General features: G+C 72.2%; 45 protein-coding genes and 1 pseudogene (2 of these 46 only partly in view). 29 read left to right on the top strand and 17 right to left on the bottom strand.

Going from position 1 to position 57,671, the window contains the following annotated elements:
• From ACQPWW_RS21465 to ACQPWW_RS21440, 6 genes are all read left to right on the top strand, one after another.
• Nucleotides 1–1,016 carry the 3' portion of a family 43 glycosylhydrolase gene (locus ACQPWW_RS21465; protein ID WP_433125022.1) on the top strand. It extends 520 nt beyond the left edge of the window, so the window shows 1,016 of its 1,536 coding nt (coding positions 521–1,536); the start codon falls outside the window, past its left edge; it ends in the stop codon at nt 1,014–1,016.
• Between the two features lie 36 nt (nt 1,017–1,052).
• Nucleotides 1,053–2,492 carry a glycoside hydrolase family 43 protein gene (locus ACQPWW_RS21460; RefSeq protein WP_433125020.1) on the top strand — a complete coding sequence of 480 codons (1,440 nt, stop codon included), beginning with the start codon at nt 1,053–1,055 and terminating at the stop codon, nt 2,490–2,492.
• 53 nt (nt 2,493–2,545) lie between these two features.
• Complete coding sequence (locus ACQPWW_RS21455) at nt 2,546–4,033, top strand: RICIN domain-containing protein (protein ID WP_433125019.1); 1,488 nt, start codon at nt 2,546–2,548, stop codon at nt 4,031–4,033.
• Nucleotides 4,034–4,256: 223 nt separating this feature from the next.
• Nucleotides 4,257–4,967: a ThuA domain-containing protein gene (locus ACQPWW_RS21450; RefSeq protein WP_433125018.1), complete on the top strand. Its 711-nt coding sequence runs from the start codon at nt 4,257–4,259 to the stop codon at nt 4,965–4,967.
• Nucleotides 4,937–6,037 (top strand): Gfo/Idh/MocA family protein, encoded by a 1,101-nt coding sequence (locus tag ACQPWW_RS21445; protein ID WP_433125017.1) that lies wholly within the window; start codon nt 4,937–4,939, stop codon nt 6,035–6,037. Before ACQPWW_RS21450 ends, ACQPWW_RS21445 begins: the two co-directional genes overlap by 31 nt.
• A gap of 149 nt (nt 6,038–6,186) precedes the next feature.
• Nucleotides 6,187–7,641 carry an alkaline phosphatase PhoX gene (locus ACQPWW_RS21440; protein WP_433125016.1) on the top strand — a complete coding sequence of 485 codons (1,455 nt, stop codon included), beginning with the start codon at nt 6,187–6,189 and terminating at the stop codon, nt 7,639–7,641.
• A gap of 87 nt (nt 7,642–7,728) precedes the next feature.
• On the opposite strand, the gene ACQPWW_RS21435 is transcribed toward ACQPWW_RS21440, so the two are convergent.
• Complete coding sequence (locus tag ACQPWW_RS21435; RefSeq protein ID WP_433125015.1) at nt 7,729–9,471, bottom strand: RICIN domain-containing protein; 1,743 nt, start codon at nt 9,469–9,471, stop codon at nt 7,729–7,731.
• Nucleotides 9,472–9,869: 398 nt separating this feature from the next.
• Between ACQPWW_RS21435 and lanKC the strand changes: the two genes are divergently transcribed.
• The 4 genes from lanKC to ACQPWW_RS21415 all read left to right on the top strand — a co-directional run bounded on the left by lanKC (nt 9,870) and on the right by ACQPWW_RS21415 (nt 16,170).
• Nucleotides 9,870–12,467 (top strand): class III lanthionine synthetase LanKC, encoded by a 2,598-nt coding sequence (gene lanKC / locus ACQPWW_RS21430; protein ID WP_433125013.1) that lies wholly within the window; start codon nt 9,870–9,872, stop codon nt 12,465–12,467.
• Nucleotides 12,468–12,472: 5 nt separating this feature from the next.
• A complete protein-coding gene (locus ACQPWW_RS21425) occupies nt 12,473–12,592 on the top strand; it encodes a SapB/AmfS family lanthipeptide (RefSeq protein WP_013734295.1) in 120 nt (39 codons plus the stop codon).
• Between the two features lie 75 nt (nt 12,593–12,667).
• Nucleotides 12,668–14,392 (top strand): ABC transporter ATP-binding protein, encoded by a 1,725-nt coding sequence (locus ACQPWW_RS21420; protein ID WP_433125012.1) that lies wholly within the window; start codon nt 12,668–12,670, stop codon nt 14,390–14,392.
• A complete protein-coding gene (locus ACQPWW_RS21415; RefSeq protein WP_433125011.1) occupies nt 14,389–16,170 on the top strand; it encodes an ATP-binding cassette domain-containing protein in 1,782 nt (593 codons plus the stop codon). The genes ACQPWW_RS21420 and ACQPWW_RS21415 overlap by 4 nt, the downstream gene beginning before the upstream one ends.
• 27 nt (nt 16,171–16,197) lie before the next feature.
• On the opposite strand, the gene ACQPWW_RS21410 is transcribed toward ACQPWW_RS21415, so the two are convergent.
• The 3 genes from ACQPWW_RS21410 to ACQPWW_RS21400 all read right to left on the bottom strand — a co-directional run bounded on the left by ACQPWW_RS21410 (nt 16,198) and on the right by ACQPWW_RS21400 (nt 18,393).
• The gene (locus tag ACQPWW_RS21410; RefSeq protein WP_433125010.1) at nt 16,198–16,797 is read right to left on the bottom strand and encodes a response regulator transcription factor; all 600 of its coding nucleotides are present in this window, start codon (nt 16,795–16,797) and stop codon (nt 16,198–16,200) included.
• Nucleotides 16,798–16,900: 103 nt separating this feature from the next.
• On the bottom strand, nt 16,901–17,506 hold the full coding sequence (locus ACQPWW_RS21405) for a response regulator transcription factor (RefSeq protein ID WP_433125009.1): 606 nt from the start codon (nt 17,504–17,506) through the stop codon (nt 16,901–16,903).
• A 200-nt stretch (nt 17,507–17,706) separates the two neighbouring features.
• Nucleotides 17,707–18,393: a hypothetical protein gene (locus ACQPWW_RS21400; RefSeq protein ID WP_433125008.1), complete on the bottom strand. Its 687-nt coding sequence runs from the start codon at nt 18,391–18,393 to the stop codon at nt 17,707–17,709.
• A gap of 267 nt (nt 18,394–18,660) precedes the next feature.
• Between ACQPWW_RS21400 and ACQPWW_RS21395 the strand changes: the two genes are divergently transcribed.
• The 5 genes from ACQPWW_RS21395 to ACQPWW_RS21375 all read left to right on the top strand — a co-directional run bounded on the left by ACQPWW_RS21395 (nt 18,661) and on the right by ACQPWW_RS21375 (nt 22,244).
• Nucleotides 18,661–18,993, top strand: a complete 333-nt coding sequence (locus tag ACQPWW_RS21395) for a hypothetical protein (RefSeq protein WP_433125006.1) — start codon at nt 18,661–18,663, stop codon at nt 18,991–18,993.
• A 198-nt stretch (nt 18,994–19,191) separates the two neighbouring features.
• A complete protein-coding gene (locus tag ACQPWW_RS21390) occupies nt 19,192–19,692 on the top strand; it encodes a hypothetical protein (protein WP_433125005.1) in 501 nt (166 codons plus the stop codon).
• A gap of 168 nt (nt 19,693–19,860) precedes the next feature.
• Nucleotides 19,861–21,156, top strand: coding sequence for a GAF domain-containing protein (locus ACQPWW_RS21385; RefSeq protein ID WP_433125003.1), 1,296 nt, complete (start codon nt 19,861–19,863; stop codon nt 21,154–21,156).
• Nucleotides 21,157–21,267: 111 nt separating this feature from the next.
• Entirely contained in the window at nt 21,268–21,702 is a 435-nt protein-coding gene (locus ACQPWW_RS21380) for a glutaredoxin domain-containing protein (RefSeq protein ID WP_433125001.1), read from the top strand.
• 170 nt (nt 21,703–21,872) lie between these two features.
• Complete coding sequence (locus ACQPWW_RS21375) at nt 21,873–22,244, top strand: DUF302 domain-containing protein (RefSeq protein WP_433125000.1); 372 nt, start codon at nt 21,873–21,875, stop codon at nt 22,242–22,244.
• Between the two features lie 65 nt (nt 22,245–22,309).
• Here ACQPWW_RS21375 and ACQPWW_RS21370 read toward each other — a convergent pair whose 3' ends face one another.
• Complete coding sequence (locus ACQPWW_RS21370; RefSeq protein ID WP_433124998.1) at nt 22,310–24,373, bottom strand: hypothetical protein; 2,064 nt, start codon at nt 24,371–24,373, stop codon at nt 22,310–22,312.
• Between the two features lie 138 nt (nt 24,374–24,511).
• On the opposite strand from ACQPWW_RS21370, the gene ACQPWW_RS21365 reads away from it, so the two are divergent.
• On the top strand, nt 24,512–25,747 hold the full coding sequence (locus tag ACQPWW_RS21365) for a hypothetical protein (RefSeq protein ID WP_433124997.1): 1,236 nt from the start codon (nt 24,512–24,514) through the stop codon (nt 25,745–25,747).
• Here ACQPWW_RS21365 and ACQPWW_RS21360 read toward each other — a convergent pair.
• From ACQPWW_RS21360 to ACQPWW_RS21335, 6 genes are read right to left on the bottom strand one after another with little or no spacing between them, the layout of a single operon-like run.
• On the bottom strand, nt 25,702–26,910 hold the full coding sequence (locus ACQPWW_RS21360; RefSeq protein WP_433124995.1) for an LLM class flavin-dependent oxidoreductase: 1,209 nt from the start codon (nt 26,908–26,910) through the stop codon (nt 25,702–25,704). The genes ACQPWW_RS21365 and ACQPWW_RS21360 overlap by 46 nt on opposite strands.
• The gene (locus ACQPWW_RS21355; protein WP_433124993.1) at nt 26,907–27,968 is read right to left on the bottom strand and encodes an aldo/keto reductase; all 1,062 of its coding nucleotides are present in this window, start codon (nt 27,966–27,968) and stop codon (nt 26,907–26,909) included. The genes ACQPWW_RS21360 and ACQPWW_RS21355 overlap by 4 nt, the downstream gene beginning before the upstream one ends.
• A gap of 37 nt (nt 27,969–28,005) precedes the next feature.
• Nucleotides 28,006–29,343, bottom strand: a complete 1,338-nt coding sequence (locus tag ACQPWW_RS21350; RefSeq protein ID WP_433124991.1) for an LLM class flavin-dependent oxidoreductase — start codon at nt 29,341–29,343, stop codon at nt 28,006–28,008.
• Nucleotides 29,340–30,077: an ABC transporter ATP-binding protein gene (locus ACQPWW_RS21345; RefSeq protein ID WP_433124990.1), complete on the bottom strand. Its 738-nt coding sequence runs from the start codon at nt 30,075–30,077 to the stop codon at nt 29,340–29,342. Before ACQPWW_RS21345 ends, ACQPWW_RS21350 begins: the two co-directional genes overlap by 4 nt.
• A complete protein-coding gene (locus ACQPWW_RS21340) occupies nt 30,053–30,889 on the bottom strand; it encodes an ABC transporter permease (protein WP_433124989.1) in 837 nt (278 codons plus the stop codon). Before ACQPWW_RS21340 ends, ACQPWW_RS21345 begins: the two co-directional genes overlap by 25 nt.
• Nucleotides 30,886–31,950 carry an ABC transporter substrate-binding protein gene (locus ACQPWW_RS21335; RefSeq protein WP_433124987.1) on the bottom strand — a complete coding sequence of 355 codons (1,065 nt, stop codon included), beginning with the start codon at nt 31,948–31,950 and terminating at the stop codon, nt 30,886–30,888. Before ACQPWW_RS21335 ends, ACQPWW_RS21340 begins: the two co-directional genes overlap by 4 nt.
• A gap of 494 nt (nt 31,951–32,444) precedes the next feature.
• Here ACQPWW_RS21335 and ACQPWW_RS21330 point away from each other — a divergent pair, with 494 nt between their 5' ends.
• The 12 genes and pseudogenes from ACQPWW_RS21330 (at nt 32,445) to ACQPWW_RS21275 (ending at nt 48,513) form a co-directional block, all read left to right on the top strand.
• On the top strand, nt 32,445–33,797 hold the full coding sequence (locus ACQPWW_RS21330) for a glycoside hydrolase family 6 protein (protein WP_433124986.1): 1,353 nt from the start codon (nt 32,445–32,447) through the stop codon (nt 33,795–33,797).
• Between the two features lie 63 nt (nt 33,798–33,860).
• Nucleotides 33,861–34,358: a hypothetical protein gene (locus ACQPWW_RS21325; protein ID WP_433124985.1), complete on the top strand. Its 498-nt coding sequence runs from the start codon at nt 33,861–33,863 to the stop codon at nt 34,356–34,358.
• Nucleotides 34,359–34,482: 124 nt separating this feature from the next.
• A pseudogene (locus ACQPWW_RS21320) lies at nt 34,483–35,689 on the top strand (MalY/PatB family protein).
• A gap of 60 nt (nt 35,690–35,749) precedes the next feature.
• A complete protein-coding gene (locus ACQPWW_RS21315) occupies nt 35,750–36,124 on the top strand; it encodes a hypothetical protein (RefSeq protein WP_433124984.1) in 375 nt (124 codons plus the stop codon).
• A gap of 13 nt (nt 36,125–36,137) precedes the next feature.
• Nucleotides 36,138–40,172 (top strand): hypothetical protein, encoded by a 4,035-nt coding sequence (locus ACQPWW_RS21310; protein WP_433124983.1) that lies wholly within the window; start codon nt 36,138–36,140, stop codon nt 40,170–40,172.
• Between the two features lie 113 nt (nt 40,173–40,285).
• Nucleotides 40,286–40,636 carry a DNA polymerase ligase N-terminal domain-containing protein gene (locus ACQPWW_RS21305; protein ID WP_433124982.1) on the top strand — a complete coding sequence of 117 codons (351 nt, stop codon included), beginning with the start codon at nt 40,286–40,288 and terminating at the stop codon, nt 40,634–40,636.
• A gap of 94 nt (nt 40,637–40,730) precedes the next feature.
• Nucleotides 40,731–41,447 carry an alpha/beta fold hydrolase gene (locus tag ACQPWW_RS21300; RefSeq protein WP_433124981.1) on the top strand — a complete coding sequence of 239 codons (717 nt, stop codon included), beginning with the start codon at nt 40,731–40,733 and terminating at the stop codon, nt 41,445–41,447.
• A 374-nt stretch (nt 41,448–41,821) separates the two neighbouring features.
• Entirely contained in the window at nt 41,822–42,139 is a 318-nt protein-coding gene (locus tag ACQPWW_RS21295) for an acyl carrier protein (RefSeq protein WP_433124979.1), read from the top strand.
• The gene (locus ACQPWW_RS21290; RefSeq protein WP_433124978.1) at nt 42,139–43,410 is read left to right on the top strand and encodes a beta-ketoacyl-[acyl-carrier-protein] synthase family protein; all 1,272 of its coding nucleotides are present in this window, start codon (nt 42,139–42,141) and stop codon (nt 43,408–43,410) included. The genes ACQPWW_RS21295 and ACQPWW_RS21290 overlap by 1 nt, the downstream gene beginning before the upstream one ends.
• A gap of 38 nt (nt 43,411–43,448) precedes the next feature.
• Complete coding sequence (locus tag ACQPWW_RS21285; protein WP_433124977.1) at nt 43,449–45,491, top strand: 3-oxoacyl-[acyl-carrier-protein] synthase III C-terminal domain-containing protein; 2,043 nt, start codon at nt 43,449–43,451, stop codon at nt 45,489–45,491.
• 11 nt (nt 45,492–45,502) lie between these two features.
• On the top strand, nt 45,503–47,473 hold the full coding sequence (gene asnB, locus ACQPWW_RS21280; protein WP_433124976.1) for an asparagine synthase (glutamine-hydrolyzing): 1,971 nt from the start codon (nt 45,503–45,505) through the stop codon (nt 47,471–47,473).
• Complete coding sequence (locus tag ACQPWW_RS21275) at nt 47,470–48,513, top strand: NAD-dependent epimerase/dehydratase family protein (RefSeq protein ID WP_433124975.1); 1,044 nt, start codon at nt 47,470–47,472, stop codon at nt 48,511–48,513. Before asnB ends, ACQPWW_RS21275 begins: the two co-directional genes overlap by 4 nt.
• A gap of 16 nt (nt 48,514–48,529) precedes the next feature.
• On the opposite strand, the gene ACQPWW_RS21270 is transcribed toward ACQPWW_RS21275, so the two are convergent.
• From ACQPWW_RS21270 to ACQPWW_RS21260, 3 genes are read right to left on the bottom strand one after another with little or no spacing between them, the layout of a single operon-like run.
• Entirely contained in the window at nt 48,530–51,397 is a 2,868-nt protein-coding gene (locus tag ACQPWW_RS21270) for an FAD-binding and (Fe-S)-binding domain-containing protein (protein WP_433124973.1), read from the bottom strand.
• Nucleotides 51,398–51,422: 25 nt separating this feature from the next.
• Complete coding sequence (locus ACQPWW_RS21265; RefSeq protein ID WP_433124972.1) at nt 51,423–52,595, bottom strand: anhydro-N-acetylmuramic acid kinase; 1,173 nt, start codon at nt 52,593–52,595, stop codon at nt 51,423–51,425.
• A gap of 11 nt (nt 52,596–52,606) precedes the next feature.
• Nucleotides 52,607–54,172, bottom strand: a complete 1,566-nt coding sequence (locus ACQPWW_RS21260) for a sodium:solute symporter (protein WP_433124971.1) — start codon at nt 54,170–54,172, stop codon at nt 52,607–52,609.
• 270 nt (nt 54,173–54,442) lie between these two features.
• On the opposite strand from ACQPWW_RS21260, the gene murQ reads away from it, so the two are divergent.
• Complete coding sequence (gene murQ / locus ACQPWW_RS21255; RefSeq protein ID WP_433124969.1) at nt 54,443–55,336, top strand: N-acetylmuramic acid 6-phosphate etherase; 894 nt, start codon at nt 54,443–54,445, stop codon at nt 55,334–55,336.
• A gap of 99 nt (nt 55,337–55,435) precedes the next feature.
• Here the strand turns inward: murQ and ACQPWW_RS21250 are convergent, their stop codons facing one another.
• The 3 genes from ACQPWW_RS21250 to ACQPWW_RS21240 form a co-directional block, all read right to left on the bottom strand.
• Nucleotides 55,436–55,720, bottom strand: a complete 285-nt coding sequence (locus tag ACQPWW_RS21250; protein WP_433124968.1) for a hypothetical protein — start codon at nt 55,718–55,720, stop codon at nt 55,436–55,438.
• 13 nt (nt 55,721–55,733) lie between these two features.
• Nucleotides 55,734–56,537 (bottom strand): hypothetical protein, encoded by an 804-nt coding sequence (locus ACQPWW_RS21245; RefSeq protein ID WP_433124966.1) that lies wholly within the window; start codon nt 56,535–56,537, stop codon nt 55,734–55,736.
• 233 nt (nt 56,538–56,770) lie between these two features.
• Nucleotides 56,771–57,671: the 3' portion of an MFS transporter gene (locus tag ACQPWW_RS21240; RefSeq protein ID WP_433124964.1), read on the bottom strand. Its footprint extends 338 nt past the window's final position; only the last 901 of its 1,239 coding nucleotides appear in the window; the start codon falls outside the window, past its right edge; the stop codon is at nt 56,771–56,773.

Here is a 57,671-nt window from a genome sequence, read left to right as displayed (position 1 = left end):
GATCGGTGGCGCTGGCCTCGTACAACTATCCGAACCGGCGGATCCGGCACCGCGACTTCGCGCTGTGGCTCGACGCCTACCAGGACACTGCCGCGTTCCGGGCGGACAGCTCTTTCCGCCTCGTCGCGCCGTGGGCGCCCAAGACCACAAAGGGTCCGGTGCTTCCGGGCCTCTTCGCCGACCCGCACCTCGCCGTGTTCAACGGGCGCTACTACCTGTACCCGACAACGGACGGCTACGCGAGCTGGGCCGGCACCTACTACAAGGCGTTCTCCTCCACCGACCTGGTCAACTGGACCGACCACGGGGTGATCCTCGACCACGGCCCGGACGTGTCCTGGGCGGACAACTCGGCCTGGGCGCCCGCGGTGGCCAGCGCCAACGGCCGCTACTACCTGTACTTCAGCGGTGGCGCGGCCAGCGGCAACACCGCCAAACAACTCGGTGTGGCAGTGGCCGACAGCCCCACCGGGCCGTTCCGCGACGCGCTGGGCCGGCCGCTCGTCCGCAGCGACCAGTTCTCCGGTGGGCAGGCGATCGACCCGATGGTGTTCACCGACGACGACGGGCAGTCCTACCTGTACTGGGGGCAGGGCGTCGCGCGGGCCGTGCGACTGAACAGCGACATGATCTCCTTCGACGCCGCGCAGGTGCGGGTCAGCACGCCCTCCGGGTACAACGAGGCGCCGTTCGTCTTCAAGCGCAACGGCCAGTACTACTTCATGTGGTCGGAGAACGACACGCGCAGTGAGGACTACCGGGTCGCGTACGCCACCGGTCCGTCGCCCCTCGGCCCGTGGACCAGGCGCGGTGTCGTGTTGCAGAAGCGACTCGAGGTCGGCATCAAGGGCACCGGCCACCACTCCGTGGTTCGGGCGCCCGGCAGCGACACCTGGTACATCGCCTACCACCGGTTCGCCGTGCCGGCCGGCAACGGCACCAACCGGGAGACCGCCATCGACCGGATGGAGTTCAACACCGACGCCACCATCCGTCCCGTCGTACCGACGCTCTAGCTGACCCGGATGCCCCTCCGCGAAGGAGAAAGACCCATGTCGAGAGTCCTCGCGCGGCTCGGCGCGGTTGCGGTGGCCGCCTGCCTGCTGTTCACCACCTGGTCGGGGGCGACACCGAAGGAGGCCGCGGCGATCGACCCGACCGTCGGCTACCTGATGGCGCACTTCACCGGTGAGTCGTCCACCGACCAGCAGATCTACCTCGCCCACAGCACCGACGGCCTGCGCTGGACCGACCTCAACAACGGTGGGCTCGTCCTGCGCTCCACCGTCGGCACCCGCGGCGTCCGCGACCCCGCACTGGTCCGCTCGCCGAACGGTGACCGGTACTGGATCATCGCCACGGACCTGTGCATCGCCTGCGGCCAGGACTGGTCGACCGCGATCAACAACGGCAGCCGCAACCTCGTCGTGTGGGAGTCCACCGACCTGGTCAACTGGTCCGCGCCGTGGTTGCTGAACGTCGCCGGCGCGATCCCGGACGGACGCAACGCCTGGGCGCCGGAGGCGATCTGGAACCCGGACACCGGCGACTACGTCCTCTACTGGGCGACGAACGTCCCGCTCAACGGCGCGACGAAGCACCGCATCTACTCCGCGCGCACGACGAACTTCCGCAGCGTCACCACACCGCAGGTCTACATCAACCGACCGGGCAGCCAGGAGATCATCGACACCCAGATCGTCGAGGTGCCCTCCGGCGTCGGCGGCTACCGCTACGTCCGTGCCTCCCGGGACGGCCAGATCGCCATCGAGGGCAGCAACTCGATCCTCGGCACCTGGACCAGCCTCGGGAACCTGTCCGGCATCGGGTTGACCGGCTCCCAGGTCGAGGGCCCGATGTGGATGAGGTTCAACGCCCGCAACGAGTGGGTGCTCTACCTCGACCAGTACGCCTCCGGGCGCGGCTACCTGCCCGTCCTGACCACCAACCCGTCGAGCCCGGGCAGCTACCGGCTGCCGGCGTCCGGCTCGTACGCGATGGGTGGCACCAAGAAGCGGCACGGAACGATCCTCAACCTGACCGCCGCCGAACAGAACCGGGTGCTCGCCCGCTGGCCCGCCACCGCTGTCAACCGGATCCAGTCGTACAACTTCCAGGACCGGTACGTGCGGCACTACGACTACGACGTCCGCATCGACCCGAACGTCAGCCCGGCCCAGGACGGCCAGTGGCGACTGGTACCCGGCCTGGTCGGCTCCGGCACGGTCTCCCTCCAGTCGGTCAACTACCCGGGCTACTACCTGCGCCACTACGGGTTCGACTTCCGGCTGGAGGCCAACGACGGCACTGCCACCTTCGCGGCCGACGCCACCTTCCGGCGGGTCGCCGGCCTGGCTGACTCGTCGTGGACGTCGTTCCAGTCCTACAGCCACCCGGACCGCTACGTCCGGCACTACAGCTACCTGCTCCGGCTCGACCCGGTCACCGACGCGCAGAGCCGCGCCGACGCCACCTTCCGCGTGACCAGCTGAACTCTCCGTACCCGTCGAACCCGGAGAGGCAAGAACTAACGATTGGACAGCTCATGAAACGGATCAGCCGGTCGATGCGCCGGATAGTGATCGCCCTGGTGACCGCGATGACGGCGACGGTTGGCTTCGTCGTCGCGTCGTCGCCGGCCACCGCCGCCACCAACCAGTTCCGCGGCATGAACTGGGCCATGCTGGGTGACAACTTCAAGACCAGCCCGCTCGTCGTGCAGGGTCTGAGCTCGTCGGACAGCAACGCCACGGTTCGCGCCAAGGCCAACGCCCTGTACGACGACATGGCCTCCACCATGGGGGTCAACACCGTCCGGCTGCCGATCAACACGCACACGGTGGGGACGGCGTGGTGGGAGGCGTACCGGGGCGCCATCGACGCCGCCACCGAGCGCGGGTTCAAAGTCATCCTCGCCTACTGGGAGGACGGCGCCGCCTCCGGTGGCCGCATCACGAACCTCGCCGCGTGGAACGCGATGTGGTCGACTGTGATCAACAACTACGGCTCGAACCCCAACGTCTACTTCGAGCCGATGAACGAGCCGCACGGCTACAGCTCGACGGAGTGGCGCAACGTCGCGGCCAACTGGCTCAGCTCCCACCCCTCGGCGGTGCCCGGCCGGGTGCTCATCGGTGGCACCGGCTTCAGCCAGGACCTGCGTGACATCTGCACCGACAGCCGCTTCAACGCGACACTGCTGTCCTTCCACTACTACGCCTTCTTCTACGGCGCGATGACCTACGACGCCTTCCGCAGCCACATCCAGGTCCGCCTCGGCAACTGCGCCTCCCGCGCGGTCGCCACCGAGTTCGGCGCACCGATGAACGACGGCCGCAACTACGCCGACGCGGGCAGCACCGACAACTTCGTGCGCTACATCCGGGCCATGGCCCAGGTCATGCGCGACAACCAGATGGGCGGCACCTACTGGCCGGCCCTCGGCGGCAAGACCGGCACCATCGGCTACGACTGGTACTCGATGTACGCCCTCAGCGGCAGCGGCACCGACCTCAACCTGACCGTCCGCAACACCTCCGGCGCGGACCGGATCCGCTACGGCTGGGGCGACACCATCGGCGGTGGCGACCCGACGACGCCCCCGCCGTCGACGGGAACGTTCTACCGGCTGACCGTGCGGCACAGCGGCAAGGCCATGGACGTCCAGCAACCGAACACCGACAACGGTGCGCGCGTCGGCCAGTACACGTACGGGGGGAGTGCCTGGCAGCAGTGGCAGTTCCAGGACGCCGGCAGCGGCTACTGGCGCATCATCAGCCGGCACAGCGGAAAGTGTCTCGATGTGGTGAGCGCGTCGACCGCCGACGGCGCGGAGCTCGTTCAGTACACCTGCGGCACCGGCACGAACCAGCAGTTCCAGATGGTCGCCAACGGCAGCTACTTCCAGCTCCGGGCCCGACACAGCAACAAGTGCGTGGACGTACCGGCCGCGTCGACAGCGGACGGCGTGGTCCTCAAGCAGTACACGTGCAACACCGGCGCCAACCAGCAGTGGTCGCGCACCGTCGTCTGACGGTCGTCCCGACTGATCACCGGTACGGCCCGCACACCCCGAGCACCGGGTGTGCGGGCCGTCCCGCGTAGCGGGCACTGTGGAATCCGAACCCGGCCAAGGTCGGCTTTGGTCGGCGACCACAGGTACGGTTTCGGTGCCCGACAGGCACGGGTATCGGCGGTACGTCGCCGGGTCGGGAACGGTCAGGCCGGTGGCGACGGGCCGTGGGAAGGGAGCGAGGGTGGCGCAGCGCAGGGCATTGGTGGTTCGGGGCGGCTGGGAGGGGCACCAGCCGGTCGAAGCGACACAGTTGTTCATCCCCTTCCTCGAACGCGGCGGCTATGCCGTACGGGTCGAGGAGTCGACGGAGATCTACGCCGACGCCGCCGAGATGGCCGACACCGACCTCGTCGTGCAGTGCATGACGATGTCGCAGATCACCGCGGACCAGGTGGCGGGCCTGAGCGCGGCGGTCCGCGCCGGCACGGGCTTCACCGGTTGGCACGGCGGCATCGTGGACTCGTTCCGCGCGTCCTCGGAATACCTGCATCTGGTGGGTGGCCAGTTCGCGACCCATCCGGGCAAGGAGCCCTGCGAGCGGCACGGTGGCGCGGAGGACAACTTCCTGCCGCACACGGTGCGCGTCACCGACCTCGGCCGGGAGCATCCGATCACCGCGGGCGTCGAGGACTTCGACCTGGTCACCGAACAGTACTGGGTGCTGCACGACGACCTGATCGACGTCCTGGCCGTGACGACCCACCCCACGCAGGCCTGGCACCCCTGGCACCGGCCGGTCACCTCACCGGCGATCTGGACCCGGCTCTGGGGCGCCGGGCGCATCGTCGTGACGACCCCGGGACACAGCGTGGACGTGTTGGAGCACGCGAGCGTGCGTACCGTCATCGAGAGGGGGATGGTGTGGGCGACCCGCACGGCATCGGCGTCGTAGGTCTCGGGGTCATCTCCCGCGCCTACCTGGAAACCCTCGCCGACCACCCCGCGGTGCGGATCGCCGCGCTGGCCGACCTCGACGACGCCCGGTCGGCCGCGGTAGCCGCCACCATTCCCGGCGCCGAGGCGACGAGCGTCGAGCGGCTGCTCGCCCGGCCGGACGTACAGACGGTCCTCAACCTCACGATCCCCGCGGCGCACGCCGACATCTCGCTGGCCGCGATCGAGGCCGGCAAGAACGTCTACGTCGAGAAGCCACTCGCCGTCACGTTCCCGGACGGCCGCACGATCATCGACCGGGCCGCATCGGCCGGCGTGCGCGTCGGGTGCGCGCCGGACACCGTGCTGGGCACTGGCACGCAGACGGCGCGGGCGGCGATCGACGACGGGCTCATCGGACGCCCGATGTCCGCGTCGGCGGTCATGGTCACCGCGGGGCACGAGCGCTGGCATCCCAACCCCGACTTCTACTACGCCCCGGGCGGCGGCCCGTTGCTGGACATGGGGCCGTACTACATCTCGGCGCTCATCCACCTGCTCGGACCGGTTCGCGCGGTGGTCGGAGCCGCCACCCGGCTGCGCGACGAGCGCGTCATCGGCTCGGGTCCACGTGTCGGCGAGCGGATCCCGGTGGAGGTGGACACCCACGTCACCGGTGTGCTCGAACACGCCAACGGCGCTCTCTCCACCATCACCACGAGCTTCGACGGGGTCGCGACGACGGCCGCGCCGATCGAGGTACGAGGGGAGACCGGCACGCTCGCCGTACCCGACCCGAACTACTTCGACGGAGAGGTCCGCCTCTTCGCGCTCGGCGGCACCGAATGGCGCGTACTCGAACCGCAGGCCGGCTACGCCGGGTCGTCGCGCGGCATCGGCCTGCTCGACCTGGTCAGGGCCGACGGGCAGCGTCCGGCGCGCGCCGGCGGCGACGTCGGGCTGCACGTCCTGGAGACGATGACCGCCCTGCTCCGGTCGGCGGCCGAGGGCCACCGGATCGAGCTGACGACGGTGGTGGAGCGGCCCGCACCCGTTCCGCTCACCGGGGTCGAGGACTGGAAGGCGTAGCACGCACCGAATACCGGCTCCGCGACGGGTGAGCGGCGCTGATTCTTAACTCCGATGTCACCTTTCGAACCCTCAGGGGACGTGTCGGTGTCCGCACGCAGGAGTTGGCTGTCAGCCGTCGCACATACCCTGACCAGGAGCTGATTCGAGTGCCTTCCTCCCGTCGTACCTTCCTCGCGGGCGGCGCCGCCGCCGGCGTGGGCCTTGCCGTCGCCGGCGGGCTGCCGTCCCTCGCTCAGGCCAGCCCCGGCCGGCCGCACCCGCCGGTCACGACCGGGCCCGTGCCCTTCCCGCCGCTCGTGGACGACCCCAAGGGGATCCTGGCCCTGCCGGAGGGCTTCAACTACACGGTGGTGACCCGGACCGGCGTCACCCGCCTGGACCGTGGCCAGGGCGTCACGCCGTCGGACCACGACGGCATGGCCGTCTACGACGCCGGCCAGGGCCGTTACACCCTGATCCAGAACCACGAGATCGACCCGGGCGCCGAGTTCGGCGTACCGCACGTCAAGGGCACGGTGTACGACGCGGGCGCCGTCGACGCGGGCGGTTGCACCGTGATCAAGACCGACCGCGCGGGCCGTAACCTGGGCGAGTTCGTCGCCCTCTCCGGCACCATCTCCAACTGCGCCGGCGGGCCGACCCCCTGGGGCACCTGGCTCACCTGCGAGGAGACCGAGGACCGGGCCGGCGACGAGTGGGAAGAGGGCGACCGGTCCGGCGTCTACCAGAAGGACCACGGGTACGTCTTCGAGGTCTGGGCCGACGGCAGCGCGGACCCGAAGCCGATCAAGTGCCTGGGCCGCTACTCGCACGAGGCCCTGGCGGTCGACAAGGACCGCACCGCCATCTACCTCTCCGAGGACGCCGACGAGCCCAACGGCCTCTTCTACCGCTGGTCCGCGCCCCGTGGGGTCAAGCTCGGTCCCGGCGTGCTCACCCGCCTCGCGCCGAACGCCGGTGTCCTCGCCGCGATGCAGATCATCATGGACGACGGCTCGGTGCTGCCGGACGTCGCCTACCTGACCTCCGCCCAGTTGGGCCGCCCCTTCCCGGTGCGGTGGATCGAGGTGCCGGACCGCGACGCGCGGCACACGTCAGTGCGTGAGCAGTTCGCCGACGGTCAGGTCACCCGGGGCCGCAAGTTCGAAGGCGTGTGGAGCACCGACGAGGGCGTGTACGTGGTCAACTCCTACGCCTGGGACGACGGTGACCTGCCGGCCGACGCCGCGCCGCACGACGGCATGGTCTGGTTCTACAACTTCCGGACCGAGACCATCCAGTTGGTGACGTACTTCCCGCACCAGACGGCGTCGGAGGAGGGCACGGCGGTCAAGTACAACGACCTCACCTTCGACGGCCCGGACAACGTCTCCGTCACCCCGTGGGGCAGCCTGGTGCTCGCCGAGGACGGCACCGGGGCCTCCCACGTGCTCAGTGCGACTCCGGGCGGGCCGACGTACGCGATCGCCCGCAACCAGCTGAACGATTCGGAGTTCTGCGGGCCGACCTTCAGCGCCGACGGCAAGGTCCTCTTCGTCAACATGCAGGACCCGGGCCTCACCCTGGCGATCACCGGCCCGTGGGAGAAGTACCTGGGCTGACGCGGTCCGACCGCAGCGTGCGGGACAGGCGCTGGTACGGCTCCGGGTCGACAGTGTGTGGTCGGCCCGGAGCCGCACGCCGGGCGGTCAGCCGACCTGGACCAGCCGCCAGTTGTTCCTGGTGCTGCCGTTGTCGGTGTACTGGACGGCCTGGGCGCCCCAGGTGCTGGAGCCGTTGAGGATGGCGAGCACCTTGCCGCTGTTGACGTTGCGGATCCGGTAGGAGCCGTCGCTGTTGGCCACCAGCGTCCAGCGGTGGTCGGCGGTGCCGTTGTCGGCCCACTGCAGGACGCGGGCGTTGTCGGCGGTGGACATGTTCTCGACGCCGAGGACCTTGCCGCTGTTGGCGTTGCGGAACCGCACCGCGCTGCCGTCGGTGATCCGGACCCAGTTGTGGTCGGCGGTGCCGCTGTCGCCCCACACCACGGCCAGACCACCGTCGGCGGTGGACATGTTCTGCACGCCGAGCACCAGGCCGGTGTCGTTGTTCACCAGCTTGTAGGTGTCCCCGGTGCTGGTGCCGCCGCTCACGCTTGTCACGAAGGTCATGACGCTGCGGGCGGGGAGCGTGACGGTGAGGGAGCCGTTCGACATGGTGAGCGCGCCCTGGGGCGCGACGGTCCTGCTCCCGTCGGTCAGCCAGTTCGCGACACTGCCGGACGCTGTGGTGTTCGACAGGGTGAACTGCTGGCTCACCGCCGAGGTGTTCTTGTTGACGGCGACGATCACGACGGTGTCGCCGCCCCGGTACGCCGAGACGTAGACGTTCGACGCCGGGTTCGCCGTCGCGTCGATCCGCACGTATCCGGGGCGGACGAACCTGGCGAAGTGCGCCATCATGGCCCCGCGCTTGCTGATCTGGCCGTCCTCGCGCATGGGGCCGTAGCTGCGCCGCAGATACCACCAGACGTACGCCTGGAACTCGGCGTCGACCATGGCGCGGTGGATGTGCTCACCCACGTCGAGCGCCTCGGGCCAGGCGTCCCCCGAGTTCGTGTTGCTGTTGGGGTAGTAGACCTCCGTCATCCAGAGTTCCTTGCCCGCGCCCTTCTGCTTGAACAGGGGGTAGGCGAAGTTCGAGTACGAGGTGCCGTAGAGGTGCGCCCCGATGATGTCCACGTTGGCCAGCGCGGTGGCGTCGTTGAGGATCGGGTCCGACACGGACTTCACGTACTGGAAGGACTCGGGGGCGATGACCCTGGTGCTGATCGAGCCGGCGTTCTCCTTCAGGAACCGGAGCATCTCGGTGGACGTCCACCACGTCCACTCCGCCGCGTAGTCGGGCTCGTTCTGCACCGAGATGGCGTACAGGTTGACCCCGTTGTTCCGCAGGTGCGTGGTGAAGTCGTTCAGGTGCTGGGCGTACGCGCCGTAGGAGCTGTATCGCAGGCGTCTCGCGTTGGTCTGGCTACCACGGGTGAAGGTCTCGATCATGCTGGCGGGGGGATTCCACGGCGACGCGAAGACGGTGACTCCGAGTTCGACGGCGCGCCTCGCCGTCGCCAGGTCCGCGCTCCAGTCCGCCTGGTTCTCGCCGACGGGGATCCGCAGCAGGGAGAATCCCAGCCGGCCCTCGCCGGTGCCGAACGCCGTGTCCCGCTGGGCGGCGGTCAGGTCGCCGATCCAGGCCGCGTGGGCCATCGCGCCGAAGCCTCGGATCGTCTGTCGCGGCGACGACGGATTGATGTTCGCCGCCGCCGCGGAGGCTTCCGTGGCGCCCACGACCGCCGCGACCGTCGCGACGGGTACGGCCCCCAGGGTCGTCAGGACGGCTCTGCGGCTCACCAATTTTCGCTCGCCGCTCACCGGCTCGTGCTGATCCTGCGTCATGTTGCGTCCTCCTGGCTGGTGGTGGTACGCGCCTTCGCGGTTGCCTCGGCCCGGTCGGCACCGGTCTGCTGCGTCGCCGCCGGGCGACGGGATCCCGGTGGCGATGACCATTCGATGTCGATCGAATGACATAACTGTTAACGCTAACAACGACGGGAGTCTAAGTTCTGCCCCCACCGAAGGTCAAGAACCAGCAGGTCAGTGAGCGGGTGACCGCTCGGCGTGACCGGGTCGCCAAGTGGTTATCGCATGGTGTACGCCTGACTATTGTCATGACCGCCCGTGCGGCCTACATCGAACGCCGTGACTATCTGCACTGGGGGCCGCCCCGTCCCGTCGGCGAGACTCGATTCAACGCCGGAACACCAGCCGGCCGAATCGGAAGGGGCGGCGGGACAGTGGACGAACGCTACGACAGCTACTGCGCCGCGGATCCGCTGTTCTACGATTCGCTCGGCAGCGCCACGGCACAGCCGGTCTTCCCGGCCGCCGAACGGCCGCTGCCGACCGGCTGGCGCCGTGAGCCGCTCGACGACTGGCTGATCTACGCACCCGACGGCGGTTCGTTGCCGCAGCAGGGCTGGAAGATCCACGTGTCGGCGGGGCTGGCGAACGCCGAGCGGGTGCTGGACGCCGTCTGGGACTACTGCGTCCCCCGCGGCCTGTCCTTCAAGTTCCTCAGCGGGCCGCGCACGCTGCTGCTGCGCAACTCCAAGTACGCCGCCCGGGCCGCCAGTGGCAAGTTCATCACTGTCTACCCCCGCGACGACGCGGAGCTGGAGCTGGCCTGCAAGGAGCTCGACGAACTACTCACCGGCGAGACCGGGCCGTACATCCTCAGTGACCTCCGCTACGGCAACGGCCCGGTGCACGTGCGCTACGGCGGCTTCGCCGCCCGCTACTGCCACTCGCCCGACGGCCAGGTGGTGGCGGCGATCGAGGATGAGTCCGGCACGCTGGTGCCGGACCGCCGCGAGCCCGTCTTCCACGTACCGTCCTGGATCACCCTGCCCGACTTCCTCAGCCCGCACCTGGCCGCCCGCAGCGCGACAAGCACCAACGAGGTGCCGTACCGGATCGAGCGGGTGATCCACTTTTCCAACGGCGGTGGGCTGTACGTGGGCCGGGACCTGCGTACCGACACCGAGGTGGTGCTGAAGGAGGCCCGGCCGCACGCCGGCCTGGACGCGGACGGCACCGACGCCGTCGCCCGGCTGGCCCGCGAGGCGGAGGCCCTGCGGCAACTCGCCGACCTGCCGCAGGTGCCACTGGTGCACGACGAGTTCGTCCTGGGCGAGCACCACTTCCTCGCGCTCGAGTTCATCGAGGGCCGACCGCTGAACAAGGTGCTTGTCGACAGGTACCCGCTGATCGACGCCGACGCGACAGACGACGACCGGGCGGAGTACGCCCGCTGGGCCCGGCAGACCTACGAACAGGTCGAGACCGTCATCGCGGCGATCCACGAGCGCGGCCTGGTCTACGGGGACCTGCACCTGTTCAACATCATGATCCGGCCGGACGACCAGGTCGCCCTCGTCGACTTCGAGGTGGCCGCCCCGATCGCCGGGCACCGCCGACCCGGGCTGCGCAACCAGGGCTTCGCCGCCCCGCGCGACCGGACCGGACCGGCTGTCGACAGGTACGCCCTGGCGTGCCTGCGGTTGGCGCTGTTCCTGCCGCTGACCCAGTTGGTCCGGCTCGCACCGGCGAAGGTGACGCACCTGGCCGACATCATCGCCGCGAACTTCCCGGTGCCCAGGTCCTTCCTCGACCCCGCGGTCGAGGAGATCACCGGTGGCCGCCAGGTCGCCGCGGACCCGAGCGGCACCCTGCGCGCCGACGACTGGCCCGCCACGCGGGACCTACTGGTCACCGCGATCCGGGCCAGCGCCACTCCCGAGCGCGACGACCGGCTCTTCCCCGGTGACATCGAGCAGTTCCGCAGCGGCGGCCTCAACCTCGCCCACGGGGCGGCGGGAGTGCTGTACGCGCTCGATCGGAGCGGCGCCGGGCGGTGGCCCGAGCACGAGGACTGGCTGGTGCGGCGGGCGACAGCGCCACCATCCGGGACCCGCTGCGGCTTCTACGACGGGCTGCACGGCGTCGCCTACGCCCTCGAACACCTCGGACGTCGGCAGGACGCGCTGGACGTCGTCGACATCTGCCTGCGCGAACCCCTGGACGGGCTGGACCACAGCCTGGCGAACGGGTTGTCCGGGATCGCCCTGAACCTGGCCGAGATGGCCGCGCGTACCGGGGAAGTGTCGCTGCACGACGCCGCGTGGCGAGTCGCCGAGCGAGTGATCGGGCAGTTGGCCGACGACCCGGGACCGGACGTCAGCGGGGGACGAAACCCGTACGCCGGGCTGCTGCGCGGCCGAACCGGACCGGCGCTGATGCTGCTGCGGCTCTTCGAGCTCAGCGGTGACAACGAGCTGCTGACGCACGCCGCCACGGCGCTGCGCCAGGATCTGCGCCGGTGTGTGCTGCGCCCGGACGGTGCCCTGGAGGTCAACGAGGGCTGGCGGACCATGCCGTACCTGGCGCATGGCAGCGTCGGTATCGGGCTGGTCCTCGACCAGTACCTGCGGCACCGCGCCGACGAACGGTTCGCCGAGGCGAGCGCGGGAATCCGCCGCGCGGCGCGGTCACCGTTCTACGCACAGTCCGGGCTCTTCGCCGGCCGGGCCGGCATCATCGCGTACCTCGCCGCCTCGACCGACGACGCCGACCGCCGGGAACTCGGCGCGCAGGTGGACCGACTGAGCTGGCACGCGCTGCCGTACCGGGAGGGACTCGCGTTCCCCGGTGAGCAGTTGCTGCGGCTCTCCATGGACTTCGGCACCGGCACCGCCGGCGTGCTCTTCGCGCTGGCCTGCGCGCGGCACGACCGCCCGCCGGTGCTGCCCTTCCTCGCGCCGCTTGCGGGCGCGAAGAGACTCCCTCGCGACAGCGAGGGCGACAGGATCGACGAACGGATGGAAGGGAGGTGAACGACATGGCGCTTCTGGACCTCCAGGGCCTGGAGATGGCTCCGGCCGACCGCACGGGTGGCGGTAGCCGGGCGAGCCTGCTGCTCTGCGGCGACAGCTCGCTCTCCGTCACGACCTGCAACTGATCCATCGCAGAACGCGATTGCCCTGGGTGGGTAGACGTGCCCACCCAGGGCGACCGCGTAGCAATGGGAGGACCGATGCCAACGTTCGACGCGGGGGACCGGCTGCTGCGGCGGACGGCCCGGGCCGGCGGTGGCTGGACTCTTGGACTCGCGGCGGTCGCGCTACTCGGCGCGGCCGCCGAACTGTTGCTACCCGCGGCCCTCGGCCGCGCCGTCGACGCCGCCCTCGGCGGGGGCTCCGGCTGGTGGGCGGTGTCCGCCGCTGCCCTGGTCGTCGTCCTCATCGGCGTCGACACCCTCACGGACCTGGCCAGCGGTTTCGGCGCGGCGCACGCCACCGCCGGGCTGCGCCGGCACCTGCTGCGGCACGTGTTCGCCCTGGACGTCCGCGCCACCCGCCGCTACCCGGTGGGTGACCTCGTCGGCCGGCTGGTCGGCCAGGCCGCCGACGCGGGGCAGGCCGGCAACGCCGTGGTGCTGGCCGTCGTGGCGGTGCTTCCACCGCTCGGCAGCGTCGTCGCGCTCACCATCATGGAACCGGTCCTCGGAATCACACTGCTCGTCGGTCTCGTCCTGCTCGCCGTCCTCATGCGCGCCTTCGTGGCCGACGCCTCGGCCGCGACCGCCGGGTACCAACGGGTCCTCGGCACCATCGCCGGCCGGCTGCTGGAGTCGCTGACCGGCGCCCGGACCATTGCCGCCGCCGCCACCGTCCACCGCGAGGAGGACCGCGTGCTGGCGGCGCTGCCCGAGCTGGGCCGGCACGGCCGGCGGAGTTGGGAGCTGCTGGCCCGGGCGAGCGCGCGCACCTCCGCCGTGGCACCACTGCTGCACCTGAGCGTCGTCGCGGTCGGCGGGTACGCCCTGACCGCAGGCTGGCTCACACCGGGCCAACTGGTCGCCGCGGTCCGGTACGCGGCAATGGGCGCCGGGCTCGGCGGGGTGCTCGCCACACTGAATCACCTGGTCCGCAGCCGCGCGGGCGCACACCGGGTCGCCGAGCTACTGCAACAGCCGGTCGCACCGGTGGGCGACCGGCCGCTCCCGCCCGGCCGCGGGGCCCTGCGACTGCGCGGGCTGCGCGTGTACGCCGATGACGGCCGGCCCATCCTCGACGGCATCGACCTGGACATACCTGCCGGCGCGACAGTGGCTGTCGTCGGAGCGTCAGGTGCCGGCAAGTCGACACTGGCCGCCGTGGCGGGACGGCTGCACGACCCCGACGACGGTGAGGTGCGACTCGACGGTGTGCCGCTGCGCGACCTCGACGGGCCCGCGCTGCGTCGAGCCGTCGGCTATGCCTTCGACCGGCCGGTGCTCGTCGGCGAGACGGTCCACGACGCGATCGGGTTGGCGCTGCCTGTCGACTCGCCGCCGCCGACCGACCGGAGTCCGGCCTCGCCGGCGGTCCGCCGGGCGGCCCACCTGGCGGCGGTCGCCGACGTGATCGACCGGCTGCCCGACGGTTACCGCACCCCGATGGCGGACACACCGCTCTCCGGAGGCGAGACCCAACGCCTCGGCCTGGCCCGGGCGTTCGCCGCCGAGCGGCTGCTCATCCTGGACGACGCGACGTCCAGCCTGGACACCGCGACCGAGCACCGGATCACCCAGGCGCTGATCGGGTGGGCCGGCGAGCGTACCCGACTGGTGGTCACCCACCGGCCGGCAGTGGCCGCGGCCGCCGACCTCGTCGCCTGGCTGGACGGCGGTCGACTGCGCGGGCTGGCGCCGCACCGGCTGCTCTGGGACGACCCCGACTACCGGGCTGTCCTCCAGCCCGTCGGCGGTGGCTCGTGAGCCGACCCAGCGTACGACGGGTGACCTGGCGGGCACTGCGGGCCCGCCGGCGCGATCTCGCCCGGCTCTGCGGCTGGTCGCTCGTCGAGTCGCTGCCCGCGCTGCTCGCCGGCCTCCTGGTCGCCCGCGCCGTCGACGAGGGTTTCCTGGCCGGACGTCTCCTCGACGGCCTGGCGTGGTTGGCGGCGCTCGCCGTGGCCGTGCTTGTCGGCGCGGCGGCGACCGGTCGGACGTACCGTTGCCTCGGCGCCGTGGTCGAGCCGTTCCGCGACGAGGTGGCCGCCCAGGTGGTCCGGGGTTCGTTGCGCGAGGCCACCCGGGCGGGTGGCCGCCCGGACAGCGCCGCCGTGACCCGGCTGACCCACCAGATGGAAATCGTCCGCGACACGTTCGCCGGTCTGCTGATGGTGACCCGCGGCTTCGTCTTCTCCGCTGGCGCGGCCCTGCTCGGCCTCCTCGCCCTGGCGCCGGTGGTGGCGGCGCTGGCCGCCGCGCCGCTGGTCGCCGGCCTGGCCGTGTTCCTCGCCGCGTTGCCGGCGATGGCCGCGCACCAGCGCGCGTACGTCCGGGCCGGTGAGCGGCTTGGCCAGTCGGCCGCGGCGGCGCTGGCCGGTCACCGCGACGTGCTGGCCTGTGGCGCCCAGGCACGCGTGACGGCCGACGTGGAACGCCTGGTGTCGGCGCAGGCCGCCGCCGAACGCACCCTCGCCCGGATGGCCGCGATCCGCAGCCTCAGCCTCGGCATCGGCGGCTGGTTGCCGCTTGTGGTGCTGCTCGCGGCCGCTCCCTGGCTGGTGGAGCGCGGGTTGACGGCGGGGGCGGTGCTGGGCGCGCTGATCTACGTCTCCACCGGCCTGCAACCCGCCCTGCACACCCTGGTGCAGGGCCTCGGTGGCGGCGGGCTGCGGTACGCGATCACCCTGGAGAACATCCTGCGCACCGGCCCGGGGCCCGACGACGACCCCCGCCGGTCCGGCCCCGCCACCCGGACACCCCGCTCCCGCCCGTCCACCGGGCCGGTCGGCCGCTCGCCGGCCGTCGAGGTCCGGGGGCTGACCTTCGGCTACGGCCCGCGCGCCCGGCCGGTCCTGCGGAACTTCTCGCTGACGGTGGCCGACGGGGAGCACCTCGCCGTTGTGGGTCCGAGCGGCGCGGGAAAGTCCACACTGGCCGCCCTGATCGCGGGGCTGGTGCCACCGCAGGCCGGTACGGTCCACCTGGCCGGTGCGCCGGTCGCCGACGCCGAGCCGGACGTCGTGGCCGGCATGCGGGTGCTGGTGCCTCAGGAGGCGTACGTCTTCAGCGGCAGTCTCGCCGACAACCTCCGCTACCTGCGGCCGGACGTCGACGACCACACGCTGGAGGCCACAGTCGACGCGCTCGGTGCGCGCCCGCTGGCCACCCGCCTGGGTGGGCTGGGCGCGCCGGTCGCGCCGGCCCTGCTCTCCGCCGGGGAGCGGCAGCTCATCGCGGCGGCCCGGGCCTGGCTGGCACCCGCCCCGCTGGTGATCCTCGACGAGGCGACCTGTCACCTGGACCCGGCGCTGGAGGCGACCGTCGAGAGCGCCTTCGCCCGGCGGCCCGGCAGCCTCGTGGTGATCGCGCACCGGATCAGTTCCGCGCTGCGGGCCGATCGGGTGCTGGTCCTCGACGGCGACGAGCCCGTGCTGGGGACGCACGGGCAGTTGCTGGCCCGCTCGGCCACCTACCGGGCGCTCGTCGGCTGCTGGGACGATCCGGTGCCGCCGCCCCGGACGGCACCGGCGCGGCGGGGCTGAACCCCAGGCCCCAGCCGACGGCGCCGGTCAGATCCAGCCCGCCTCGCCGGCCATCCGCACGGCCTCCACCCGGGTGCGCGCGCCCACCTTGCGGGCGATCCGACCGAGATGGTTGCGGACGGTGCCCCGGGTGAGCCCCAGCGACACCGCCACCTCCGCGACCGGCGCCCCCGCCGCCGTCAGCCTCAACACCTCGGTCTCGCGGCTGGTCAGCGGGCCGTCCGAGCGCAGCGCCGCGACGACGAGATCGGCGTCGAGCACCGGCTCCCGGCGGGCGAGCCGGCGAATGCCGTCGACGACCCGGTGGGGGGCGGCGTCGCTGGGCAGGATGCCGACCGTCCGGGTCGGGCGGAACATGCCGCGCAGCCGCCGGGCCCGCTGTGGGTGGGCCAGCACCAGGACGGGGCACTGGCCGAGGCGGTTCGACTCGACCTCCTCGACGAAGTCGAGGTCGGCCACCACCACGTCGGGGCGTTGGGCGCGGACGGCCGCGGACACCGCGTCGCCGCGATCGACCTCCGCGACGACGCGGATGTCGTCCTCGGCGGCCAGGACGAACGACAGCGCGCCCAGCACCAGGGCGCCGTCCAAGGCGAGCAGGGTACGGATCACAATGAGCCTTCCCACACTCCGATGGTTATGACTAAACGTCAATATTCAAACACGCATCCATCGGGTCCGCACGGCGACGGGGCGGGCCCGGACACCTTCGCCGGACCCGCCCGCTCGGCTACAACCAGCCGTTACTCCGCGCGCGCCACACCGCTTCCAACCGGTTGCGCGCCCCCGTCTTGCGGAGTATCACCGACAGATGGTTGCGCACCGTCCCGTGTGCCAGGTAGAGGCGGGCCGCGATCTCCTTCAGGGGCAGCCCCTCGGCGGCCATCCGCAGCACGTCCATCTCGCGAGGCGTCAACGGGATCTCCGGGGGGCTCAGCACCGCCACCGCCGCGGCCGGGTCGATCGCCCGTTCCCCGGCCGCCAGCGCACGGATCGCCCGCACCAGCTCCGCCAGGGAGCTGTCCTTCCCGACCAGGCCGCGCGCGCCGGCCGCCAGCGCCGCCTCCACGAGGGAGGGGCTCCACCGAGGGCTCATCGCCAGTACGGCGGCGTGCGGCGCGTCGGCGCTGATCCGGGCGACCACCTCCACCGGGTCGGACAGTTCCGGCGTCAGCGCCAGCACCACCACCTGGGGTCGGCACCGCCGGACCACAGTCAACAGCTCGCCGACGCCCTCGACGTCGGCGACCACCTTCATGTCCTCCTCACCCGACAGCGCGGCGCAGAGCGCGCCGCGCAGCAAACCCATGTCCTCGGCAACGACAACGTGGATCACCACGTTTCTCCGATCTCAGGTACGCGTCACACCGGCCCCCGATCCCGGAACATCCACGGGTTGGTCAGGGCGGTCGCGCGCGACGGACGGACAGGCATGGCCCGGGGCACCATCACGGCGGACGGGCACGGGCACTGGTCGACCAGACCGGCGGGTGGAACGGCCGTGCGGGCCAGCCACCCGGGGTCGGTCGGTCCGCCTCAGCCCGGGCGGGCGATCGGAGCCGGAGCGCGGCTCCCGACGAGAAGTGGCACGAGATCGCAGGGCTGCCCAACGCCGAGCTGCGACTGCCGGTCGGCTGGCCGGACCAGTCCCGGCGCGGGCGGCGATCCGTCGTCGGCCCCGGCGGCGTCCTGGTCGGCGGGCGTGACGGGTCGGCCCGGAAGATAGGCCGCCGCGGTCACCGCATCCCGGCGCGGGGCGAGGTGCCCGGTCGAGGCCATGGGGCCGGGCGGCGCGGGTTCGACGACGGACATCCGCGGTGGCACGGCCGGAGCTGGCACCGCCGCGGCGCGTACCGCCGCGACCGCCGCGACCGCCGATTCCGCCGACTCCGCCGCCGCAGCTGGCGGCGTCGGCATGGTCGGGGTGGGCGGCGGGTCGGCCATCGGCGCGAGAACCCGCCTGAGCGCTGGGGGAGCGGGCGGTGCGGGTGCCGCCGGAACGATCGTCACGTCGAGAGCGGGCGCCAGAACGGCGTCGGTGACATGGCAGAGCGCCATGACGACAGGCCCGATCGGCACCGCGCGCACGATGCTGACGATGTGTGACAGTGGGGTGGTCACGGTGTCCACGACGTGCGGCAGCGGGGCGGTCACGGAGTCCACGACGTGCGGCAGCGGGGCGGTGATCAGGTCCGGCGCGGGCGTGCCGGCGGGTCTGTGCATCGCTGGCGCGGCGGAGGGCGGCTGTCGTGTCGGATCAGCGGGCGGCCGCGACGTGTGAACGCGGTGAGCTGGACGATGAGCCGCGGGAGCTGCGGAGGCCGGCTGGAGTCTTTCGCGCTGCGCCGCGCCGGTCGCGTCGACCCGGGACAGCGGCACGGACAGCGGCGACGCGTCCGCCGCCCGCCGAGACATCGGCGCGGGTGTCGTGTCGCGGGGGGCGACGACGCCACCGACGGCCCCGGTCAGCGGGCCCTCGGGGTTGCTTCCGTGGCGGTCGTCGGCATCTGCGGCCCGCCGGCGGTCACGGTCGGGGTGTGCCGCCTCCGCGAGCCTCGCGACCGGCTCGACCAGACCGCCGATCTCCAGATGAGGCTCGGAACCGGAGCCGATGCGTATCCCGTCGGCAGCGGCCGGCCCCTGGAACAGGGCGGCCAGAAGGAAACCGGCCCCGACGGCGACCGCGAACAGCACCACCCGCCGGGTGAGCCTGCGCAGTCGGTCAGCCACGAGCGGCGCGGATCGGCCCGGCGCGGACATCGGCGCGGTTCCGTTGACGGGACTTCGCACGCGGGCACGACCCCCTTCCCTCTGGATTGCTGACCCATAGTAGCTATGCACTCACCCATGCGCATCCGGTGATGTGTGCGATCGTCGCGTCGGGTAGACGACTCCTCGCCGCGTGCCCGGCCTCGGGGGGTGAGCTGAGCGCGTCGACGCTCCCGCGCCTCGCTCTGCCACGGGAGGGAACACCCCCGAGGGAGGGAGGCGTCAGCATGCTGGCCCGACGATGGTGCTGGTATGTCTGCCTTCAGAGGTCCGCGCTGGGCGTACGGCGCCCTCGCATGGTTGCTCTTCTTTGTGGTGTCCCATGTGCTCCTGGTGTTCTTTCCCGGTGACGATCCGACCGGTGACGGTCCCTGGAGCATGCGGGCCTACGTGATCTTCAACGTGGTGCTCATCTCGATATCGGCGCTCGGGGCAGCCGTCGTCCTCGCCACCGTCCGGCCCTGGGCTCGACACCTTCCCCGGTGGTTACTCCTGCCGCCGCTCCTGTCCGGCAGCGTCCTGCTCGTCCTCCGGGGCGTCCCGGGGATGGCCGAGAACCTGCTGATGGTGACCGGTATCCGCCGCGGCGGATTCGTCGGAGCCGACGACATCCCCACTGGCGAGTTCTGGGCCGGCCTCGGGATCAACACCTACTTCTTCCTGGGGGCCGTGCTGCTGGTGGGGGCAACCGTCTCCTACCGCCGCCGGTCAGTGGAGACCGGTCCGAGGAGCGCGCCGGATCCGTCCGGGTGACGCATCCCGAGGCCGTACGCGCTGAACCCGCGTGCGTTCGCCGTCGGTTCGTCCCGCCGGTAGGCTCCATCGGCGGCGTCAGCCACCTCCTCGCACACGGCGAGCACCGTCACCGAGCGACGCACCATCGAGCGAGTCCCGTAACCCGGACGAGAGGCGGACCACCACGTGACGGCGGTACCAGACCAGCTGCGCACGGCTGTGGATCCGGCGGGCCCCGGGCAGGCAGGGGCGGAAGAGGATCTGCGGGCGTTGTTCGGGCAGTCCACAGCGGTCTTCGCCTCGCTGGCGGGACCGGAGCATCTGGTGGAGACGGCGAACCCGGCGTTCTTCGCCACCATCGGCGAAGAACGGGCTCGCACCGGGGTCGCGCTTGTCGACCTGATGCCCGAACTGGCCGGTCAGGGCTTCGTCGCGCTGCTGGACCAGGTCTACCGCACGGGTGAGCCGTACACCGGCAGCGACGTCCGGATCATGCTGGGCACCGGCCCGCAGGCGCGGGAGACGTTCTTCGACTTCACCTACGAGCCGCGCCGGGACGCCGCCGGTCAGGTCTCGGGCATCCGGGTGCTCGGCGTGGAGACCACCCAGGTCAAGCAGGCCCAACGGCTGATGGCCGAACACCGTGCCCTGGTGGAGCAGATCGCCCGTCAGGCGCCCCTGGCCGAGGTGCTCGACGGGATGGCCCGCTGTATCGAGAACCTCGCCCCGCAGGAGGTGCTCGTCTCCGTCCTCCTCGCCGATCCCGACGGTCGGCACCTGCGCCACGGCGCCGCACCCAGCCTCCCCGACTTCTACAACGAGGCCATCGACGGGATCGCCACCGGCGAGGGCGTCGGCTCCTGCGGCACCGCCGCCCACCGCCGGCAACCGGTGATCGTCACCGACATCGGCACCGACCCCTTCTGGGACGACTTCCGGCACCTGGCCGAGCAGGCTGACCTGTCGGCCTGTTGGTCCACGCCGATCCTGGCCCGCGACGGCGGCCTCCTGGGCACCTTCGCCATGTACCACCGCACCCCGCGCGCCCCACAGGACTCCGACCTCGCCCTGGCCCGGGTCTTCGCCGGCACCGCTGCCCTGGCCATCGAGTGTCACCACAGCGAGCAGGCCCGCCGAGCCGCCGAGGCACGTGCCAGGTCCGCCCATGACGAGCTGGCCAAGGTGGTACGCGTCGAACGGGAGCTGCGCGCCGAGGCCGAGCAGCGCGCGACCGCCGCCGCGGAACTCGCCGCCCGGATGCGCGCCGCGGCAGCCGCGCAGGCGGCCATGCCGCACCCGGAGCAGTGCGAACTCGGTGGTGCCCTGGGATGCACCGCCGCGGCCGAAATCAAGATCGCTGATTCGTGGGGCGACGCGGCGTGGGGCTGCTCCGCCCACGTCGAGGAGGCCATCCTCAACGTACGGTCGGTCTTCATCGCGAGCGAGGAGCTCGGTGGCCTGGCCGCGTACCTCAGGCGCTAGACGAGTAGGTCCGGACCGTGCCGGCCAGGGGCGCCTGACCCTGGCTCGGGCTGTGCGGGACGCAGCCGGCGGTCGGCGGTGACCGTCGGTCGCCGGGGTAGCCTCGGCGTCGTGCTGCGGCGGTGGATCCTGGCGATCGTGATGGTGGCGTGCGGCGTGTTGGTCCTGGTGGCGCAACTGGCCGCCGGTCTGCCGGCCGTCGGCGGCGTCGAATTGTTGATCTTCTTGGCGCTGGCATTCGTGCTGTCGCCGTGGGCGTTCCCCCGGTCGGTGGACGCCACCGAGGCGCAGCGGGCCAGCGCGGCGGACGGACGACCTGTCGTGTACTGGCGCCCCGGCTGTCGTTACTGCCTCCAGCTCCGGTTCTCGCTCGGTCGGCTCGCCCGTCGGGCGCACTGGGTGGACATCTGGCGCGATCCGGCGGGTGCCGCCGCGGTCCGGGCGGTGGCCGGCGGCAACGAGACGGTGCCTACCGTCGTGCTCCGCGGTCGGGCGGTGGTGAACCCGGACCGGGCCTGGCTCCGCGAGCAGCTCCGGTCGGGTTGAGCGCGCCGAGGGGCGACGGAGGGTGTCATCGCGCCAGCGCGTCGCGGCGACGGGGGAGTGTCGGCGGTCGGTTACGGCAAACCTCCCCGCGGCGGCCCCGGATGCCGGCACGATGAGATGGATTCGCCAGGTGGCGCGGTGAGCGGGGGTCGGCCGTGAACGACGGATTGGTGACCAGGCGGAGTGCCAGCGATGTCGGCGAGACAGTTGCGGCGCTGCGGGCCGAGGCGGAACGCATGGGCGCTGCGGTGGCGGCGGTGGTCGACCACGCGGCGGCCGCTCGTAAGGCCGGGCTGACAATGCCCGACACGCAGGTCGTCATCTTCGGCAACCCGCAGGCGGGCACACCACTCATGCGGGCCTGTCCCGAGATCGCCATCGACCTGCCCATGCGCCTCATGGTGCGCGACGACGGCCAGCCCGGCGCCCTGATCACCTGGCAGGACCCGGCGTACCTCGCCCAGCGCTACGGACTGGGCGAGGACCAACTCGCGCCTCTGCAGGCCCCTGGCAAGATCGCCGCGGCGGTCGACGGCCACTGAGCGCGGCCCGCGGCGGTGCGTCAGGAGGCGGCTCGGGTCGGAGTGCGCAGCGACGGGTCACCGCGTCACGGGCAGGGTTTCCGCGCGCAGACGTCGATGACCCGGCCGGTGAGCAGGAACGCCGCCTTCTGTTCCTGGGCCTCGGCCTGGGCGCGCGGGAACTCGTGCGGATCGTCGCCGTACTGCGGCCCGGCCGGCGCGAGGTTGGTCGGCGGTGGGGCGTGGGCCGCGCCGCTGTTCCAGATCACGATGGCCGAGCCCGGGTACGGGTAGCTGCGGATCGGCGCGATGCCCCAGTACGGCCGGACGTCAAGTGACCAGCCGTCGGCGAGCGCCGGAGTGTGCAGGCGGGCGCCGATGGTGCGCGCCTGGACCTCCGCCGCGGCGGGCGAGACCTGGTGGTCGCCGAAGGCCACGTGCATCAGCACCTGGTGCGCCGGGGTGCCCGGCAGCGGTCGGTCGGTCAGGTGCTGGGCGTACCCGTTGGCCTCGGAACGGTCCCACAGCATCTGCAGCAGCGCGAGGATCAGCTGCTGGTCGACCTTGTCCGGGTAGTAGCCGTCCATGATCGTCTGGAACGGGGCGAAGTCCACGCTGCGTTGCAGCAGCGTGGAGTAGTTCATCCCGGGCACGCCGAGCACCGATCGGGTCCAGTCCTGGGCGATGGCGGTGAGGGCTCCGCCGTTGATGCCGCCCTGGCTGTTGCCGTCGTAGTGCAGACCGCCGGTTATGTTGATCAACGGTCGCGCGGTGGCGTCGCGGAACGCCGGGTGGGCGGCGAACCCGCCCGCGTGGATCATCGCGCGCCCCAGGAAGAGGAAGTTCAGGAAGCTCTGCTGCAACCGGTCCGCCACCGCGGGGAAGGCACTGAGATCGCCGAAGGTGCCTGCCACGTAGGGGACGTCGGCGGCGGCCATGCCGATCCAGCTGGTCGCGCAGAAGGTGAAGTCGTGGTTGTTCGACATCGTCTTGACGTTGCCGGCGTTGATCTCGGTCGGGCGGCCGAGCAGGCCGTGGCCGTAGAGCGAGAGATTCGCCGGCCGCGCGGCGGAGGCGCTGCGCGGGATGTTGCAGACGAAGTCCGCGGCCACCGTCGCCCCGGACGGCGTGGGCAGGGCGTTCGGTGTCGGTGGCGCGCCCCCGCCACCGGCCGGCCCGTAGTGCAGCCGCGAGCCGGGCCCGCCGTCGCCGGTCAGATAGGACGGTACGGCGATGGTGCCGACCACCTGCCGCGCGATCAGCGGATCCTGCTCGGCGGGGTAGTCGGTCACCTGGGTCACGGAGAACGTCGGTGCGGCCCGGCCGAGCGCGGCGAACGCGCTGTCCCGGACCGCCAGCATCCGCCCGGTCAGACCGTGCCGGCTGGCGACGGTGAAGTCCCAGGCGAGGTAGAGGCTCTTCCGCTGGACGCCGGCCCCGGTCAGGTCGCCGACGAGGCGCCTCATCTGCGGAACGCGGCTGTCCCGCTGGCCGAGGCTGTCCCGCTGGCCGAGGCTGTCCCGCGGGCCGCGACCGGCAGCGTACGCGGTGAACGTCTTCGGCGCCGGGAGCAGAGAACCGTTGCCGTCGCGCATGCGGCGCAGCCCGACGACGTACCTGGTGCTCTCGGCCAGCGCCACCGCCGGTCGGATGATCAGTAGCTGCCGGTCGGGCTGACCGGCGGCATGCGCGTCCAGTTCGGCCCAGTACGGCGTGCGCTTGCCGGTCCGCGTGTTGAGCAGCACGATCGGCGCGTCCTGCGCCAGCGAGCGGCCGATGTCGGTGACCGGGGCGATCCCGGTCGCGGCGGCGTCGAGACCGGGCACGTGCACCAGGATCGGCGAGCCGGGACTGAAACCGTCCTGCCGGTTCCATTCCGTCGGGTCGATGGGCGTCCCCGACACGTTCGCGGGCATCGCCGAGGCCGCGAACCGGACCCGCTTGCCGGTGGGGCTGGTCCGGTCCGGCACTGTGAAGTAGTCGTTCGGGAACGGCAGCAGGCAGGCGGTCGGGTCGATGGGATCGCAGGGCCGGGCGGCGGCCGGTCCCCCCGCCGCCGGCGGGGCGGCCGCGGTGGGCGTGCCGAGCGCGACGGCGCCCACCGTCACCAGCACCGACATGGCGAGCGGGAGCCGTCTGGGGGTGGGCACTCGAATCTCCTCCGACGCTTGGTGGTGGATCGTCGCGGGGCACGGCGCTGGTGGATCGGTGGTGTTCTTCCTACGCTCGTGAATGGATCTCAGCAAGGGCGGTTACCGGACCCGGGGCTGGTCGGGGAGAGGTCGTTGATGGTGAAGGACGTCACGTCGATACGGGCAATCGCCTATTTTCCGTGTCAGCTCTCCGCGCGGAGCGCGTCCCGCGGCGCCGAGTCGACGCCCTGGAGTGCCACCGACGGGCTCACCGACCTGGCGTTGCAGCCCTACGGTCAACGACTGCTCGACGAGCTGTTGGGCAGCATGCCGCGGCCGACAATGGAGATCAGCGGTGGCCCGGAGGTCCTGCGGCTGCCCGGGGAGGAGGAGATCGAGGCGGCCCTGCTACCCCACACCGCCGCTGGCGCGTGGCGGGTGGTCTCGGCCCGGGTCAGTCTCTGGAACGTCGACTGTGGCCTGCTGTGCGTCACCTACCGGCTGCCGGACGGCATCATCGGCGGCACCGACGACGTGGTCGCCGAGGTCGCCCCGGCGGTTCAGCGGATGCTGCCCGCGGTGACCCGGCTGCTACGTGCCGTCCTGCCGCCGGTCGACGAGGGCGAGGTGTTCGTCCTGTGGGCCAACACCACCTTCGCCGTCCAGGTGGACCCGGAGTGCGATCCGGCGCGACGGCGTGCCATCGCCGAGGAGTTGACCCCGGACGGCGTGGACTGCGCACCCGACGGAGCCCGGGACGCCGTGTTGCGGGTCGGCTCGCACACCACAGCGGTGGTCACCGACTTCGGGTCCCGTCCGGCGTTGCTGCTGTCGCGGTTGACCGGGGTGCAGCACGTCTGCTGGGCCGCGGCGCTGCGGTACGACGCGGTGTTGTCGGCGGAGCTGTCCCAGATCGAGCCGGGGCGTGCCGGCCTGTCCCTGACCGCTCTGGAGGACCAGGCCGACCGGATCCTCAGCGGGTACCACCGGATCCGCCTGTTCCGACTCGGATACTCGTCGGTGGAGGCGCACCTCGACGCGGACGCCGGTGCCGTCTGGAACGCCCTGGAGCAGCAGTGGAAGTTCCCACTCGTGCTCACCACGCTGGACGAGCGGCTCGACTTCGTCCGAACGCTGCACCAGCAACTTGTCGGCCGGCTCCAGGACCGCCGTTCCCGTCTGCTCAACGAACTGGTCCTGGCCTTCACCTTCCTCAACATCTTCGCGATAGTGCTCGCCGCCCTGACCTTCGTGGCGCTGCCGAGCCTCGACATGGGGCTCGTGGCGTCGATCATCGGGATGGTGCTGCTGCTGCTGAACCTGGGCGCGTACCTCGTTTTTCGACGTCAGATAAACGATCCGGGCCGAAACGCACGCCCGACGTCCGCGTGACGCCCCGGTCCCGCGACGGCGTCACCGCGGAGCAGCGGCAGCAGCTGCGTACCCTGGCGTTCGATCTCCGGCAGGTAGGGCGTGTCGGAGAGCACGAAGTGCGTGACGCCGAGACTCTCGTACCTGCGCAGTGATCGCGCCACGTCCTCGGCCGAGCCGACCAACCAGGTGGTGCCGGCCCCGCCGCCGCCGTACCTGCCGGGCGCTGTGTAGAGGTTGTCGTCGAGCACGTCTCCCCGCGCGGCGAGGTCGAGCAGCCGCCGCTGGCCGACGGCGGTCTGCCAGTGCGGGTGGCGTTCGAGACCGCCGGCGCGCTGCGCGAGCTGGGCAACCTTCGCCTCGGCGTCGGCCCACGCCTGCTCGGTGGTGTCCCTGACCACCGTGGTGATCCGTAGCCCGAACTCCAGCGGGGCGTGCTCGCGCCCCAGCCTCTCGCTGAGCTGCTTCAGCCGCTCGATCCGCTCGGCCACGCCGTCGAGTGGCTCGCCCCAGAAGAGCTGGACGTCGGCCTCGGTGGCGGCCACCTCCTCGGCGGCGGCCGATGCGCCACCGAAGTACAGCGGTGGGTGCCGGCGCTCGCCACTGACGACCGGTCGGGGCGCCAGGGCGGAGTCGGTGACGCTGAAGTGCGCCCCGCGATAGGTGACGGTGTCGTCGGTCCACAACCTGCGCACGATCTGGATGAACTCCCGGGTCCGGGCGTACCGGGCGGCCTGGTCGCCGTCGGTGTCGCCGTACGCGGCCAGGTTGTCCTTGCCGGAGACGATGTTGACGAGCACCCGTCCCCGGGTGAGGTGGTCCAACGTCGCGGCGGCAGCGGCGAAGTTGGCCGGACGCCAGTAGCCGGGCCGGATCGCGATCAGCGGTTGGAAGGTCGTCGTGCGGGAGGCCAGTGCCGTGGCGACAGTGAAGGTGTCGGGGCGACTCCAGCCGGTACCGATGAGCGCGCCGGACCACCCGTGTCGCTCGACGGCCTGGGCGTGACCGGTCAGGGTGTCGAGACTGTTGTGCTGCTTGACGACGTCGTCGCCGCGGTGGCCAGGTTCGACCTGGTTGGGGATGTACCAGAGGAACGTCGGCCGGTCCGTCCGCTCGGCCGGGGACGTCGGCGGGGCCAGGGTGTCGCGCGGGGCCGCCGCGACCGGCGACCGCTCGCCGCTCACCGGACACCCTCGGCGAGGTGGGGCGTCGGCGCGCCACGACGCCGGTGCGCCGGGTCGGTCAGCGACGGCGGCTGATATCCGGCGTCGGCGGGGTTCAGCGTCGTGCCTGGCGGGACGATGGCGTCGATGCGGTCCAGCACGTCGCGGGACAGGGTCACCTTGGCCGCGCCGAGTTGCGACTCCAGATGGGTCATCGTGCGCGGGCCGATGATCGCCGACGTGACGCCCGGGTGCTCCAGGACGAACGCGAGGGCCAGGTGGATCAGCGACAACCCGGCCTCGTCGGCGAGGGCGGCCAGCTTGTCGACGGCGGCGAGCTTGGCGGCGTTCGCGGGCCGGGTCGGGTCGAACCGGGCGGGAAGCCGGTCGGCCCGGCGGGAGATCGGGGCGTCGAGCCCGCCGTGGTAGCGCCCGGAGAGCCACCCGCCGGCCAGCGGGCTCCACGGGATCACCGCCAGCCCGTAGCGCTGCGCCACCGGCAGCACCTCGCGTTCGATCTCGCGGGCCAGGATCGAGTACGGCGGCTGCTCGCTGACCACCCGCTCCCGGCCGCGCCGCTGCGCGAGCCACTGACCCTCCACGATGGCCGACGGGGCGAAGGTGGAGGTGCCGATGTAGCGGATCTTGCCCTGGCGTACCAGGTCGGTGAGCGCGCCCAGGGTCTCGTCGAAGTCGGTGTCCGGCTCCGGCCGGTGCGCCTGGTACAGGTCGATCCAGTCGGTGCCCAGCCGGCGCAGGCTGTGCTCCACCGCCCGGATGATCCAGCGGCGGGAGTTGCCCCGGTGCTGCGGGTCGTCGTCCACCTGGCCGTGGAACTTGGTGGCGAGGAAGACCTCGTCGCGACGCCCCCCGGCGAGGGCCTTGCCGACGATCTCCTCCGACTCGCCCTGCGAGTAGACGTCGGCGGTGTCGATGGCGGTGATGCCCGCGTCGAGCGCCCGGTGGATGATCCGGATGCCGTCCTCGTGGTCGGGGTTACCCCGTTTGCCGAAGTTCATCGCGCCCAGCGTCAGCGAGCTGATCCGTACGCCGGTGCGCCCGAAAGGTCGTTGGTCCACAGTCGTTCGTCCTCTCCAGGTGGTCAGCGGTCAGTGGTCAGTGGGAAGCGGCGGCGAGCCGCCGTGCGGACTGGTTGACCGGGCGGGGCAGCCTGTAGTGGTCGCGCAGGGTGGTCCCGGTGTACTCGGTGCGGAACAGACCCCGGCGCTGGAGGATCGGCACGACGTGGTCGACGAACGTCTCCAGCCCGGACGGCAGCACCGGCGGCATGATGTTGAAGCCGTCGGCGGCGCCGCTGCGGTACCACTCCTCGATGGCGTCGGCGACCTGCTCCGGCGTGCCGGCGAAGGTGCGGTGTCCGCGTCCGCCGCCGAGCCGGCCGATGAGCTGGCGTACGGTCAGGCGTTCCCGTCGGGCCAGGGTGACGATCAGCGTGTACCTGCTCTTGGCGCCCTCGATCTCGTCCTCGCTGGGCAGGTCGGCGGGCAGTTCCCGGTCCAGGTCGAGGTCCTCCGGGGCGACCCGCAGCGTGGTGGCGAGCTGGGCTCTCGCGTACTCGGGTCTGATCAGCCGATCCAGCTCCTCCTCCAACGCGCGGGCCTCGGCCTCGGTGGCGCCGAGCGCCGGCACGATGCCGGGCAGGATCTTGACCGTGTCCGGGTCGCGGCCGACCTGCGCGGCACGCCGCTTGAGGTCGCGGTAGAAGCCCTGCGCCTCGGTGAGCGTCTGCTGTGCGGTGAAGACGGCCTCGGCGTACCGGGCGGCCAACTGCTTGCCGTCCTCGGACGACCCGGCCTGCACCAGCAGCGGGTAGCCCTGCGGTGAGCGGGGCACGTTGAGCGGGCCGGCCACCCGGAAGTGCCGTCCGACGTGGCGGGGCGGGTAGAGCAGGGCGTCGTCACCCCACCGGCCGGCGTCCTTGTCGCCGAGGGGCGCGTCGTCGTCCCAGCTGTCCCAGAGCTTGAGCGAGACCTCCAGGAACTCGGCGGCCCGCTCGTACCGGTCCCGGTGCGCGGGCAGCTCGTCGAGGTTGAAGTTGCGGGCGGCCTCCACGCCGGCGGTGGTGACGATGTTCCACCCCGCCCGGCCGCCGCTGATGTGGTCCAGCGACGCGAACCGGCGGGCCAGGTTGAACGGCTCGTTGTACGTCGTCGAGGCGGTCGCGATGAGCCCGATGTGCTGGGTTGCGCCGGCCAGCGCGGTGAGCAGCACCGTCGGTTCGAGGGTGCCCGCCGGCCGCCGGCCGATGCTGTTCCAGAGCACCGGGCTGTCGGCGAGGAAGAGCGAGTCGAGCCTGCCCCGCTCGGCGATGCGCGCCAGGCGGGTGAAGTGCTCGACGTCGGTCTGCGCGAAGGGGTCGCTCTCCGGCAGCCGCCAGGCCGCCTCGTGGTGGCCGACGCCCATCAGGAACGCGTTGAGGTGCAGCATGGTCATCCCTCCGTCGGGTCGACGCCGAGTGCGCGGAGCAGGGTTTCGCGGTACGCGAGGAAGTGCGGCTGCCGGTACGAGCGCGGCGCCGGCAGGTCGATGGCGAGGTCGACGGCGATCCGACCCGCGTCGAGGAGCAGCACCCGGTCGGCCAGGGTGATCGCCTCGTCGACGTCGTGGGTGACGAGCAGGACCGTGGGCCGGTGTCGGGCGCACAGCTCCCGCAGCAGGCCGTGCATGCGGAGTCGGGTCAGCGCGTCCAGCGCGCCGAACGGCTCGTCGGCGAGCAGCAGGTCCGGCTCGGACACCAGCGCCCGGGCCAGCGCCACCCGTTGCTGCTCGCCACCGGACAGCTCGTTGGGCCAGGCCCGCTCCCGCCCCGCCAGGCCGACCTCGGCAAGTGCCGCCTGGCCGCGCTGGTGGGCGTCCGGCCCACGCAGGCCGAGGACGACGTTGTCCAGCACCCGCTGCCAGGGCAGCAGCCGGGCGTCCTGGAAGACGACCGAGGAGTTCTCCGGCACGTCGACCAGGCCCGAGCCGGTGGCGTCGCCGTCCAGGCCGGCGAGCGCCCGCAGCAGGGTGCTCTTGCCCGAGCCGCTGCGGCCCAGCAGCGCGACGAACTCGCCCGCGCCGATCTGCAGGTCGAACCCGTCCAGGACGGCCCGATCCCCGAAGCCGCGGATCAACCCCTCGACCCGGACGGTACGGGTGGCGGTCAGTCCGCCATGGTGCGTCGCCACGACCGGGCCCTCCTCTGCGCCAGCCGGACGGCACCGTCGGACAGCAGCCCGAGCAGCCCGTACAGCACGAGTCCGACGATGATCACGTCGGTCTGGCCGTACTGGCGGGCCAGTTCCATCATGTAGCCGATCCCGCTCGTCGAGTTGATCTGCTCGACGACCACCAGGGACAGCCACGCCCCGACGACCGCGAACCGCATGCCGAGCAGGAAGCCGGGCAGCGCTCCGGGCAGCACGATCCGGCGGAGGAAGGTGGTCCGCCGCAGTCGCAGCGACTCGCCCAGCTCGACGTACCGGCTGTCGATGGTGCGCAGCCCGTTGTGGGTGTGGATGTAGACGGGGACGAACACGCCGAGCGTGATGGTGATGACCTTCATCTGTTCGCCGATGCCGAACCAGAGGATGAGCAGCGGGATCAGCGCGAGCGCCGGAATGGCCCGCTTGATCTGGATCGGACCGTCGAGAATGGCCTCACCCCACCGGCTCAGGCCCGCGACCACGGCCAGCACGGTGCCCACGACGGTGCCGATGGCGAGGCCCAGGCCGGCGCGTTGGGCCGACACGACCAGGTTGTCCTGGAGCCGGCCGTCGGCGATGAGGTCACCCGCCGTCGTCACCACGGTCCAGGGCGCCGACAGGGTACGACTGTCGATCCAGCCGGCTGCCGAACCGGCCGCCCACCCCGCCAGGAGCAGGAGCGGACCGATCGCCGCCCCGAACGGGATGGGCCGACCCGGCTTCAGCCGACGCCGTGGGCGGCTGGCGGGGACGGTGGCGGCCGGCCGGGGCCGGGTCAGTGTCGAGGCGGTCACCTGGCACCTCCCACGGTCAGGGCCTGCGCGGCAACGGATTCGTACCGTCGGTCGTACAGGCTCTCGGCAGTGAGGGGCTTGTTGCCCGTCTCCCTGGCCAGCAGATCGATGGTCTCCTGGTGCCGGCCGATGGCGTCGGTCCAACTGGCCGGGATGTCGGCCACGCCGGCGTTCTCGACAAGCCACCTGCCGTCGTCGCGGGTCAGTCCCTGGTCCTTGACGTAGTACCGCTCGATCCACTCGTCGGGGTTGGCCTCGCGCCACCGCCAGGCCCGCGCCCACGCCTGCACGTACTCGCGGATCGCGGCGGCCTTGGCCGGGTCGCCGAGCACGGTGACCGGGGCGTACAGGTGACCGGGGTCGTCCCGCAGTCCGTGCGCGATGGCGGTCGCGCCGTCGCGGCCGTACCTGGTCTCGTAGCGTTTGATCTGCACGCCCCCGATCGGCGCCACCTCGACCTGGCGGCTGGCGAGCGCCGTCACGTAGACGTCGCCGGTGCTCGGCAGCTCGACCAGCCTGACGTCCCTCTTGCCGAGGCCGGCCTTGTGCAGGACCCGCAGCACCAACGCTCCCTGCGCCTGCCCCGGGCTGTACGCGATCTTCTTTCCGCGGAGGTCGGCGAGGGTGGCGACCCGGACACCGGGTGCGATGCCGAGCCGGTAGAGGGCGTGGTTGAGGGGGTCCTGGCGGTACTTCGAGGCGACGATCTTCGTGGGAATGCCCGTCCAGTGCGAGTGGATCGGCGGGATGTCCGCCACCGCCCCGACGTCCAGCGCCTTCGCGCGGAACGCCTCCAGGGTCTGCGGGCCGCCGCTGATGTTCGCCCACTCCACCTCGAACGTCAGCTTCTCCGCCTCCCCGGAGAACTCGATCGCCTTCTGGTGCTCCTTGTCTCCGATGACGAGCGTGGTGCCCTTCGGTACGGCCTGCGGCAGTGGCGCGCCGGCGGCCAGGGCCACGGCGGGTGTCTCGTCGCCGGCGCAGGCGGTCAGGCCCAGCGTGACCAGGCCGAGGGTGGCGGACAGGACGGCCCGGCGATCCAGGAGGGGTGGTGACGTCACTTGCGACTCCTTCGTAGCTTGTGGCACGACGGGACCGCGCCCCACGCAATCGAGGGGCGGCGCCGTCGCCGTGACTGCCGATCAGCGGCTCGGCGAGCACGATCGAGTTGCGCGCCAGCGGGCACCCGGTGGGTGACCCGACAAGAGCCAGGTGATCGGCTCGGCGCGCATCCGGTGGTTGGTTCGAGGAGGCGGCTGCCGGTCGTCGTCGAGCCGGCGGCGCCGCGGGTGGGAGAAGTGGGTGACGCTCGCTCAGCGGCAGCAGCCGCAGGCGGCGGTCCAGCCACGGCAGCATCCCCGCGACACCGCGATGGCGGTGCCCCGAAGCAGGGTGTGCTGGCTGGTCATGGGTACGACGCTAACCCACAATCCCTATGTGTCAACTAGGATTTCATGCGCTGGGACGCGCGAGGTGTGACAATGGATCGACATGCATGAATCAATGCGGACGGCTCACACCCCGACGCCGGGCCAGACCTGAGGGAGTCAGCGCCATGACCATGCCACGTCGAGGACGCGCACCCGCCCCGGTCCGCTCGGTCCTCGCCGCCCTGTCCCTCCTCGTGGTGGGGGTGCTCGGCAGCGCCGGTCCGGCCGACGCCGCCGAACCGCCGCACCGCGTCGACAACCCGTACGTCGGAGCCCGGGTCTACGTCAATCCCGAGTGGGCCGCGCGCGCCGCCGCCGAGCCCGGCGGTGCCGCGGTCGCCGGTCAACCGACCGCCGTCTGGCTGGACCGGATCGCCCGGATCGAGGGAAAGGACGGGGTGCTGGGCCTGCGCGAGCACCTGGACGCGGCCCTGGCGCAGCGCGCCGACCTTGTCCAGGTGACCCTCTACGACCTGCCGGCCCGCGACTGCGGCCGGCGAGCCCCGCAGGGTGAGCTGTCGATCGACGACCTCACCCGCTACCGGACCGAGTTCATCGACCCGATCGTCGAGATCCTCGCCGCTCCCCGCTATGCCGATCTGCGGATCGTCGCCTTCGTCGAGCCGAACTCGCTGCCCAACCTCGTGGTCAACACCGGCAACCGTTACACCGCCACCCCAGCGTGCGACGAGGTGCTGGCACGCGGCACCTACCTGGACGGCATCGGGTACGCGCTGTCCCGGCTCGGCACCGTGCCGAACGTCTACCCGTACCTGGACATCAGTCACCACGGCGAGGTCGGCTGGCCGGAGGACTCCGCCGCGCTCACCGCGCTGCTGCGCCAGGCCGCGACCACCGCCGGCAGCACGCTGGCGAACGTGCACGGCTTCGTCGCCAACACCGCCAACTACTCGGTGCTGCGCGAGGAGTACTTCCGCATCGACGACGTCATAGGTGGCCAGCCGGTGTACCAGTCGAGGTGGGTCGACTGGAACCCGTTCGTCGACGAAGTGCCGTACGTGCGACACCTGCTTACCCAGCTGACCGGGGTGGGCTTCGCCCCGACCGCGGGTGTCGTGGTCGACACCTCACGCAACGGGTGGGGTGGCCCGAACCGACCCACCGGGCCGGTGACCACGAGCGACGTGAACCGTTACGTCGACGGCAGCCGGATCGACCGCCGCGCCTTCGTCCAGAACTGGTGCAACCAGGCAGGTGCCGGGCTCGGTCACCGGCCCGCCGCCGAGCCGGAGCCGGGCATCGACGCGTACGTGTGGGTCAAGCCACCAGGTGAGTCCGACGGCGCCACCGGGAGCCCGAACACGGGCCGGCCGTACGAGCCGCTGTGCGACCCGCACTACGTCCCGCCGCGCAGTTCCCCGTACGACACCGGGGCGATGCCGGCCGCCCCGCCGATCGGCGAGTGGTTCCCGGCGCACTTCCGTCAGCTGCTGACAAACGCCTGGCCGCCGGTGTGACAGTCGATCCGGCTCGACGGCACCGGATCGGGGGCCGGTGTCGGAATCACTAACCTGGCCGGCGTGACGGCATTCGACTGGACCGCGCTGTCGGCGGCGAGGAACGCGAAACTGGACGCGGTTCCAGAGATGATCAACCACGCGTTGCGGTTTCTGGAGGATCTCCTCGAAGAGACCAACCACGTGTGCACCTTCACGCTCACCGACGGACCGCTGATGGGCGACGTGACCACCGCCGTGAACGCGCTGCTGCCGACGGACTGCCGGGTGTCCCGGCTGGCGCCGGTCGGGTCCTGGTCCGAGCTGGTCCACGCGGCGCTACCCGGGCTGTTCCTTCCCGGGCAGCCGGCGTACGTGTGGGCCGAGAAGATGCCTGCCCGGCAGTTGGCCGAGGCGGTCGCCGGTTGGGTCGTGGCACTGCTGCGGCGAATCTGGCCGGGCTCCGTCGAATCCTGGGAGCTCACCGTGGACACCAGCCACTGGTACGAAGCCGTCTATGTGGACCTCGTCGTTTGGGTGGACGACCGGGTGTGGCTGCTGCACCTCGGCGTCAGCGACTGACGGCAGGACCACGCCCCGCCGCTCATGGCGGCCGACCCCGTCATCCGGCGGCGCAGTTCCCCGGAGAGACCTCCGCGGCCGGTCGGCCCCGGCCGGTACGCGGGAAGCGGAATAGGCTTCAGCAATGAGTGGCGTGCGCGGTGCCCGAGATTCGATGAACCCCCTTCGCCAGCTCACGATCGACCAGCTCCGACAGCGGACGAGCCTCAAGTGGCGGGAGTACCCCGACGACGTGCTGCCGCTCTGGGTCGCGGAGATGGACGTGCCGCTGGCCGAGCCGGTCGCGTCGGCGATCACCGACGCGGTCGCGCGCGGCGACACCGGCTACACCGCCGGCACGGCGTACCCGGAGGCGCTGGCGGAGTTCGCCCGGCGGCGGTGGGGTTGGGACGGGCTGGCGGTGGAGCGCACCGCGCCGGTGCCCGACGTGATGCACGGCGTCGTCGAGGCGCTGCGGCTGGTCACCGACCCGGGGGACGCGGTGGTCGTCAACTGCCCGGTCTACCCGCCGTTCTACGAGTTCGTGGGGCACGCCGGTCGCCGGATCGTGGAGGCGCCGCTCGGTGCGGACCTGCGGATCGACCTCGGCACCTTGGAGGATGCGCCAGGCCCGGGCCGGTGGGCGGCGGGCGGCGTACCTGCTGTGCAGCCCGCACAACCCGACCGGCGTTCTGCACACGGCGGACGAGTTGGCGGCCGTCGCCAGCTTGGCCGAGCGGCACGGGGTGCGGGTGGTCGCCGACGAGATCCACGCTCCGGTGGTGGTCGGGGGAGGGCGCTTCGTGCCGTACCTTTCGGTGCCCGGCGCGGAGAACGGCCTGTCGCTCATGTCTGCCTCGAAGGGGTGGAACCTGGCCGGCCTGCGCGCCGCGCTGCTCATCGCCGGCCCGGCCGCGGCCGCGGACCTCGCCCGTGTGCCGTTCGAGGCCAGCGTCAGCACCAGCCATGTCGGCGTGATCGCGCACACCGCCGCCTTCCGCGACGGTGGTGAGTGGCTCGACGCCCTGGTGGCCGGCCTGGACGACAACCGTCGACTCCTCGCCGCGCTGCTCGGTGAGCACCTGCCCGCCATCCGTTACCAACCGGGTCAGGCGACCTATCTCGCCTGGCTCGACTGCCGCGCCCTGGGCCTCGGCGACGACCCCGCGGCGGTGTTCCTCGACCGTGGTCGGGTGGCGCTGAACCCGGGATCGGCGTTCGGCACCGGCGGCGGCGGGCACGTTCGGCTGAATCTGGCCACCGCGCCGGAGCTGATCGCCGAGGCGGTACGCCGGATGGCGACCGCCGTCGCCGCACAGGCCGGGTCGACGCCGACCCGGTTGCGGCAGTGACCGCCGCCCACGCCGCTCGGCGCAGGTGCGGTGGATGACGTCGGTTGTCATGCTGTGGCTATGAGGCTGCCACCGAAGGTGCTCGTCGCGCTCGGGATGTTCCTGGTCGGTGTGCTCGGCTGCGTTGTCGTGCTGACCGGGCTGGGCCTGGACGAGGCGGAGAAGTGGGCGTCGGTGGTCGGGGTGTTCGTCTCCGCCGGCATTGGCGTGGCGGGTCTGGTGCTCGGCTGGCTCGCCCTGCGACAGCCCGCCGCGACGGGTGGGGCGGCGCCCGTCTCGGCTACGCGGACGGGCCCGGCGGTTGCCAGTGGTCCGGGCAGTAGGGTGAACACCGGGGTGTCCGGAGTGGCGTCGGGAGGGTCGACAGTCGCCCGGTCGGGCGCCGCCGAGGCGGACGACGGCGGACACGCGAACACCGGCGTCGAGACCTCGTGAGGTCAGGTCGGCCGTGAGTGAGCACGCGGACATCCGGGTGCGCGGGACCGGGCCGGCCACGGCGGCGTACGGCGGGGTGGCCATTTCCGGAGTCGTCAACGGCTCGGTGAACCTCCAGCCGAGGCCGGTTGCCCGGTCGGCGTATCTGCGGCAGGTCCAGCGCATCGCACCACCGGCGCTCGTCGATCGTGAGCGTGAGCTGGCCGAGCTGGGTCAGTTCTGCACCACTGCCGACGCTGGCCCGTACCGCCTGCTGCGCGCTGGGCCCTGGGCCGGCAAGTCGGCCCTGACCTCGTGGTTCGTCCTGCACCCTCCGGCCGAAGTGGACATCGTGTCGTTCTTCGTCACGGCGCGGTTCGCCGGGCAGAGCGATCGGGTGGCCTTCACCGAGGTCGTCATCGAGCAGTTGGCCGAACTGCTCGACGAGCCGATGCCGAGCCAGCTGACCGACGCGACCCGTGACCAGTGCTTCCTCGACATGCTCGGGCGGGCCAGCGAGTCGCGGCGAGCCGCGGGGCGGCGACTGATCCTCCTTGTCGACGGTCTGGACGAGGACCGCGGGGTCGTCACCGGACCCGACGCGTACAGCATCGCGGCCCTGCTGCCCGCCGCACCACAGGCCGGTCTGCGGATCATCGTCGCCGGTCGGCCCAATCCACCGATCCCCGGGGATGTTCCGGACGGCCACCCGCTGCGGGATCAATCGATGGTACGGGCGCTGGCCCCGTCGCCGGCCGCCACCGTTGTCCGCGCGGACATGCTGCGTGAACTCACCCGGCTGCTCAGGGGCGCGCCCACCGAGCAGGACATGCTCGGTCTGCTCGTCGCCGCCGGCGGCGGTCTGAGCGCAGCCGACCTGTCCGAGTTGCTCGACGTGCCGGCCTGGGAGGTCGAGGAGCACCTGACGACGGTGGCCGGCCGCTCGTTCACACCCCGACCCAACCGGTGGCATCCCGAGGCGCCGCCTGTCTATGTGCTCGGCCACGAGGAGGTGCAAGTCACCGCTGTGGACCGGATCGGCCCGGCGCGGTTGACCGCCTACCGGCGACAACTGCACGAGTGGGCGGATCGGTACCGGGCGCGGGGCTGGCCGACAGAGACCCCCGAATATCTCCTGCGGGGATGGTTTCGGCTGCTGGAGGCGACCCAGGACGTTCCCCGGATGGTCCAGTGCGCCACCGACGAAGCTCGGCATGATCGAATGCTGGACCTCAGCGGCGGCGACACCGCCGCGCTGATGGAGATCGACCGGGGGCGAGACGCCTGCGTCGCCGATCCGGCACCGGATCTCCCCTCGCTGGCCCGCATCGCGGTGCACCGGAGTCGGCTTGTCGAACGCAACGCCAACCTGCCCCACCGCCTGCCCGCGGTGTGGGCCGCGCTGGGGCGGGAGGCCCGCGCGGAGGCGCTGACCCGGTCGATGCCGACTCCGGAGTTCGAGGTCGACGCGTGCCTGAACGTCGCCTACGTGCTGATGGACAAGGGGAACCGTGCGGGCGCCGTCGCATTCGTCGACAGCGCGGAGACAGCCGCGCGACGGGTCGTCGACGAGGAGATCATGCCGACAGTGATCGCCGACGTGATCGCGATGAGCGTCCACGTCGGCGACAGCCAGCGGGCGATCCTGCTCGCCGAGGCGGCGCGACCGGCGGAGCACCGCGTCCGGCAGATGACGACAGTCGCCAGGATGGTTGCCGAGTACGGCGATCAGGAAACTGGCCTGGCGGTGGCGGGCCGGGCCGTCGAGGCCGCCTGGCGGCTCACCGAGGTGAGCGAGCGCTGCCAGGCCCTCGCTCACCTCGCCGGAGCCCTCACCGTCTGCGGCGCGGTGGCGGAGGCCCGCGCGCTCGCGAGGTCGATCAGCCAGCTCGTGATGACGATCACCGATCCCACCGAGCTGGCGGCGGCGTGGTCCGCTGCCTGCGCCGCGCACGTACGCGCCGGGGATCCGGCCGAGGCGGCCCGGCTGCTCGGGCTGGCAGTGGGGGCGGTCTCATCCGTCGAATCCACGGATCTGCGGTACCTGATCCACGTCGCCATCCTGTTGCGGGACGTGGACCGAGCCGAGGCGTTGGCGCGCACCGGGTCACACCTGAACGAGTACGCCGAGGAACTTGTCGACGCCGCTACCGAGTCGGACGACGCGCAGTGGGCGCTGGCCCTCGCGGGCCGGTTGGCGCGACTGGCGCCGGAGCTTGCCGACCCGAACGAGCGGGCAGCGGCGTTCGGCAACGCAATTTCGATCATGGCGCGCCACGGCGCCACCGCCCGGGCCAGTGCCCTGGCCCTGGAGGTGGGTACGGCCCTGCTGACCGAGCCGCCGGTCGACGGACGCGGCGCACGTCGGCTGTCGCACGGAGTGACCACCTTCGCCGGTGCGGCCGCGGGGGCGGGTCACCTCGACCTGGCGACCCGCCTGGCTCACCTGTCACCCGACGAGGAAACGCGGGACACCACCCTGGCGAGTGTGGCCTCGGCAGCGGCCCGCGCCGGACAACTGGACGCGGCCGAGTCGATCGCCCGGTCCATCGCCACCGCGGCCGAACGCAGGTCGGCCCTGCTCGCCCTGATCCTCGTCGTCGAGTCCCAGGACCCCGACCGGGCGGCCCTGCTCGTCGCCGATGTCGACGACCCCGCCAGCCAGGCCGCCGCCTACACCACGCTCGCCAGGCGGGCAGCGGCCGACGGGCAGGACGACCGCGGCTACGCGCTGGCGATCCGGGCCGAGACGACAGCGAGGTCGGTCCTCGACCTGGACCGCCACCTGTCGGCGTTGGGCGCACTGGTCAAGACCGTTCGGCACGACGGGCTCCGCGCTGCCGTCCGACGGGTTGTACCGGCCGTCCTCGCCTCTCCGGGCGAGGCACGCGGGCCACGCGTCGACGCGGTGCTGGACATGCTCAGTCGCCTCGGTGAGCCGGAGGAGGTCGCTCGGCTCGCCGCGGCGACCCGCGAGGAGATCAGCGGCACCCTCGCGCGCCGCCGCGCCTTCTCCCCGGCGCGGCACGCCACGTACACCGCCTGCGTCGCGCTGGCGGAGTGCGGCGACGTCGAGCGGGCCGAACAGCTGTTGGGATCGATCGACAACCGCTACCTGAGGTCGCAGGCAGCCGCCGTGGTGGCCAGGGCACTGGCTGAGGCCGGAAGCCTCCGCTGGGCGGCCGAGGTCGCCGCCTCGATCACCAATCCCCACTACCAGGCGGAGGCGCGTCTCGCCGTCGCGGACGCGCTCGCCATCGCCGGAGCGATGGAACGCGCCCGGACCGTCGTCGCGGAGTCGCCCACGCCGTACTACACGGCGTGGCTGTCCACGAAGCTCGTCGACAGTGCGACAAGGGCCGACGACCGGAGCGCGGCACGCGACTGGGCTCGGCTCGCCGAGCGGGCGGCGGCCGAGATCCCGCAACCGTACTGGCGGACCCGCGTCGCCGCGAGCCTGGCGACAGCTGTCCTGGCGGCGGGGGAGTCCGAGTGGGGCGCCGCCCTTACCGACCAGGCCCAGCGCCTGCTGGATCAGATACCCGACGCCAACCAGGCGCTCCGCGCGACAGCCGCCACCCTCCACGCCGTCGCCGCGCTGGGCGACGAGGCACGTTTCGCGGCCCTGGCTCGCCGCGCCGACGACCTGCTGCTCGCCATCAACGAGCCGTACGCCCGCTCCTGTGGGGCCGCCGCGCTGGCCCGGGCCTTCCTCGCCCTGGGTGACCTGGACGGAACCGAGAGAATCCTGGCTCCCCTCCAGGAGGTCGAAGGCCGCCAGGATCTGGTGACGGCGCTGGTGCGCGCCACCGCCGTACGCGACGGTGTGGACGCCGCCGAACTGAAGGCCGGCCTCGCGGGAGATCCCCTGCTCCGGGCAGGTGCGCTTGCGAGGGCCGCCACGACCTGCGGCCCCGAGCTGGCCGGACCACTCGTCGCCCGCGCGCTGGGTGGCGGTGACTGGACGGCGGCGGTCGACGCCCTCGCGTCGATCTCCCCCGGCGCGATCGACGCCCTGGCCGAGGAGTACCTGCGGGTGCTGCCCGGGGCCTGGGCGAGTGATTCCTAACCCTGGCTCGGGTGGTGGCCGGCGGCCACCTCCGTGGGCGGCGGGCCGGTAGGCCGCGGCGAGGACGAGCGGGTCGCCAGCGAGAGCGGGGCGGGGCGGCGACAATCGACAGCGTGCCACCTGCCTTCGTGCTGCACCACCACCGCAAGCCACGACCGCACTTCGACCTGCGGCTTGAGGAAGCCGGTGTGCTGCGGTCCTGGGCGGTGCCCCGCGGCCTGCCGGACAGCCCCCGCGACAATCGGCTCGCGATCGCCGTGGCGGACCACCACCTCGATCACCTCACCTACGAGGACGCTGACAAGTCGATCGCCGACATCGGCACCTGGGAGGAGCACGACCGCGACGAACGCCGCCTGCTGTTCACGCTGCACGGCCGCGCGGGCCGACGACGGTACGCGCTCATCCGCACGGGCGAGGGGTGGTTGCTGCACCTGACGAAGGAGCAACCCTCGGACGGGTGAGGGGACCGGATGTTTCGGTCTCGCGTGACGGGTAATCAGGCGCACCGGCGCGGCCGCGGGTGGAACAGTGTCACGGAGTGAGGGAGTGCGTGCCATGTCTGATTCGCAGCCCACCATCGTTCTCGTACACGGGGCGTTCGCCGAGTCGGCGAGCTGGAACGGCGTGATCGAGCGGCTGGGCGCCGCGTACAACGTGGTGGCCGCCGCCAACCCGCTGCGGGAGGTCGCCGGCGACGCCGCGTACCTGCGGGACGTGGTACGCGGGATCGGCGGCCCGGTCATCCTCGTCGGACACTCCTACGCCGGCATGGTGATCACGCAGGCCGCCGCCGACGAGCCACTGGTGCGGGCCCTCGTGTACGTCAACGCCTTCTGCCCGGACACCGGGGAGTCGGGGCTGTCGCTGTCCGGGAAGTTCCCCGGCAGCACGCTCGCCGACACACTGGTGCAGTACCCGCTGTCGACCGGCGGCAATGAGGTGGCGATCGGCCAGGACACCTTCCACAAGCAGTTCGTCGCGGACGTGTCGGCCGACACCGCCGCGCTCATGGCCCGGACTCAGCGGCCGATCACCGAGAAGGCCCTGGGTGACGGGCTCACCGGCGACCCGGCCTGGCGGTCGCTGCCCAGCTGGTTCGTGTTCGGGGACGCCGACAACAACATCCCGGTCGCCGCGCACCGGTTCATGGCCGAGCGGGCCCAACCGCGGGGCCAGCGTGAGGTCGCCGGCGGTTCCCACGCCATGGTGGTGGCCCGGCCGAGCGAGGTCACCGAAACGATCATCGAGGCGGTCCGGGGCGTGGGCGGCTGACGTCCGCTCTCGGTGGGGCACGTCGTAGACCGCTGATGCTGTCGCGGTCGGCCGGGGTGCCGCACGTCTGCCGGTCTGCGGTCCCGCGACACGACGCGGGGCCGCTGTCGTCCGTCCACAATGGCTTCGCGCCGGCCGGTCTCGACGATGTCGCCGCGCGTGCCCGACAGTCGCGTCCCTCCCCGTTTGATGATCAGTTTTCGAGCGGTCGGAATTGGCGCGTCGTATTGGCGATGGCAGATCCGAGTCGGATCCATGACGCAGGCGTGATCGAGCCCTTACTGGCCAACGACCCTGCGTGCTAGCCTGCCTCAACTCTCGCAGGTGAAGCCCCAATTCGGCACCGATTGTCTCGGGTGATTGTTGGAGGGCACATGGACAGACTGCAGGCTCTTGCGGTTATACGTGAGGTTGCGGTCGAGGTGCTGGTGGTCGAGCCGGAGGCGGTGACCGAGGACGCCGACTTCCGCAAGGATCTCGACGCGGAGAGCCTCGACCTGGTGGAGCTGTTGATGGCACTGGAGGATCGGCTCGGGATCCGGTTGCCGCAGGACGGGCTGCGCGGAATCAACACCGTTGGGCAGGCGCTCGACATGGTTCTCGACGGTGGGGCCGGCGATGTCACCGAAGACGCCGTCATTGCCGAGGGCGCCGGGGTGGTGGGGGAGGCCGAGCGGAAGACACCCGCCTGATGGAGGGCGACAGTCCCGTCCGGCACCGGGTTGCCGTGACCGGGGTGAGCGCCAGGACACCAGCGGGCGACACCTCCGAGGCACTGTGGTCGGTGCTGCGGTCCGGACGTTCCGTCATCGGCCCGATCCGCAGCTTCGACGCCTCCGGGCTCGCGACCCGCATCGCGGGTGAGATTCAGGGCTTCGATCCGACCGCCTACCTCAGCCCGAAAATGGTCCGGCAGACCGATCGCGTCAGTCAACTCGCCTTCGCGGCGGCGCTTGACGCGTTCGCCGACGCGGACCCCAGACAGTTCGACCCGGACCGGTGCGCTGTCGTGGTCGGCACCGGCATGGGCGGCTCGGACAGCTTCTACCGGCAGGTCCGCGCGTTCATCGAGAACGGTCCGGACCGGATCAGTCCGTGGGCGATCCCGATGATCATGCCGAACGCGGCGGCGTCACTCATCGCCCGGCAGCTACGTTGGCGCGGGCCGAACTTCTGCATCTCGACCGCCTGCACCGCCGGCGCCAACGCGATCGGCGAAGGCGTCCGACTCATCCGTGACGGCAGCGCCGACGTCGTCCTGGCCGGCGGCTCGGAGGCGGCGGTCAACCCCATCGTGGTCGCCGGGTTCGCCCGGATGCACGCGCTGAGCACCCGCAATGCCGAGCCCGAGACCGCCTCGCGTCCGTTCGACGGCGCCCGGGACGGGTTCGTGCTCGCCGAGGGCTCGGCCTTCGTGCTCCTGGAGCGCCTCGACCGGGCGCTGGCCCGGGGCGCCCGCATCCACGGCGAGGTCATCGGCTACGGGTTCAACAGCGACGCGTACCACTCCACGATGCCGCACCCGGAAGGGCGCGGCGCCGTGCACTGCATGCGCCTGGCGCTGCGCGACGCCGGCGTCGACCCGGCCGACGTCGGCCACATCAACGCGCACGGCACCTCGACGACGCTCAACGACGCCGCCGAGGCGCAGGCCATCCACACCGTCTTCGGTGGCGCCGCACCACCGACCACCTCGACGAAGGGCACGCTGGGACACCTGATCGGGGCCGCCGGCGCGGTCGAGGTCGTCGCATCGTTGCTCGCCCTGCGCCACGGCGAGATTCCGCCGACGGCCAACCTGCGCACCCGCGGGTCCGACATTCCCATCGACGTCGTCGCCGACGCCCCGCGTACCGGCCGTCCCGGCCCGATCCTGACGAACTCGTTCGGGTTCGGCGGGCACAACGCCGCGCTGGTCCTCGCCTCCGTCGACGACGCCGGCGCCACCGTCAACTCCAACTGAGGCATCCGCACCGTCCAACTGAGACAAGGTGGTCGAGGGTGAACTTCCAGGCCGCCCCGGCGGGGGCCGGCAGCGTCATCGACAGCATCGGCGTCGCACTGCCCGACCGGGTCATGACCACCCGCGAGGTGCTCGACGGCTGCCGGAGCCGGCTGGCACTGCCGCTAGAACAGACCACCGGGATCGTCTCGCGGCGCGTCGCCGGCGACGCCGAGTACGCCCTCGACCTGGCCACCCGGGCCGCCGAGGACTGCGTCTCCCGCTCGTCGATCGGGCTCGGCGACGTCGACCTGCTCATCAGTGCCAGCATCTCGCGGGTCGACAGCCCGGACCGCTCGACCTACGAGCCGTCGGCGGCCACCCAGCTGCGTCACCGGCTCGGCTGCGAACGGGCGTGGGCGTTCGACGTGACGAACGCGTGCGCCGGCCAGTTCACCGGCATCTACTTCGCCGACGCGCTCATCCGGGCCGGCGAGATCGGTTCGGCGCTGATCGTCAGTGGGGAGTACATCTCCCACCTGATGCGCACCGCCCAGCTGGAGATCGCCGACGAGCTCGATGCCCGCATCGCCTGCCTGACGCTCGGTGACGCGGGCGCGGCGGTCCTGCTGACCCGCACCGACGACGGGCCGGGAGGCTTCGAGCACATCGGCATCCGTACCGTCGGGCGGTACCACCACCTGTGCGTGGCCGGGCCTACCGATCGGCCGCACGGTGGCGTGATCATGAAGACCGACATGATGGGCCTGGCGGCCGCCGGCATCCGGGAGATGGTGGCGCACACCCAGCAGGCCCTCGGCGCGATGGGCCTGTCGCCGACGGACTTCGACAGGTTCATCCCGCACCAGACGTCGACGCTGGCGATCCAGGCCGCCGTCCGGCGCACGAACAAGGTCTTCGGCGGCGTGGTCCTTGACGAACGGGACGTCATCAACAACCTGCCGAGACGCGGCAACACCGCGACCACCTCGCACCCGGTCGCACTGCGCGACGCGAGCCGCGACGGGCGGATCCGGACCGGCGACCGGGTGCTGTTCGAGGTCGCCGCGTCCGGCGTCAACGTCGGCACCGCCGCGTACCGGCTGGACGGGCTGCCCGACCGGCTCGCCCGGGGGACCCGGTCACCGCGGACCGCACCCCCACGCCCCCGCCCGGCACCATGGCCGCACCCGGTGCGCGCCGTAGCGATCGGCCTCGCCGAACCCGCAGCCGGACCCGCAGGCGGACCCGCGGCCGGAGCTGAGCCCGGCGCGACGACGCTCCAGCTCATCCGCGCCGCCACCGACGACTGCCTGCGCCGGGCGGGCGTCAGTGCCTCCGACGTCGACCTGCTCATCCACGTCGGGGTGTACCGCACCGGCATGATCGCCGAGCCGGCGATCGCGGCGATCGCCGCGGGCGAGCTGGGCTTCGACGGCAGCACCGCGGCCACCGGTGAGATCCTCGCTTTCGACGTCACAAACGGCGCCCTCGGCACGCTCGACGGCTGCCGGATCGCCGCCGAACTCATCCGGGCCGGCAAGGCCGACACCGCCGTGGTGGTCGCCTCCGAGGTCGAGCAGCGCGAGCCCGGCGCCGCCGGGCCCGCGGTGGCCAGGTGCGGCTCGGCGGTGCTGCTGCGCCTCGACGCCGACCGGGCCAGCGGCTTCCTGGGTTTCCACAGCCGCTCCGTCGCGACGCCCGCCCCGGACCGGGGCGCCTGGGCGATGCAGGACGGCGGGCACAACTTCATCCGCGCGACCGACCGCGGCGAGCCCGCCGCGGCGTACGCCGAGCACCTGCCCGCGGTCGTCGCGGAGCTGCTGGACCGCATGCGGGTGGGGTCGGACGCGATCCGCGCGGTCGTGCCGCCCTGGCTGCCACCGCCGGTCGAGCGCCGGCTGCGCGACACCTGGCCGGTGCTCGGTCCGCGGCTTGTCACGCTGCCGCCCGTGTCGCACGGCACCGACCTGTTCACCTCGGCCCTGCCGGTCGGTCTGCGCGCCGTGTCCGCCGGCGGCGGCGTGTCGCCAGGCGAACTCGTGGTGGTCGTCGGCGCGAGCACCGGCATGGAGATCGGCGCCGCGCTGTACCGCATCTGAAGGGAGCGCGTATGTGTGGTGTCGCCGGCATCCTCGACCTCGACGCCGCTGTCGAGCCGCACCGGCTGGCCCGGATGGCGCATTCGCTGGCGCACCGCGGGCCCGACGGCGAGGGCTACTTCGTCGCCCCGGGGATCGGGTTGGCGTACCGCCGGCTCGCGATCGTCGACGTGGCCGGCGGGCAGCAACCACTCAGTGACGAGCGCGGCGACATCCAGGTCATCTTCAACGGCGAGATCTACAACCACCGGGCACTGCGGGCCCGGCTCGTCGAGCGCGGCCACACCTTCACCAGTGGCAGCGACGGTGCCGTGATCGCCCACCTCTACGAGGAGCACGGTCTCGGCTTCGTGGACCACCTCGACGGGGACTTCGCCATCGCGTTGTGGGACGGTCGCCTTCGTCGGCTCACGCTCGCCCGGGATCCGGTCGGTGTCAAACCGTTGTACTACCACGTCGACGGCGGCCGACTTCAGTTCGCCAGCGAGGTGAAGGCCCTGTTCGCGTCCGGGCTGTGCGCGGCGCGCGTCGACCCGCAGGGGCTCCGCGACGTCTTCGGCTACGGCCAGCCGACCGCCCCGGGCACCTTCTGGGCCGGCGTCCACGACCTGCCGCCCGGGCACCTGCTGGTGGCCGACGAGCAGGCGGTCACCCTGCGCCGGTACTTCACCCCGCTGGTCGGGGACCCGAACGACCTGCTGAACGGGCGGCCGGCCGTCGAACAGTTCCGCTCGGCGCTGGTCGAGGCGGTCCGCAAACGGCTGCCGGACGAGGTCGACTTCGGCGCGACGCTGAGCGGCGGCCTGGACAGCACCGCCGTCGTCGCGACGATCTCGGCCATCCTCGGCATACCGGTGCAGACCGCCAGCATCCGGTTGCCCGGCTCGGACCTCGACGAGGGCCGCTACTCGCGGCTCGCCGCGAGGGCACTGGGGGTCGACAACGTCGAGATCGAGTTCGGCGGCGCCGAGGCGTGCGCGCACCTGGCGAAGACGCTGTGGCACCTGGAGGCGCCGCAGTGGTTCGGCGTCGCCACGCCGTTTCTGAAGGTGACCGGGATCGCCGCCGAGCGGGGCGCCAAGGTCGCGCTGACCGGCGACGGCGCCGACGAGTTGCTCGGCGGCTATTCCTGGTACGTCCTGCAACGGTTGGAGCAGCGGCTCGGCCGGCTGACCCGGGCGGGCCTGGATCCGCTGCGCCGGCTGATCCTGGGCCGGGTGCTGGCCCACAACGCGGCCCCGGCCGGCGCCGCCGCCCACCTGCTCGCCGTGCCGGGGCGGCTCGCGGACGCCGGCGATCGCTTCGGTGGTGGCGCACCCGCCTGGTACTACCTGTGGTCGGCGATGGACGCGGTCGCGCCCGCGCTGCTGCGCCCGTCCAGCGGCGCCCTCGCCCCGTCGCCGCTGCCGCCCCCGCCGGCGCACACGCCGCTGCACCGCTCGTTGCACTACGAGTACCAGACCCGCCTGCCCAGTTGGGTCCTGCTGCTCAGCGACCGGCTGTCCATGGCCAACGGCGTCGAGGTACGCGTGCCGTTCATGGACCGAGCGCTGCTGGACCTGTCGGCCCGGCTGGATCCTCGGGTGCTCATGCGCGGCACCAGCGAGAAACACATCCTCAAGGAGGCGCTGCGCGACGTGGTCCCGGCACCGATCCGACGCCGCCGGAAGAAACCGTTCTTCACGCCCATCACGCCGTGGTATCTCACCGGTCCCGGAGAGGAACTCGCGGCGACCTACCTCGGGCCGGCGGCGGTACGCGCCAGCGGGCTCTTCGACCCGGCGGAGGTGACGGCGCTGCACCAGGCGGCGCTGCGGGGGGCCGGACGCACCTGGGAGGGCACGGTCGCCGAGTGGGCCAGCATGGCCGTCCTCACCACCCACCTGCTGCTGGAGGTGTTCCACGACGCGGCGGCCACCCCCGCACCGACAGCGCTCCCGGCGCCGCTCGCCAGCGCCCTGCAACGCGCCGAGCGGCGATGACGAGCACCGAGCGGCACCCCTGGCCCGGCATCGAGTCGCGCACGATCCTGGTCACCGGGGCGACCGGCTTCATCGGCGCCCGGCTCGTGCGCCGGCTGGCGGACCTGGGTTGCGCCCCCGTCGCGATGGTCCGCCCGACGTCGGACCGCACGGTTCTGGCCGGCATCCCCGGGCTGCGCTTCGCGGTCGCCGACCTCGACACCGGCGCGGGCGTACCGGCGGCCGTCGCCGGCGTCGACACCGTCGTGCACCTGGCCGGCCGGGTGAAGGCCCGCCGCCCGGGGGCCTTCCGGCGCGGCAACACCGAGTCCACCGGCCGGCTGGTCGCGGCCGTCGCCGCCGCCGCGCCGACCCCTCGGCTGGTGCTGTGCTCGTCCCTGGCCGCCGCCGGACCGTCGCACCCCGGCCGGCCCCGGGACGAGTCCACGCCGGTCGCGCCGGTCTCCGAGTACGGCCGCAGCAAGCTCGCCGCCGAGGAGATCGCCCGCGCCGCCGGTGTGCCCACGGTGGTCCTCCGCCCGACCATCGTGTACGGCCCGGGTGACCACGACTTCCTGCCGTCCTTCCTGCCGATGGCCCGCCTCGGCACCCACCTGCGCCCCACCCGCCCGGAACGCGAGTACTCCTTCGTGCACGTGGACGACCTGTGCGCCGCCCTGATCGCGGCCGTCGTCAGGGGCGGGACGCTGCCCCCGAACGGCGGTGCCGAGGGCGTGTACCTCATCAGCGACGGCGGGGTGTACGGCTGGAGCGACTTCTGCCGGGAACTCGCCACCGCTGTCGGCCGCCCCCACCCGCGCTTCATTCCGGTCCCGGGTCCGCTCGTGCACGCGACCGGTTGGCTGTGCGATCTGAGCCCGGTTCGCCGCGGCCCGGCCCTGACGATGAACCGGGACCGCGCGCACGAGATCCGGCAGTTGGCGTGGACGTGCGCCACCGATCGGGCCCGGGCGGACCTCGGCTTCACCCCCGCGTACCGCCTGCCGGAGGGCCTGGCCAGCGCGGTGGCGTGGTACCGCAACCAGGGCCTGCTTCGCTGACCGCTCCCGCGCGCGGCTACGCCGGCGGTTCGACCGCCTCGACGAGGACCTGGAGCACGTGCCGGTACGGCTGCCCGGTGGCCCGGCTCATGCCCATCTCGCAGGTGCGGTTGGAGGAGGCGTACGCGTCGTGGTCGCGCTTGTTGATCTCGGCGGCCTGGGCGGCGGTGGCGCCGGCGGTGACCTCGGGGTGCAGCAGCCCCCGGTCGCCGGCGAAGGCGCAGCACCCCCAGTTGTCCGGCACTGTCACGGTGTCGGCGACCGCCCGGGCCACCGTCCGCAGGTCGTCGGTGCCGCCGAGGTGCACTGTGGAGCAGGTGGGGTGCAGGGCCAACGAGCCGAGCCGCCGGGGCTCCGGCAGCGCCGGCAGGAGGTGCTCGGCGGTGAACGTGACGCTGTCGACGAACCGCAGCTCGCGGTAACGCGCCCGGTCCTCCTCGGCCAGCGCGGCGGTCAGCTGCGTCAGCCCGTGCGTGCAGGACGACGCGTCGCAGACGACGGGCAGGCGCCCCTGGTCGCTGGCCGCCCAGAGCACGGCGAGGGTCCGCTCGGCCATCTCGCGGTGCCCGGCCGGGTAACCCTTGGACTGCCACGGCGTTCCGCAGCACAGGCCCGACGTGCCGGCCGGTACGACGACCGGCACTCCCGCCAGCTCGCACAGGCGCAGGAACGCCGCCGCGGCGCCACCGGCCGGGCCGTCCTCCGGGGCGAAGAGGCTGCCGACGCAGGCCGCGAAGAACACCGCCTGGGCGTCCGGCGCGCTGCGGGGGCCGGGGCGGGGAGCGCCGGCGCGCGGCATGTCGTCGCTCCACTCCGGTACGAGTTCGGTGCCGCCGAGCCCACGGAGCACCGCGGTGGCGGCACGGGTCAGCGGTGTCGGTACGGCGTGCGCGGCGGTCAGTCCCACCCGGACGCCGGTCACGGCGGCCTGCCAGTGCCGTGCGGCGGTGCGGGCGGTGCGTTGGGCGCGAGGGCTGTGCCGCTCGGCGCGCAGCCGCTTCATCGCCGCGCCGGTGTCGATGCCGACCGGGCAGGCGGTGACGCAGAGGCTGTCCGCGGCGCAGCTGTCCACCGCCGCGTACGCGTAGTCGGCGGTCAGCTCCCGGCGGCGCTCCTCGTCACCGGCGGCGGTCGCGAGCGCGATGTGCCGTTGCAGGACGATGCGCTGCCGGGGGGTGGTGGTGACGTCGGCGGTGGGGCAGACCGGCTCGCAGTAGCCGCACTCGACGCAGGCGTCCAGCTCGGGGTCGACAGTCGGGACGGCCTTGAGCTGCCGCAGGTGCACCGTCGGGTCGTCGTTGAGCAGCACACCGGGGTTGAGCAGGCCGCTCGGGTCGCACATCCGCTTGAGGTCGCGCATCACGTCGTACAGCTCGTCGCCGTACTGGCGGCGGACGAAGGGCGCCATGGCCCGGCCGGTGCCGTGCTCGGCCTTGAGGGTGCCCCCCTCGGCAAGCACGAGGTCGACCATGTCGTCGGTGAACCGGGCGTAGCGGTCGATCTCGGCCGGTGTGTCGAAGGACTGGGTCAGCATGAAGTGCAGGTTGCCGTCGCGGGCGTGTCCGAAGATCACCGCGTCCGGGTAGCCGTGCCTGTCGAACAGGCGGATCAGCCCGTCGCAGGTGCCGGTCAGGCGCGGCATCGGCACCGCGATGTCCTCCAGCAGGGCCGTGGTGCCGGGCGCGCGGGCGCCGGCGACCGCCGTGTAGAGGCCCTTGCGCAGGTGCCAGAGCCTGGCCCGTTCGCGCGGGTCGTGGGTCAGGCCGGTGCCGGTGACGGCGGGCAGCCGGTCGAGCACGGGCTGGGCGTCGGCAAGCGTCGCGGCCAGCCGTTCCGCGCTGTCCTCGGCGAATTCCACAAGCAGCGCGGCGTGCCCGGTGACCGTCAGCCCGCGCAGGGCCGCGCTCGCGTCGGGGTCGCGCTGGCTGACCCGCAGCGCGGCCGCGTCGAGCAGTTCGGCGGTACGCGCACCGGCGGCGAGCAGGGCGGGCAGCGCGTCGGTGGCGGCGCCGAGGCCGGGCAGGATCAGCAGTCCGGTGGCGGCGTGCTTGTGGATCTCGACGGTCCGGAAGACGGCCTCGGCCACGAAGCCGAGGGTGCCCTCGCTGCCGATCATCAGGTGGGCGAACATCTCGACGGGGCTGTCGTGGTCGAGCAGGGAGTTCAGCCCGTACCCCATCGTGTTCTTCATCGCGAACAGCCGCTCGATCGTCGCCCGTGACCCCGGTGCCGAGCGCACCCGGTCGCGCAGGCGCAGCAGCCCGGCGTGCAGCTCGGGCTCGTCGGCCCGCAGCCGGTCGTCGGCGTCGCGGGCTGCGGAGTCGACGACGGTGCCGGACGGGAGGACGAAGCGCAGCGACTCCATCGTGCGGTACGCGTTGTCGGTGGTGCCGCAGGTCATCCCGCTGGAGTTGTTGGCGACCATGCCACCCACAGTGCAGGCGGCCTCGCTGGCCGGGTCCGGGCCCAGCCGGCGGCCGTAGCGGGCCAGCCGGGCGTTGGCCTGCCGGATCGTCAGGCCCGGCTGGAGCCGGATGCGACGGCCCTCGTCGAGCACCTCGGCCTGCCGCCAGTCGGTGCGGACGTCGACGAGCACGCCCGCGCCGCCGGCCTGCCCGGCGAGGCTGGTGCCGCCACCGCGCAGGGTCAGCGGCACGCCGGCCTCCCGGGCGCCGGCCATCAACGCCCCCACCTCGGCCGCCGAGGCGGCGCGTACCACGGCCTGCGGCTCGAACAGGTACGGCGAGGCGTCGTGCGCCGCCGCCAGCCTGCGGGGCAGCTCGGTGCTGGCCCGGTTCGGATCGTCGAGGCGCGAGCGCAGCAGCTCGGCGACCTCGCGGGCGCGGACGCCGGCGGCGCTCGGCGCGGGTACGACGGTGCTCATTGGCGGATCCTCCCGGGAGGGGTGGTCAGTCGGCGATGATCAGCAACCGCTCGGGCGCGGTGTCGACCGGCGCCGGCAGCCGCAGCGGTTGGCGACCGGGGGTGATGCTGCCGAGCACTGAGGCGTGCCGCGCGCCGGTGCCCGAGGGCAGGGTGCCCGGCAGCCCGTGCACTGTCAGGTAGCCCAGCAGCGCGAAGGCCAGCGCCTCCTTGGCGTCCGAGGCGACACCCCACTCGTCGCTCGACGACAGGAGCACGCCCGGCAGCTCGTCGGCGATCATGCGCATCAGTGTCGGGTTGTGGGCGCCACCGCCGGAGACGACGAGCTGGGTGACGCCGTGGTCGCGGCAGGCGCCGGCCACCGTGACCGCCGTCAGCCGGGTGAGCGTGGCCAGCACGTCCTGCGGTTCCGGCGTGGGGGCGTCGTCGAGGGCGGCGAGCAGGTACGGCAGGTGGAACAGCTCCTTGCCGGTGCTCTTCGGGCCGGGCAGCCGGTAGTACGGCTCGTCGAGCAGCCGCCGGAGCAGCGCCGTGTTGACCTGCCCGGCCGCCGCCCCGCGCCCGTCCCGGTCGTACTCCTCGGCGCCGCCGCTGAAGTGGCGCACGGCGGCGTCGAGGAGCGCGTTGGCCGGCCCGGTGTCGAACGCGAGCGGGTCCGCGCCCGGCGCGACGACGGTGATGTTGGCGATGCCGCCCAGGTTCAGCGCGGCGGGGACGCCGGGCAGGCCACCCAGCAGCAGCGCGTCGAACAGGGCGACCAGGGGAGCGCCCTGGCCGCCCGCGGCGACGTCGCGGCTCCGCAGGTCGGCCACGACCGGAAGGCCGGTGGCCTCCGCGATCCAGGCCGGCTGACCGAGCTGGAGGGTGCCCCGGACCACCCCGCCATCGACCCAGTGGTGCATGGTCTGCCCGTGCGAGACGACCAGGTCGGCGTCTCCGCCGCACAGGTCCGCGAGCGCCCGCACGCCGGCCGCGGCGAAAGCCTGGCCGATGCCGGTGTCCAGTACGCAGATCGCCTCGGTGGTGGTCGGCGCGGGCGGCAGGGCGGCGGCGATCCGGGTGCGCAGCTCGTCCGGGTACGGGTGGCTGAGCCGGCCCAGCGGCCGCATCCGCACTGTGTCGCCGATCTGGTCGAACTCGGCAGCGGCGGCTTCGATGCCGTCGTAGGAGGTCCCGGACATCAGGCCGATCACGCGCATCGCTGTCTCCTTCACGCCCGGCCGGCGGGCGTCGCCGCGGCGTCGTCGTCGACCTCGTCGCGCCGTCCATGGTCGTACGGCGTCTCCGGGGCCGGGTGGAACCGGCTCGACACCGCGCCGACGACCAGGGTGATCAGGACGCCGATCGGCACCAGCCACTGCGCGGCGATGGCGGTCGCGGTGGTGGTACCGGCCGTCGTCACATCGATCTTGACAAAGCGGACGATGTAGGTCATCACCGCCACCGTGACGAGGAACGCGATGAACGCGTCGACCTGGTTGGCCCGGCTGACCAGGCGGCCGAGCAGGAAGGCCCCGAGCAGCGCGCCGTAGGTGTAGCCCGCGATGGTCAGACCGGTCAGGTAGACGTTGCCGGTGCTGGAGCTGAACGCGCAGGCGAAGACCGCCATCAACACCGCCCAGACCAGGGTCATCACCCGGGCGAGTCGCAGCATCGCGTCGTCCGACGGGACCTTGCGGAAGAAGCTGTGGATGAAGTCGGCGACCGTGGAGTTCGACATCGAGTTCAGCGCCGACGACAGCGAGCCCATCGCGGCGCCGAGGATGCCGGCCACCAGCAGGCCCGAGATGCCCACCGGCAGGGCGTGCAGGATGAAGCTCGGGTAGAGGTTGTCGCTGCTGGCCAGGCCGAGCTCCTTGAAGGTCTGACCCTTGTTGTACGACCACAGCAGCGCGCCGACCAGGGAGAACGCCGCGAACTGGATGACCACGAAGATGCCCGAGGCGACCATCGCCTGCTGACCCTCGCGCAGGGTGCGGGTGGACAGGATGCGCTGGACGATCAGCTGGTCCGAGCCGTGGCTGGCCATCGCGAAGATCGCACCACCGATGATCGCGGTCGGCAGGGCGAACGGGCTGGTGAGCACGTGCGCGAGGTCGAAGTTGGTGTCGAAGAGGTGGAACTTGCCGGCGTCCAGCGCCTGCGAGTAGCCGTCGAAGCCGACGGCGTGGCTGAGCACCGCGATGGCCAGGATCGCCCCGCCCAGGTAGAGCCCCATCTGGATGGCGTCGGTCCAGATGACCGCCTTGATGCCACCGAGGTAGGTGTAGACCACAGTGATCAGGGTGAGCACGATGATGATGGCCTGGTAGCCGACGTTCAGCCCGAACTCGTCGAGGAGCAGCTTGATAGGGATGGCCGAGGCGAACAGCCGTACACCCTCGGCGAGCAGGCGGGTGAAGACGAACGTGACCGACGCCAGGCCCTGGAGTTTCAGGCCGAACCGCTCACCGAGGTACTGATACGCGCTGACGAAGCCGCCGCGCTTGTAGAGCGGGATGAGCACCGCGGCCACGACGACGCGACCGATCACGTAGCCCAGGGCCAGCTCGACGTTGCCGAACCCCTGCCCGCTGTAGGCGCCGCCGGGAACGCTGATCACGGTCAGGACGCTGGTCTCGGTGGCGACAACGGAGAACGAGACGGTCCACCAGGGCAGCCGTCCCTCGCCCACGAAGTAGTCCTTGGCGGACTTCTGCTTGCCGGACAGGCGTAGTCCGACGTAGGCGATCACCACGAGGTACAGCACGATCACGACAAGGTCGAGTTGACGCACGGCTCGCTCCCAACCAGGGGTTGTCAATAAGTGACGCATGTCTAGCGTATCGCGAAACTTTTTGCCAGTTCGCCTCCGGGCTGGCTACGCTGTGGTCACAACCTGCTGATATGGGGGATAACGGTGGCCCACTGGCGTCGCCACCCATCCGCCGCTGCCGCCTCAGCCCGACCGCGGCGTTCAGCCGCGCACGCGCTCCACGTCGACCGCACCGGCGAGCGGCTGCCCGCCGGGCGGCGACTGAACACCAGCGAGAGGAACGAACACCCCGTGGACCTCAGCACCCTCGGCACCGAGACCCGCAACGACAAGACAAGCGACCTCGACCGGATGTCTCCCACCGAGTTGCTCCTCGCGATGAACGACGAGGACCACACCGTCGCGCTGGCCGTCCGCCGGGCCGTACCGGACATCGCGGCCGCCGTCGACGTCGTCGTGGCGTCGCTGCGCCAGGGCGGGCGACTGATCTACCTCGGCGCGGGCACCAGCGGCCGGATCGGCATGCTCGACGCCGTCGAGATCCCACCCACCTTCGGCACACCGCCCGACCGGGTGCTCGGCCTGCTCGCCGGCGGGGCGGGCGCCTTCGGCGTCGCCGTCGAGGGCGCGGAGGACAGCCCGGCCGGTGCCGTCGCCGACCTCGACGCGGTCGGCCTGACCGCCCGCGACACGGTGGTCGGGCTCGCCGCCAGCGGCCGTACGCCGTACGTGGTCGGCGGGTTGGCGCACGCCCGCGCGCTCGGAGCGTCGACCGTCTCCGTCGCCTGCAACCGCGACGCGGTGATCAGCCGGTACGCCGACGTCGCCGTCGAGGTGCCCACCGGTCCGGAGGTGCTCACCGGCTCCACCCGGCTCAAGGCCGGCACCGCCGAGAAGCTCGTCTGCAACATGCTCTCGACCGCCACGATGGCCCGGCTCGGCAAGGTCTACGGCAATCTGATGGTGGACATGAACGCCACTAACGAGAAGCTCGTGGACCGGGCGCGCCGGATCGTCGCCGAGGCCGCCGACACCGATCTCGACACCGCCACCCGGGCGCTCGCCCAGGCGCACGGGCACGCCAAGACGGCCATCGTGCTGCTGCTTGCGGGCTGCACCGCGGAGGAGGCCGCGGCACGGCTGCGCGCGGCCGACGACGACGTCCGGGCGGCCGTCGCGGCCTGACCCACCAGGGCGGCCTTCGGCCGGCGACCCGCCTCCCGGCCGGAGCGCCACCGGATCGACGAAGCGCCCCGTCCGGGACGGACGGGGCGCTTCGTGGTGTCAGTCGAGCTGTGGGCCGGGAACCGCGTGGTTCCCGTCAGCGTCGACGCCGGGAGCGGTGGCCACCTCGATCCGGGGTGACCGATCCGGCGGAAGGTGGGCGAGGTCGGCGATGACGACCACGTCCACGTCCCCGTCGATCATCGTCTGCTCGACGGTCTCCCACGGTGCGCGGACGATTCCCGCCAGGCGGTAGGAGTTCCGGCGAAGGTGCGCGAGACACATCGCGACGGCGGACTCCGACGGCTCGATGGTGGCGGGGACCCAGATGACTGCTATTTCCATGGGACTCTCCTGATCAGTGTCGTGGATGCGACTGGGTGATCAAGAGCTGTTGTGGCGGCGGGGGACCCCGTTCCACCGGCCGGCTGGCAGCGCGCCTGTCGATGGCGGTGACGGTCAGCCCCGGTCGCAGCAGTGCGGTGAACGGCGGAGCGTCCGCCGTCGCCGTGGGTGGATCGACACCGCCGGCGCCGGCGCCGGCCGGTGCCGAGGCGAGTGCCAGAGCGAGCGCCGGTAGGCCCGACGTGGGGCGCGCGGGCGGGCCGGGTGCCGGCCCGGCGACAGCGGACGGCCTCGCCCGGGTCCGATCCGGTGTCCGGCCGTCGGACGTGCCGTGGGCGCTGCCACGGGACACCGTCACCGTCATCGCGCTCGGCGGTGGTGTCGCTGGCCGCGGGGCAACGCGCGCGGCCGGGGAACCCGGGGCGGATGGCACCGGCGCGGTCCGTGGCGAGGACGGCGGCGGTGTCTCGGGTGACCGGGTTGGTGTGTCGGTGGCGGGCCCGGCCGACGGCGGGGGCACCGGGACGGCCGACGGCAGGGGGAGCGGGACCGAGGTCGCCGACGGCAGGGGCAGCGGGACCGAGGTCGGCAGCGGCAGGGGCAGCGGGACCGACGTCGGCAGCGGCAGGGGGACGGTCAGCTGGACCTCGACCAGGTCGGGTACCCGGACCGTGCTGCGCGGTGCTGCGGGGGCGACGTCCACCGGCGGGAGACCGGTCGGCGGCGGCGGGTCGGCGTGGGCGCGGTTGGCGCCCAGGGCCGCGCCGAGCGCCGCCGCGCCGAGCGCCACCGCGGGAAGGCTGTGCCGCGGCCGCATCAGACGGCGGCTGCCGAGAGCGAGACCCGCGGCCCGGCCCGGTCGGACGCACCGGTCCGGCGCAGCTGACCGGGGGGTTGCCCCTCGTCCTGCGCTGCCTCCTCCATGTGCTGGTTCTTGCCCCGGGACACTTCGGGCTACACCTGCTGTCGATATCCCACCGTCCGATGTGGACGGACCGCCCTGCCGGCGCTGGTGAACAGTCGGGTCGGTCGTCGCGACAGCGGGGCGGTTCAGACCCGGGCCTCGGCGGGTGTCGCAGCGGTGTCGAGCGGCAGGTCGCGCAGCCGGCGGATCGGGGTCGACAGATAGATGATCGGGGAGAGCACGGTGATCGCCCCGAAGATGAGCAGTGTGGTGCGGGCGCCGAGCGGCCCGGCCAGGACGCCGGCGAGCAGGCCGCCGAGCGGAATGGCGCCCCAGGAGACGAACTTGACAGTGGCGATCACCCGCGACAACAGCTCCGGCGGGCTGGCGAGCATCCGGTACGTACGGGTGGTCACGCTGAGCACCACAGTGGACCCGGCGAGGACGAGGTTCCCGACCGCGAAGGCGACGTAGGCGGCGGTGCCGGTGCCCAGCGGAATGATGAGCGCGCCGACCACTCCGACGAAGGCCGAGATGATCAGACCACGTGCGGTGCCGACCCGGTCGGTGAAGCGGGTGGTCAGCGCGGCGCCGACGAGCGTGCCGAGCCCGTCGACGGCGAGCAGCAGCCCGGCCAGGAGCGGCGATGCGTGCAGCTCGCGCACCAGGTAGAACGGGAAGAGGGCCAGCATGGCGCCGCTGACGAAGTTCGTCGCGGTGGCGTCCCACATGGCCGGCCCGATGATGGGGTGGCGCAGCACGTAGTGCCAGCCCTCGCGGATCATCGTGACCATCGGCGGCCGGCTGTCCGGTCGCCGCACCCGGCGGGCCGGCAGGGTGCGCAGCAGCACGGCGGAGACCAGGTAGCTGGCGCTGTCCACGAGCAGCGTCGGCGCCGCGCCCAACAGTTGCACCGCGAGCCCGCCCAGGGACGGCCCGCCCAACTGGGTGGCGGCATGGGTGCCGGAGTTGAGGCTGTTGCGCGCCTGCAACTGGGCGGCCGGCACGATCTCCGGCAGGAAGGTCTGGTTCGCCACGTCGAACAGC

It is taken from the genome of Micromonospora sp. CA-240977, from assembly GCF_050942285.1.
Classification (GTDB): domain Bacteria; phylum Actinomycetota; class Actinomycetes; order Mycobacteriales; family Micromonosporaceae; genus Micromonospora.
Note: the sequence above shows the minus strand (reverse complement) of the source record. Positions and strands in the feature narration are given on the sequence as shown.

What these genes read in the sequence shown, in the direction of transcription:
- ACQPWW_RS21265 (WP_433124972.1), bottom strand. Translation starts at nt 52,595, where the DNA reads ATGCGCGTGATCGGCCTGATGTCCGGGACCTCCTACGACGGCATCGAA.
- ACQPWW_RS21330 (WP_433124986.1), top strand. Translation starts at nt 32,445, where the DNA reads ATGACCATGCCACGTCGAGGACGCGCACCCGCCCCGGTCCGCTCGGTC.
- asnB (WP_433124976.1), top strand. Translation starts at nt 45,503, where the DNA reads ATGTGTGGTGTCGCCGGCATCCTCGACCTCGACGCCGCTGTCGAGCCG.
- ACQPWW_RS21275 (WP_433124975.1), top strand. Translation starts at nt 47,470, where the DNA reads ATGACGAGCACCGAGCGGCACCCCTGGCCCGGCATCGAGTCGCGCACG.
- ACQPWW_RS21350 (WP_433124991.1), bottom strand. Translation starts at nt 29,343, where the DNA reads ATGACCATGCTGCACCTCAACGCGTTCCTGATGGGCGTCGGCCACCAC.
- ACQPWW_RS21400 (WP_433125008.1), bottom strand. Translation starts at nt 18,393, where the DNA reads ATGCACAGACCCGCCGGCACGCCCGCGCCGGACCTGATCACCGCCCCG.
- ACQPWW_RS21290 (WP_433124978.1), top strand. Translation starts at nt 42,139, where the DNA reads ATGGAGGGCGACAGTCCCGTCCGGCACCGGGTTGCCGTGACCGGGGTG.
- ACQPWW_RS21455 (WP_433125019.1), top strand. Translation starts at nt 2,546, where the DNA reads ATGAAACGGATCAGCCGGTCGATGCGCCGGATAGTGATCGCCCTGGTG.
- ACQPWW_RS21250 (WP_433124968.1), bottom strand. Translation starts at nt 55,720, where the DNA reads ATGGAAATAGCAGTCATCTGGGTCCCCGCCACCATCGAGCCGTCGGAG.
- ACQPWW_RS21365 (WP_433124997.1), top strand. Translation starts at nt 24,512, where the DNA reads ATGGTGAAGGACGTCACGTCGATACGGGCAATCGCCTATTTTCCGTGT.
- ACQPWW_RS21435 (WP_433125015.1), bottom strand. Translation starts at nt 9,471, where the DNA reads ATGACGCAGGATCAGCACGAGCCGGTGAGCGGCGAGCGAAAATTGGTG.
- ACQPWW_RS21295 (WP_433124979.1), top strand. Translation starts at nt 41,822, where the DNA reads ATGGACAGACTGCAGGCTCTTGCGGTTATACGTGAGGTTGCGGTCGAG.
- ACQPWW_RS21420 (WP_433125012.1), top strand. Translation starts at nt 12,668, where the DNA reads ATGCCAACGTTCGACGCGGGGGACCGGCTGCTGCGGCGGACGGCCCGG.
- ACQPWW_RS21390 (WP_433125005.1), top strand. Translation starts at nt 19,192, where the DNA reads ATGTCTGCCTTCAGAGGTCCGCGCTGGGCGTACGGCGCCCTCGCATGG.
- ACQPWW_RS21300 (WP_433124981.1), top strand. Translation starts at nt 40,731, where the DNA reads ATGTCTGATTCGCAGCCCACCATCGTTCTCGTACACGGGGCGTTCGCC.
- ACQPWW_RS21245 (WP_433124966.1), bottom strand. Translation starts at nt 56,537, where the DNA reads ATGCGGCCGCGGCACAGCCTTCCCGCGGTGGCGCTCGGCGCGGCGGCG.
- ACQPWW_RS21315 (WP_433124984.1), top strand. Translation starts at nt 35,750, where the DNA reads ATGAGGCTGCCACCGAAGGTGCTCGTCGCGCTCGGGATGTTCCTGGTC.
- ACQPWW_RS21460 (WP_433125020.1), top strand. Translation starts at nt 1,053, where the DNA reads ATGTCGAGAGTCCTCGCGCGGCTCGGCGCGGTTGCGGTGGCCGCCTGC.
- ACQPWW_RS21425 (WP_013734295.1), top strand. Translation starts at nt 12,473, where the DNA reads ATGGCGCTTCTGGACCTCCAGGGCCTGGAGATGGCTCCGGCCGACCGC.
- ACQPWW_RS21270 (WP_433124973.1), bottom strand. Translation starts at nt 51,397, where the DNA reads ATGAGCACCGTCGTACCCGCGCCGAGCGCCGCCGGCGTCCGCGCCCGC.